The following is a 57,671-nucleotide window of genomic DNA, read 5'->3' as shown; positions in this document are numbered from 1 at the left end:
ATCTACAAGAGCATCAATATCAACCGGTGTATATTTATTTCCTGTTCTTGTATTCAGAAAAAGAGTGGCATTATTGGGGAATTCATTTCCTCCTCTTCCCATTGATCCGTAAAGTGCAGTAGATAATGATGATGTTTCATCTATAATCCAGCTGTGATTCAGGGAAACCTGTGGTTTATGATAATAATTTCCACTGATTGTTTTTTCCTTTCCATCCAGGATACCATAGTTAGGATTGAATTTGTTACCTTGAGGAGCATCCTGGTAATAAGCCAATGTAAAACGTTCAAATCTGGATGCATGATATTGAGGAGCACCAAAACCAGTTAATGATAAGGTATGTTTTGCATTAATTATTTTAGATATATTAAAGAAATAGCTATAGGCCTCATAAGCCAAACCATTTACATACCCATCACCCACATTTCGTGAACCCATAGCAGAAAATGCCCATCCCTTATCTGTTAAACCAGTTGAGTAAGAAAATGTAGTTTTATTAAACCCATAACTCCCTAAACCCTGATAAATAAAACCACCTTTTTTAACATCGGTAGTCCGGGTTTGAATATTGATAGTACCACCTAATGAAGGCACTGCCACTTTGGAAGCACCAAGGCCTCTTTGTACCTGAATAGAGCTGGTCACATCGTTAAGACCAGCCCAATTGGACCAAAAAACGCGACTATCTTCCATATCGTTTACAGGAATACCATTAATCATTACAGCAATATTGGCACTCTGGAACCCCCTCATGTTAATCCTAGAATCACCGAAACCACCACCCGTGCCTTTTGTAGCATACACACCTGGCGTAGATTTAAGTAATTCAGGAAACTCCTGCTGACCCCCTTTTTCTTCGATTCTTTCTGCATTAACAATGGAAAGTGCAACGGGTGTTTTCCTGTCGATAGCAATATTGTTGGCCACAATCATTACCTCATCCATCGTATTTGAACTTGAAGTTAAAGTGATAAAGCCCATATCGGTTTTACCCGCAGCAATTACTACTTCTTTACGGTTATAACCGATATAAGAAACAACCAGTACATTGGCTCCGTCCTGTTTTTTTATCGAGAAACTTCCATCTGAAGAGGTCGAGGTTGATAAACCAGCACCTTTTAAACTTACCACTGCACCGGGTAAGGTTTCCTTTGTTAAGGAATCGATCACCTTACCTTTAATTGTTTGCTGAGCTAATGCCCCTAAAGCCAAAAATTGTACCAGTAGTGTGAAAACGAGTAAAGTTTTTTTCATACTTTTTTAGTTAGTTAATAATGTTCTTTAAATGATATTTCAAAAATATCGACGCAAAGTTAAATATTTATTATGCCAGCATTCCTTTTTCAATGTTAAATAATTATTAATAATTCAGGTATTTTTCAACATTTAACAATTGGATTAAATATTATAACCAACAGTTTATCAGCTATTTATATTTATTCTACATAACATGCAATTAGCAAAATTGTTATATTATACACATATCATGGAAATCACACATTCCTAAAGGGCATAACAGATTTAATGAACATTTTTTTATAATTTTGGCCTGTACTAAAGTTAAATTCCTTTTATTAAAGATATGAACTACGATTTAATTGTAATAGGCAGCGGTCCGGGTGGATACGTAGCTGCGATCAGAGCTTCTCAGTTAGGTTTGAAAACTGCAGTAGTTGAACGCGAATCTTTAGGTGGAATATGCCTGAACTGGGGCTGTATACCAACCAAAGCATTGTTAAAAAGCGCTCAGGTATTTGAATACATTAATCATGCTGCAGAGTATGGAATTAAAACTGCTGAAGCCGAAGCAGATTTTGCTGCTGTGATTAAACGCAGTCGGGGTGTTGCAGATGGCATGAGTAAGGGTGTTCAGTTCCTGATGAAAAAGAACAAGATTGATGTGATAATGGGCACTGGCAAAGTTAAGCCAGGCAATAAGGTAGAAGTTAAAGCTGCTGACGGATCACAAAAAGAATATACAGCAACAAGTATTATACTGGCTACCGGTGGAAGATCAAGAGAATTGCCGAACCTGAAACAGGATGGCAAAAAAGTGATTGGATACCGACAGGCAATGGTATTGCCTGAGCAGCCAAAATCGATGGTTGTGGTGGGGTCTGGTGCTATTGGTGTAGAATTTGCTTATTTTTATGCTACTTTAGGCACTAAGGTTACTGTTGTAGAATTTATGGACAATGTAGTACCTGTTGAAGATGAGGATGTATCTAAACAGTTGCTACGCAGCTTCAAAAAAGCAGGAATTGAAGTGATGACCTCTTCAAGCGTTGAATCTGTAGACACCAGTGGTAGCGGCTGCAAAGTTCAGGTTAAAACTGCTTCAGGTATGCAAACCTTAGAATGCGATATCGTCCTTTCTGCAGCAGGTGTGGTAGCAAACATTGAAAATATTGGCCTGGAAGAAACAGGCATAAAAACCGAAAAAGGTAAGGTAGTTGTGGATGAGTTTTACAATACTTCTGTAAAAGGTGTTTATGCAATTGGTGATATTGTTGGCGGACAGGCGCTGGCACACGTTGCTTCGGCAGAAGGCATTATCTGTGTAGAAAAAATTGCTGGTCATAAACCAGAGCCTTTGGATTATAACAACATCCCTGGATGTACTTATTGCAGTCCTGAGATTGCTTCTGTAGGTTATACGGAAAAAGCAGCTAAAGCGGCAGGATATGAATTGAAGATCGGTAAATTCCCATTCTCTGCTTCTGGTAAAGCCAGTGCTGCAGGTGCCAAGGATGGTTTTGTAAAACTAATTTTTGATGCAAAATATGGCGAATTATTAGGCGCACACATGATTGGCGCCAATGTAACTGAAATGATTGCCGAGATTGTAGTTGCGCGTAAGCTCGAAACAACAGGCCACGAAATGATTAAATCGGTACATCCACATCCAACCATGAGCGAAGCAATTATGGAAGCTGCAGCTGATGCGTATGGAGAGGTAATTCATTTGTAACGGATAAATTTGTTTTAAATGATATAGAGAGGCGGTTATACGAACCGCCTCTTTTTTTATCTTTACATACTAACCAAATTCATATAAATGAACTTACATACCATAAATACAGGCTTTTTTAAACTGGATGGCGGTGCCATGTTTGGTGTTGTCCCTAAATCTATCTGGCAAAAAAGCAATCCGGCGGATGCAAATAATATGTGCACCTGGGCCATGCGCTGTTTACTGATTGAGGATGGCGACAGGCTGATCCTGATAGACAATGGCATTGGCGATAAGCAGGACGAGAAGTTTTTAGGTCACTACTACCTGAATGGCGATGATACCCTGGACAAATCTCTGGCTGCAAAAGGTTTTAGCAGGGATGACATTACGGATGTATTTTTAACACACCTGCATTTTGACCATTGCGGAGGTTCAATTATCAGGCAGGGGGATGGCAGGCTTCGCCCTGCTTTTAAGAATGCTTTTTACTGGAGCAACGCCAAACATTGGGCCTGGGCGGTAAACCCTAACGAGCGGGAAAAGGCTTCTTTCCTGAAAGAAAATATTTTGCCGATACAGGATAGCGGACAACTGAGGTTTATAGAAGATAAAGACGGTATAGCTTTCCATGAAGGCATAAATATCCGCTTTGCCTATGGCCATACCGATGCCATGATGCTACCACAAATACAATATAAGCAGAAGACTATTGTTTATATGGCTGACCTGCTACCCTCTGTAGGGCACATTCCCCTCCCCTATGTGATGGCTTACGACATGTTTCCTCTAAAAACCTTAAATGAGAAAAAAGCCTTTTTACAGGAAGCTATAGATAAACAATACATATTGTACCTGGAACACGATCCGGTTAATGAATGCTGTACCTTGCAGCAGACTGAAAGAGGCATCAGGCTGGACCAGACTTTCGATCTGGCCAGCATTTAAAAGAAGATTTGCCTAGTTGTTAAGTGGTTAAACAAAAAATAATTCTAGATCTTTTCTGTTTAAGGTTTGTTTTTTATAAATTGAAATTATAAAGTCAACCTAATTAAAAACAATAAACAAAAAGATTATGGGTAAGTTCGAAATTACTACCAGAAAAAACGGAGAGTTCCAATTCAATTTAAAGGCGGGAAACGGACAGGTTATTTTAAGCAGTGAAGGTTATACCACTAAAAGTGCCTGCAATAACGGAATAGAGTCTGTCAGAAAAAATTCACAGGACGACAATAAATTTGATAGAAAGACCTCTTCAAACGGGAAACCTTATTTTAACCTGAAGGCTTCCAACGGACAGGTTATTGGCAATAGCGAAATGTATGAAAGTGATACGAGCAGAGAGAACGGAATAGAGTCTGTAAAGAAAAATGCAGCAATTGCGGAAGTTTCAGATCTGAGTTAAAAACTCAAACATATAAAATCATTCTGTTGGTATTGCTTCTGCACACCAGGCAGAATTGATTTTATATGATTTTTATGTCAGAAATTTATATACCTACGTAATATTTCAGATAATACTTAATCGGGATAATATCAGCCAACACCCCCAAACAAGTGATTAATAATAAATTAACGATAATTATCAGTATAAACAGGGAATACTGACAAAAGTATTTTGGAATAATTATTGCTGCTATAATGTAATGCAAATAACGGCTGCAAAGTGTAACATTTTCAGGAATTTATGTTTCAAATTTGCCTTTAAATCCTTACTTTTGCACGTTCAAAATACATAACGAGTACCAAAACATATAGATGAGACAACTCAAAATCACGCAATCAATTACCAACCGCGAAAGTCAATCATTAGACAAATACCTTCACGAGATTGGTAAAGTGGATTTAATCACGGCAGAAGAAGAAGTAATACTGGCACGGAAGATACGGGAAGGGGATCAGGCTGCATTAGAACGTTTAACAAAAACCAATTTACGCTTTGTAGTTTCCGTAGCAAAACAATATCAGAACCAAGGTTTAACCCTTGGAGATTTGATTAACGAAGGCAACCTGGGCTTGATTAAGGCAGCGAAACGTTTTGACGAAACTAAAGGTTTTAAATTTATCTCTTATGCGGTTTGGTGGATTCGTCAATCAATTTTACAGGCTATTGCTGAGCAAAGCCGGATTGTGCGTTTACCTTTGAACCAGGTTGGCTCATTAAGCAAAATCAGTAAGGCATTCTCAAAATTAGAGCAGGAGTATGAGCGTGAGCCCTCTCCTGAAGAATTGGCAGACATTTTAGAAACTACAGTTGATAAAATTTCAGATACCCTAAGTAATTCTGGCCGTCATGTATCTATGGATGCCCCTTTTGTTCAGGGCGAGGAAAATACTTTGCTTGATGTATTGGAAAATCATGAACCTAATACAGATAGCAGCCTGATCAATGAATCTCTTTCAGAGGAAATAAAACGTTCCCTGTCTACATTAACAGAACGTGAACGTGAAATCATTGTACTGTTCTTTGGTCTAAGTACCAATCATCCACTTTCATTAGAAGAGATTGGCGAAAAATTTAATTTAACACGCGAGCGTGTCCGCCAGATCAAAGATAAAGCTTTACAACGTCTGCGCCATACTTCAAGAAGTAAAATCCTGAAGTCGTATTTAGGATAAGTTCTTCCACCTGCTTCATTAACCAGGCAATAAAATTATAAAGTAAAAAGATTGGGTACTCGCTCAATCTTTTTTACTTTTGTGCCATTCTAACCAAAATTTCCTGACATGTTAAAGAAGTACCAATCTGAGTTTCAAAACTGGATTGAAAAAGAAAAGAAAGCTATTGAGTTGATCAATATTGTGGGTCAACTATGGTTCGACAGATCTGTTGAGCTGGTATTGTTCCGTAAGCCTTTATTTGATGTAGGTAGCAGTGAGATCCTTGCACATCATCAATATGCCAAAGAAGTAAGTGGAAAAGACATTAGCATTTATGAAACTTTAGAGCTGGCAACAACCATTGCGAAATGTAACCTTGCCCCTTCAAGGGTGGATGTAGGTAGGCTGGCTTCAGAATGGTTAGCAGACAATAATAACTATGCTTCAATCCATGATTTCATAGTCACAAAACTTAGCAAACACATCGGAAAAGACAAAATTAGCCTGAAACCAAAAGACGTTGTATTATTCGGTTTTGGCCGTATAGGCAGGATTGCGGCCAGGGAACTTATCCTGCAGGCGGGCAAAGGGGAACAGCTTCGCTTAAGGGCAATAGTAACCAGAAGTTATAGTGATGAAGAACTGATCAAGAGAGCCGAACTTTTACGTACAGATTCCATTCACGGCCCTTTTAATGGCACTATTATAGAAGATTTTGAAAACAAAGCATTAATTGCAAACGGGCAGACCATTCATTTTATTGAAGCTTCCAGCCCCGAATCAGTAGATTATACAACTTACGACATCAAGGACGCACTCCTGATAGACAATACCGGTATTTACCGCGACCGTGCTGGTCTGAGTAAGCACCTTAAGGCCAAAGGTATCAGTAAGGTATTGTTAACCGCACCAGCCAAAGGTGATATTCCTAATGTTGTAGCCGGCATAAACGATATAGAGGTCGATTTCAAAGCTGAAAACATTTTATCCAATGCTTCATGCACCACAAATGCAATAGTTCCTGTCCTGAAGATAGTTGATGATGCCTTTGGTATCGAAAAGGGTCATATAGAAACCGTACACTCCTATACCAATGATCAAAACCTGCTTGATAATTACCATAAAAAATACCGTCGCGGCCGCTCTGCAGCCTTAAACCTTGTCATAACTGAAACCGGGGCAGATAAAGCTGTAGCGAAGGTAATCCCCCATTTGGGTGGTAAGCTAACAGGTAATGCCGTACGCGTACCTACGCCCAATGTTTCATTGGCTATATTAAATTTATCTTTAAATAAGGTAACGTCTAAAGAAGAAGTTAGTGAAATTTTAAGACAGGCATCCTTATTTGGTGATCTTTCAGAACAGATCGAATATTCCATTTCAAACGAATTGGTAAGCACTGACCTGATTGGCAACAGTCATGCTTCAATTATTGATGGTCCTGCAACTATCATAGCTAAAGACAATAAATCAATTGTATTATACGCATGGTATGACAATGAATATGGTTATACCAGACAGGTAATCCGACTGGCTAAAAAGATGGCGGGTGTAATCAGGCTAACTTATTATTAAAAGCAAATGGCTATAAAAAAGCTTGTTCAGTACAAACTGAACAAGCTTTTTATTTTAATGTGTAAGCTTAAAACTGAACCACTTTGGGTTTAGTCTGTACAAGATCTTCAATTTTATCCATCACTTCATCGGTTAACAAAGGCAATACCTCTAAGGCGGTTAAATTCTCTTTTAACTGTTCAGTTTTAGATGCACCCAGGATAACTGTACTTACGTTAGGATTTTTAAGACACCATGCCAGCGATAATTTTGCCAGGGGAACATTCAGTTTATCGGCCAGCGCCTGTAATTTTTCAGCTTTTTTCAACTTCTCTTCGTTCAGTACCGCATCTTTCAGCCATTCCATCCCCTTAAGTTCCAGGCGTGTATCTTTTGTTTTTTTAGAAGTATACTTGCCCGAAAGCAAGCCAGAAGCCAAAGGCGACCATATGGTAGTACCCAATCCATGTTCCTTAAACAACAGTAAATACTCATTTTCCAACTTGTTACGCTCCATCAGGTTGTACTGGGGCTGCTCCATGGTAGGTCCGATAAGATTGTATTGTTTAGCTACCCTTATGGCTTCCATGATCTCTACTGCGTTCCATTCAGACGTTCCCCAGTAAAGTATCTTTCCCTGTTGTAAAAGTCCATTCATGGCCCATACTGTCTCTTCTATGGGGGTATTTCTATCCGGACGGTGACAGAAGTAGAGATCCAGATAATCTACCTGCAACCTTTTTAAAGCACCATTACATGCTTCAATGACATGCTTTCTTGATAATCCAATGCGGTTAGGACCTTTATTTTCCGTACCAAAAAACACCTTGCTTGAAACCACAAAGGACTCCCGCTCCCATTTATGAGCTTTCAGTATTTTGCCCATTACTATTTCAGATTTGCCTGCGGCATAGCCTTCTGCATTGTCGAAAAAGTTAACACCAGCATCATAAGCCATTCCCATTAACTCATCTGCGGTTTTATCACTGATTTGTTGCCCGAAAGTAAGCCAGCTGCCTAATGACAATGCGCTTACCTGTAATCCTGATTTTCCTAAACGCCTGTATTCCATTTTAAAAATTTTATAATTAACACCAATTCCCAAATTGGAACGATTAATTTAAAACAGTACTTCTTCCTATAAGTTTTTACAAAAATAGGATTGTAGTTATATCAGCCAATATAATTACCTTTATGTGATGTATAAGCCCATTTATATGAATACTTACCTGCTGTTGTCATTGGCCTTGTTATTAAGCTGCAGCTCTGTAAAAAATACTGCAGGAAATGAACGTGACAAGCAATTACTAAGCGATGTGGAAATCCTTTCTTCTGATGCTTATGAAGGCAGGAAGACCGACACTAAAGGAGCCGAAATGGCCAGAAATTACCTCAACAACCGCTTTAAGGCCATAGGCTTAAAAACATTTCCGCAACTGCAGGGTTATGAGCAGGGATTTTCCTTCAAGACCAGCAAAGGAGAGGTAAATGGCAAAAATATGATCGGTTTTATTGAAGGCAAAAATGATAAAGTGATCGTGATTTCGGCCCATTACGACCATATCGGCATCATCAGAAATGAAATCTATAATGGTGCAGACGACAATGCATCCGGGGTAGCCGCTTTACTCAAATTTGCTGCTTATTATAAACAACACCAACCCAATCATACTTTGATTTTTGCAGCTTTTGATGCAGAAGAAATGGGTTTACAGGGCGCAAGGGCATTTGTAGCCAATCCTCCGGTAGGCCTTGACAAGGTGATCATGAACATCAATATGGATATGATCAGTCATAATGATAAAGCTGAACTTTATGCCTGTGGCACATTTAAGTATCCGGCATTAAAAAACTACTTTTACATTACCAATCCTAACCTCAAGGTATTATTTGGTCATGACGACCCTAAACTGGGCAAGGACGACTGGACCAACCAAAGCGATCATTCTATTTTCAATGACAGGAACATTCCTTTTATCTATTTTGGTGTAGAAGACCATAAAGACTACCACAAGGCTACTGATGAATATCAGAACATCAATAAACGTTTTTTTATCGATGCCAGTAATGCCATTTTAGAGATCATCACCAACATTGATAAAGAACGTGATATCCAGCAGCTGTTCCATGAAAAGCAGCGCATGAAAAAACAATAAGACTAAAAATCTATTGCAATCAGGCTTGTCAATGGAAGATGTATACCGTTTTTAAGTTGAATGTATTTTTCTGTAACCGACCATACCGTTGTCGAAACCTTTTTTGGTCCTTCTTTGGTATTAAAGGTAATGTCGGCCTTTGATTTAAACTCATTACCCAGTCGCTGGGCTGAATTTAATTTATCTCTTAATTCTTCTGTATGATTTTGATCAGCCGGTACAATCTGGCTGATGTCTATTGCTTCTTTCGCGATTAATTCCCCTAACATAATATACTGGCTAAATACCGGTTAAACACTTGTTTAACCTAAAATTACAATACCAATAAACAAAAAAAGCGCCATACTTCAAAGGCATTTACACAATTGTGTCAATAAAATTTCTGATACATGACAAAGCCTTCTGATTCACAGTTTCTTAGTTTATCACCTTCCTTTATGGCGGTTTTCTATCATCCCTACAAAGCTTGCCCCGTCCCCTACCGGTGCATTGAAATTCTGATTGTCAAGAGCAATGGTTTTGCTACCTACACTCATGACGGCTTTAGAACCCACTGTATTACTACTTGTAATTGCCGCAGAATTTAACAGACCAATTGCCTTGGCCAGGTAAGCCTCTTTTTCATCACCCAACTGGTAAGTTGGGTTTTCAGACAAAGCAGCGTCCGGCACCATACCTGAAAAATATCCGCCCTGATCGGCCGAATTTTTAGTCTCAAACAAGGAATAAAAAACGTCATACCTGTTTTGAAGTCTGACAGGGAAAAAACCGATTGGCTTTCCATAAGTGGTTTGGCCCACCAGCTTCACGTTCATTTTAGGTTTTAAAGAATTGATCACCAGCTCGCTGGCTGATGCTGTATTGCGGGAAACCAGAAAAACAATATTGCTTACCCCTGTCAGGTTGCCAATTTTGCTAAATGAATATGTATTTCCGGCTACCGTATAATCTATATCATCAAAATAATTCATCATCCGGCCGTTTTTGTAACGAACCTTATCATTATCATCCAGTAATGGCTGATTTTTCATTATGGTTGCTTTCTGATCTCTCAGTGTTGCATTATAATATTCCTTATACATTACCCCAGTAGCTGTCGTAGGCGCGATCAGGTTAATCAAACGTTCGGCAGTACTGATATAACCGCCTCCATTATACCTTAAATCTACAACCAGATCGGTTACATTCTGGGCAGCAAAGCTGCTGAATACATTACCTAAAGCAGTAAAGGAATTGTTTTCATTTGAAAAACGGCCATAAGCCAGATAACCGATCTTTTTACTTCCCGAAGTAATTACTTTAGACACATATACCGGACTGCTGCTATACGATTTTTTAGTCAGGGTAAGGTTAAACGCTTCTCCCTGAACATCATTGGAAAATTTATACCCTTCTATTGTAACTGAACTTTTGGCAAACTCATCATAAATTGCATTGTATTCACCGTTATAATTTGTACCGAATGACCGTCCGTTAATTTTGGTGATTGCCCAACCTCTTTTTACACCTTTTGCTTCTGCATCCGAACCAGGATATACAACAGTAACAAAAATAGTATAGCTGTTATTGGTACCAAATGGAATCCACATTACCCCGGTATCGTTTCCATTGCCATCAAGGTCTACAGACAGCCTTGAATTGGGTACAGCCGATACGGCAGCAGGATTTCTGGTCGTAATGTCTTCAATATAGGAGTATTTTGGATCTGAGTTTCCTGCGATGTAATCTGCGGATCCGGAAGATTTTACGATATTAAACAAGTTGTTCTCATAGTTAATGAGGTCGGTACTTGCGGTGTTATACTGACGGGGCACATAATCATCATAAGATGGCAACGCAGTATTCCAGTAATAGATTTGCTGGGCATATAAAAACAAAGAATCATTGGTTAATTCTGTTCTGTTGGTAGTTGGCGTTTGCTTTACATTTGAGCCCGAAGCTGGCGGATCTGGTTCGGGTGTTACTTTAGATTTTTTACATGCCCCAAGGGCCATCATGATAAACAACATATAAAGGAAAACAGGTTTCCTTTGCCAAACGATGGATTTCATTTTCAATATTTTAAATAAATATACGAGTAAATATGAACGTAATTAAGAAATTAATAGTTCTTCAACCGGTAAATAACATATTTTAACATTTGATGCCGCTGTTTTGGAGAATTCGGATTTACCGATCAATACTACTGTTTCTTTATCTATCTGGTGTTTCTCCAGAATAAATTCAAGCCGATCGGGCTCTTCGTTCAACTCTTCTGTAAAATAAACGGTCAGGTATTTTTCCAGACCGTTCCATTCTATCTGTTTTATTTTATTAAGCTGCATCACCGGACTTCCCTGTACCAGTAAAAAGATTTGTTTCCGTTCTACTACTATTTCCTGTAGAAAGCGTAGGACTTCGTTATACACAAGCAGCTTAAGCGGCAAACGTACACTCATCAGCAACATGTCAAAATTAACCTGGTATTTATCAGGTATGTTAAACTTACCGGCTGTTTTAGCAAACAAATCTACTGCTCCTTCTTCCAGATAAGTGTCTTGCATAAATTTAAGTACGTCAACAGCACTCAGCTGCTCTCCATATTCCATAAACTGGGCAAACAGGTAATATACCTGCAACAGGTAATCCTTTTCGGGATAAATTACATCGTCCAGTTCAAAAATGAAGGTTTCTTTTTCTTTTAAGTATTTTTCCAATGCCATTATTACTTTTTTAAAGGAATGATCTGAGCTGTTTCAGGTAGCAGAACCCGGATGTTAAACTCTTCAAAAAGTACAGCTGACTTTGCAATTTCTGCAATCTCAAATGCATACAGTGGTAAAATAGCATCTGCAGCTTCATTAAGGCAATGGTTCAATAAATTATGGGCAATGATGTCATCGTTTCGTTCCCCCAGCGAAATAAACTGATATTTTGCAGTTGGGAACAAAGGCACATCTCCGTAGTCTGCCAGCACAATGGCATCATCTGCAAATGCAATAAGCATTTTCAGCGCCTGGGCAGATACCCCCCCGGTAATCAAAATCTTCATTAATATATAATTAACCCATCCTTCATAGTTACCACCCTATCGCTGATCTTGGCCAGATCTTCGTTGTGCGTAACAATGACAAAGGTTTGTTTAAAATTATCCCTTAGCTTGATGAAAAATTCATGTAATGCATTGGCATTTGCCGAGTCCAGGTTACCTGATGGCTCATCCGCCAGAATAATTGCGGGATTATTGACCAATGCCCTGGCTACCGCAACCCGTTGCTGCTCGCCACCAGATAATTCATTTGGCTTATGATCAGCGCGATCTTTCAGCCCCAACAGATCCAGTAACTCCATAGCACGATGTTCAGCCTGTTTTTTAGCGGTTTTAGCAATAAAAGCAGGAATACATATGTTTTCTAATGCAGTAAATTCGGGCAACAGGTGATGAAACTGAAAAACAAAACCAATGTTACGGTTGCGGAAAACACTCAGCAATTCACCCGAAAGCTGATTAACCTTTGTTCCATTTAGTTCAACCGTTCCTTCATCGGGCTTATCCAAAGTACCTAAAATATGTAAAAGCGTACTCTTACCCGCTCCCGAAGCACCGATTATACTTACAATCTCTCCTTTTTCGACTTCAAAATCAACACCTTTTAATATAGGCAGATTTCCATAAGCTTTTTTTATACCTCTTGCTTTTAGCATAAGTGCAAACTTACAAAAAACCATAAACTAAAAATGTCCCAGCAAATTTTCTTAAGTATTATTTGGAAAATAAGAAATATGAACTAACTTTGAAAAACAAAGTACTTTTAAGATGAATAAACAGGAAGAACAACTCAATGCATTGAACGACATCAGGAATATCATGGACCGTTCATCAAGATTCATCTCTCTAAGTGGGCTATCCGGAGTTTTCGCAGGTTTTACCGCCCTGTTAGGCGCTTACCTTGCCCATATTGAAATAGCTGATTATGTAAATGGGAAATACACCTATGGACAATCTGACCTGAATCTGGAATTCAGCCTGATTAAAATAGGTCTTGCTGTGCTCATCGTTGCACTAGTGGGTGGCCTTCTGCTAACTTTAAGGCAAACTAAAAAGAAGAACCTCCCATTTTGGGACAGGACTACTAAAAACTTACTCATCAACCTGGCCATCCCGCTAATCTCAGGTGGTCTGTTCATTATAGCCCTGTTGCTTGTTCATCCCCGATCATATGGTCTGATTGCTCCCTCCTGCCTGGTGTTTTACGGACTGGCTCTGATCAATGCCAGCAAGTATACCTATTCTGACATTCGGTTTTTAGGATTTTGCGAAGTGGTTCTTGGCTTAATAGCCATGTTCAATATTGGTTATGGGCTTTACTTCTGGGCTACAGGTTTTGGTTTCCTACACATCTTTTACGGGACGATCATGTATTTTAAATACGAAAGGGCCAAATAATGAAGAACCCCATAGAAGCCCTGAATAAGATATTCGACAGCCGGATAAGACTGGGCGTAATGTCCGTACTCGTAGTTAATGATAGTGTCAGTTTTAATGAACTGAAGCAATTGCTGGAACTGACAGACGGCAACCTGGCCTCCCATCTGAATACACTGGAGCAGGCACAATACCTGAAAGTTCAGAAATCTTTTATAGGAAAAAAAACAAATACAACCTATATGCTTACTGAATTGGGAAGACATGCCTTTAAAACGCATTTAGATGCTTTAGAAAAAATGATTAAGGGGATTTAATTTTTTTACACATATACTTTGAATTTCAAAGTACTTTTAAACTAATAAAATGAAAACAAATTCAGTTCAACAAATGACAGCCACGGGTAAAATCTGCGCCAAATATTTATTCGTCACTGGCTCAGGATTATTTTTATTTTTTTTCCTGACCAGGTTTGATCCGCTGCTTATCATTGGGACGTACTATCTGGTCCTCGCTCTCCTGATCAATTCAGTGATCTTTTTACTATTGGTTTTCATGGCACTCCTGCAGCCCAGTGCTTATTGTGAGCTATTGATCACGGCTATCATTATGCTACTCAACCTGCCTGCCGCCTATTTATATTTTTATCTAGTAATGCAAATTGCCTGACTTTTAACATCATACCGTTATGAAACAAAAAATAAATTTACAGCTAATGGCAACCCTTACAGGTGGTCTGCTGTTTAATTACCTCTTCTGGATGGAAAAACAAGCCATCAATCTCCTGATCTATACTATCTTTATACTAACCATCATCTTGATGGATAAAGAGAAGAGTAAGAACATAAAAAGCTATTTAGCCGGTGCCAGTCTACTGCTGGCTTCCCTCTTAGTTGTCTTCAATAAATCTGCCCTTACTGTTATTACCTGGTATATCAGTTTGGCTATTGTGATTGGCATTACCCACTTTCAATTGCTCAGAAGCATCTTTACCATCATCCTGGCAGCGATTTTACAATTTGTTACTGCTCCTGTAAACCTGGTAAAAAAAATATTGGGTGCACGCTTTAGCGGGATGTTTTTTAAACCTCTGCTGAGCTCGTTTAAGTACATCATCATCCCTCTCATTGCCATTACTTTTTTCATAACACTTTATAGCGCAGCAAATAACATATTTGCCAGCTACGTTGAACAATTTTTCTCAGGTATAAATACCTTTATCAACAACATATTCAACTTTCTATTTGCCGATTTAAACTTACCACGCTTTCTGCACATTATTTTAGGCATTGTGCTTGCTGCTGCAATTTTTATAAGGCTAAAGGACCTTGAACTGGAAAAAGCAGAATCAGGTTGCAACGAACAACTTATACGCCAGCGCCGGAATAAGAAAAACCGCTCTGTATTTTACAATCTAAGCCATATTTTTGCAGGCAGTTTGCTAAAACGTAAAACCGCCCTAAAGACTGAGAATATCATTGGCATCATCTCCTTTTCGGCCTTAAATCTTTTGATACTTGCTTTAAACCTGATTGATATCAGCACCCTCTGGCTCGGAGAAACAACTTCCATGAATGCCAGCTACTCTGAGGCCCTGCATGATGGCGCTGAGGCATTAATTTTCAGCATTATCATGGCAATGCTGGTCATTGTTTATTTTTTTAGCGGGAACCTGAATTTCTACAGTAAAAACAGAGCACTTCGTTTACTGGCCTATTTGTGGATCTTTCAAAATGCCTTCCTGATTGCTTCTGTACTGCTCCGGGATTTACACTATATCAGTGCGCTTGGCTTAACTTATAAACGTATAGGTGTAATGGTTTTCCTGCTACTTTGCATTATTGGTCTGATTACCGTTTACCTTAAAGTATCCAGACAGAAGACTTTCTTTTACCTCTGCAAAGTAAACGGCTTTGCCTGGTATGTTCTGCTGCTTGTTTTTAGCTTTATAAACTGGGATGTATTTATTGTGTCCTACAACATTAACCATAAGGAGTCCATACGCCTCGATTTTGATCACTTAATTGGTTTTTCAGATAAAACTTTACCGCTGTTGCACCAGAATAAACAACTGTTCAGTAAATATCTTGGAACATCAGTATACGCTTCCCGACGCGAATATGATCCTCAAACACAAAGCAACCAGTTAAAGAGGACAACTGACGAGGAACAGAAACTCGCTTTTGAAAACGTTTTAAAAGAAAGGATCAGCATATTCAGGGAAGAATATAACCATGGTTCATGGCTTTCCTGGAACTACCGCGATTGGCAAACCCAGCAATATTTACTTAAAAACCGGTTATAACATTAAAACTTCAAGCTATGCACAACTCACGGTATTGGATAAACTATTTCAATCGTAATCTTAAAAACCAAAGGATCGACTGGAGTGTAAAACCCGATCTTTCTAAAATAGAAAAACAGCATATACTAAAATCGTTACAAGCCTGGCAATTAGGGGAAACATCAGAAGGCACCAATCTCATCAATGCGGCAACAAAACATGCAAAACAACTGAATGACCCTTATTATACTAATGCCATTAAACTTTTTATCAAAGAAGAGCAAAAACACGGAAGTAACCTGGGGAGGTATATAGATCTTATTGGCGAACAAAGAATTAAGAAGGATTGGGGCGATAGTTTATTCAGAAAAATAAGAGGTTTAAATAGGAATATGGAATTCTGGACCCTTGCTGTAATTACCGTAGAAAGTGCGGCGCAGATATTTTACCAATGTTTAAAAGATGCAACGGGATGCAGCTTACTTAAACAGATATGTACAGATATTTTAATTGATGAGGCTGCACATATCACTTTTCAAATTGAACGATTAAGTCTGATATATCAATATAAAAATCCAATGATCAGGACAAGTATTTATTATTTTTATAGTGTTTTCTATTTTTCAACAGCATTCATCGTTTGGATTGCCCATAAGAGACTATTTAAGGCCGGACATGTCGATTTTAATAATTACTGGATGAAGATGAAACTAAAGTTTAAAAAGACCATAAAAAAACTGAAACCTGAACAAGAAAATATAAAGCTTGAAAATACCTGTCGTCATTTGTTATAAAGCTTTTGAAGTTGTAGATTTGGACAAATTTTTTCAGCGAATGAATATCCACGAATATCAAGGTAAAGAAATACTTAAAAGTTTTGGTGTAGCCGTACAAGAAGGTATAGTTGCCGACACGGTAGAGCAGGCTGTAGAAGCTGCTAAAAAAATGAAAACTGACTACAATTCTGACTGGGTTGTAATTAAAGCTCAGATCCACGCAGGTGGACGGGGTAAAGGCGGTGGTGTAAAACTAGCCAAGAACCTTGATGAGGTTAAGGAAAGAGCAACTGCAATTTTAGGAATGCAGCTTGTAACTCCGCAAACTGGTCCTGAAGGAAAAAAAGTTAACAAGATTTTAGTTGCCCAGGATGTATATTATCCGGGAGCTTCTGAAACCAAAGAGTTCTATATAAGCGTTTTATTGAACCGTGGAAATGGAAGAAACATCATCATGTATTCGACTGAAGGTGGTATGGACATTGAAGAAGTTGCGGAGCATACACCTCATCTGATCTTTAAAGAAGAAATTGACCCTAAAGTTGGCTTACAAGCATTTCAGGCACGCAAAATTGCTTTTAATTTAGGTTTAAGCGGTGCGGCTTTTAAAGAAATGGTAAAATTTGTAACTGCACTTTACAAAGCTTATGACAGCACGGATTCTGCGATGTTCGAAATCAATCCAGTGTTAAAAACTTCTGATGACAAGATCATCGCTGTTGATGCTAAAGTTGATCTGGATGAGAATGCATTGTTCCGTCATCCTGATTATGCAGCAATGCGCGATAAACTGGAAGAAGATCCTACAGATGTGGAAGCAAGTGAATCTAACCTTAATTATGTAAAGCTTGACGGGAACGTGGGTTGTATGGTTAATGGTGCCGGTTTAGCTATGGCTACTATGGACATCATTAAGATTGCCGGTGGCGAACCTGCTAACTTCCTTGATGTTGGTGGTACTGCAAATGCACAAACTGTAAAGGCTGGTTTTAACATTATACTTAAAGACCCCAACGTAAAAGCAATCCTGATCAATATATTTGGTGGTATTGTACGTTGTGACCGGGTTGCACAAGGAGTAATAGATGCATATAATGAAATTGGTAATGTTCCGGTTCCTATCATTTGCCGTTTACAAGGTACCAATGCTGAAGAGGCGAAAAAACTGATAGATGAATCAGGATTGAAAGTTTATTCAGCTATTGCTTTAAAAGAAGCATCTGACCTGGTAACTAAAGTTTTAGCTTAGAAGATCATTCTCAATAATAAAAGAGAGTATCCGAAAGGTACTCTCTTTTTTTTGTGCATTTTTTTCACCTTCTTAAAAAGAAAAGGCCTACATCCATCCAGATGTAGGCCTTTCTAACCAAATATAAATTAAACGAGCATTACAAATATAGAGATATATTCCAATTATACACTAAAAAACAAATAAAAAATTAAAATATTTTATATAAAAATCGAAATAACAATAAAATAATAGAAAAAACATTTAAAAATAAATTGTAAAACCAATAAAGTACACAATAAACTCATAAAAACCACAATAAATTAACTATAAAATCAAAAAAAATAAAAAATACAAACAAATAATACAACAAAAACAATTATTTAACGCATAAAAAATCAAAAACACTAAAAAAATAATAAAATAACATAGAAAAATCACTGCATAACGTGAAAAAAGACCAAAACAGAACTCGAAATATTATACTGTTATTTATTGGTAGAATTCCTTAATTTTGACGCTCTTCACAATAAAATCATGATACACAGAGAAAAAGTAAAGAGTCTGCTCGAGACAGAAGAGTTTAACAGAGAAGTAACAGTTATGGGTTGGGTACGTACCTTCCGTAACAATCAGTTTATAGCTATAAATGATGGCTCCTGCATGGGAAACATCCAGGTTGTTGTTGATTTTAATCATACGGATGAAGCCTTATTGAAACGCATTACTACTGGTGCAGCAATTGCTGTAAATGGTATTATTGTGGAATCCGTTGGAAAAGGACAAAGAGTTGATATAAAAGCAACCTCCATAGAAATACTAGGTGATAGTGATCCGGAGAAATTCCCTTTACAACCTAAAAAACATAGCTTAGAGTTTTTAAGGGAAATCGCACACCTGCGTTTTCGTACCAATACTTTTAATGCGATATTTAAGGTACGCCATGCACTGGCCTTTGCAATACACCAGTTTTACAATGAAAGAGGCTTTGTGTATATGCACACACCAATTATTACAGCTTCAGATGCTGAAGGTGCCGGAGAAATGTTCAGAGTAACGACACTTGACCTGGAAAACCCGCCACGCACTGAAGATGGTAAGGTAGATTTTTCTGAGGATTTCTTTGCCCGCTCTACAAACCTAACAGTTTCAGGTCAGCTGGAAGGCGAGCTTGCGGCTATGGCATTTGGACAGATTTATACTTTCGGACCAACCTTTAGGGCTGAAAACTCAAATACAACACGCCATCTGGCTGAATTCTGGATGGTAGAGCCTGAGGTTGCTTTTGCCGACCTGGAAGACAACATGCAGCTGGCAGAGGACATGCTCAAATACGTGATCCGTTATGCTTTGGACAACTGCGCAACAGAAATTGATTTCTTAAACAACAGGTTACTGGAAGAAGAGAAATCAAAACCACAAAATGAGCGCAGTGAAATGTCGCTGATTGAAAAATTAAATTTCTGTCTGGATAATGATTTTGAAAGGTTAACGTATACCGAAGCCATTAAAATTTTAAAATCGTCGAAACCAAATCAGAAAAAACAGTTCAAATACCTGATTGATGAATGGGGTGCTGACCTGCAATCGGAACACGAGCGCTACCTGGTTGAAAAACATTTTAAGAAACCGGTAATCCTGACAGATTACCCTGCCGATATTAAATCATTTTACATGAGACAAAATGAACCCGATGAAGTGGGAAGAAAAACGGTAGCCGCAATGGATATCCTTTTCCCTGGAATAGGAGAAATGGTTGGAGGTTCACAAAGGGAAGAACGTATGGATAAATTGGTTGCCAGAATGGAAGAATTAAATATTCCACAGGAAGAACTTTGGTGGTTTTTAGACACCAGACGTTTCGGTTCGGCACCGCACTCTGGTTTTGGCCTTGGCTTTGAAAGACTTGTTCTTTTTGTAAGTGGCATGACCAACATCAGGGATGTTATTGCATTTCCCCGTTTCCCTAAGAATGCAGAATTTTAACCTCTAAAACAACTATATAAAAAGCCGTAAACAATTTTTGTTGTTTACGGCTTTTTTATTGAGCACCCTCCGGATTAAGAATTATTCTTATGTTCAGCCATATCATCCGAATAAGAATTCGCATGTGCATAATCAACCATCGATACTTTATAATCTGTTGGATTAAAACTAGCTGATGTACTGAGTGCCATACCCAGTTCAAAACGCATCGGATAAGGCGTTTGCAGTAAACTTCCTTCAGGGATATAAGGAAAACTCTCCATATAAGAATGCATTACATTTGGCGCTATCCGCCTGTTGATATAAGCTCTTGTAAGCTGATATGGATGGTGTAAACCTGCGGCCCCAAGCAATTCAACTGCACTGGCCACAGTAAGTCGGTGGAAATTGAATACCCTCACCTTTTTATCTTCTACTACAAGACCCTTCATTAAACTCGGATCTTGTGTAGCTACACCAGTAGGACATGTATTGCTGTTACACTCCAAAGCCTGGATACAACCCAATGCAAACATCATACCCCTGGCAGAATTACATAAATCGGCCCCAAGGGCAATATTTTTAACCAGATCGAAGCCTGAAGCTACTTTTCCGGATGCAATAATCTTGATGTGTTGTTTCAGATTAAAACCACTAAGCACATCATATACAAAAGCTACTGCTTCTCTTAAAGGCATGCCAACAGCATTCGAAAACTCCTGAGGCGAAGCACCGGTACCACCCTCTCCACCATCTACGGTAATAAAATCAACATAAATCCCGGTTTCCACCATTGCCTTACAAATAGCAAAAAACTCGCTTCTCCGGCCAATGCACAACTTAATTCCAATTGGCTTACCACCCGATAATTCACGCAGCTGCTTTACAAAAGCAACGAGTTCCAAAGGGGTCCTGAAAGCTGAATGTGAAGGTGGAGAAATCACATCATAGCCTTCTTTTACCAGCCGGATCCTGGCTATTTCTGGTGTTACTTTTTTGGCAGGCAAAATTCCTCCATGCCCCGGTTTAGCACCCTGGGAAAGTTTAATTTCGATCATTTTAACCTGATCGGATTTAGACCTTTGGGCAAAAGCTTCAGGATTAAAAGAACCATCATCGTGGTTGCGACAGCCAAAATAACCTGTTCCGATTTGCCAGATCAGGTCGCCACCAGGATTGGCATGGTAATCACTAATCCCTCCCTCACCTGTATTATGTGCGAAACCACCCAGTTTTGCACCACCGTTTAAAGCAAGGATAGCATTCTGGCTTAAAGAACCGAAGCTCATAGCAGATATGTTATAGATACTGGCAGAATAAGGCTGGGTACAGTTCGGACCACCAACAAGTACACGAGGGTTCTCTTCCAGCTCGTGATGACTGATGGCTGAAATACTATGACTTAACCACTCATAACCGTTTTCATATACGTCAAGTTGTGTTCCAAAGGGAATAGTATCGTTCTCCATTTTTGCACGCTGATAGATCAACGAACGATTTAAACGGCTAAATGGCTTGCCATTGGTATCACTCTCTACAAAATACTGGTATATTTTTGGCCGCAGGTCTTCCATAAAATACCTTAAACGGCCTACAACCGGGTAGTTGCGGACAATACTATGCTTAGGCTGGTATAAATCGTAAATGCCCAATAAAACCACCGGGCCTGTAAAAATAAACAACCACCATAACGGTGCGTAGGTAAGGCCTAACATTATGGTAAGCGCTACCAAAAATGCTGCAATAGCGATGAATGCTTTTCTCATACGTATCAATTTACTAAAAAACATGCCAATTGAGCAATAATAATCCAATTTCGGTCTAACATTTGTGTAATTTTACACATGCTTATCAAAATTTATCCCGAAAATCCCAATCCAAAAGCAATCGAACAGGTTGTTGATGTACTTAAAAAGGGTGGCTTAATCATATATCCTACTGATACGGTTTATGGTTTGGGCTGCGACATTACGAACCAAAAGGCCATCGAAAAGATATGTCGTCTTAGGGGTATAAAGCCTGAAAAAGCCAATTTTTCTTTCATATGCTCGGATTTAAGACATATTTCCGATTTCATCAAACCTATTGATACAGCAACATTCAGGGTATTAAAAAAAGCCCTACCGGGCCCTTTTACCTTTATTTTAAATGCGAACAATAACGTACCCAAACTGTTAAGTTCCAATAAAAAAACAGTTGGTATTAGGGTACCAGATAATGACATTGCCAGAGAAATTGTCAGGCAACTTGGCAACCCTATTCTATCTACCTCCATCCGTGATGACGATGAAGTAATAGAGTATTCTACCGATCCGGAACTGATCCATGAGAAATATGAAGATACAGTTGATATGGTGATAGATGGTGGTTTTGGCGACAATGAAGCTTCCACGGTGGTAGACTGTACTTCCGGAGACTTTGAGATCATCCGTGAAGGAAAAGGAGATTTGGATAGCTTTCTGTAATTTTTATCCAAAATAGCTATATTTACCAGTATGGATAAATTACTCGACCTACAGGCATTTAAAGATTTTTTCCGTTCAGGTCAAATTGGTGGGGTAATATTATTGATTTGTGTGGCAATTTCACTCTTCATTGCCAATTCATCTTATGCCACCGCATTTGCCGATTTTTTAGCTACAGACTTCGGGTTTACCTTTGGTGCCAATGCCTATGTTTTTTCAGTATCTGCTTGGATTAATGATGCCTTAATGGCTGTATTCTTTTTACTGGTTGGCCTGGAAATTAAACGTGAAATGGTGGAAGGGGAATTGTCATCGATTAAGAAAGCATCGCTACCAGTAGTAGCTGCTCTTGGTGGCATGTTGGTACCTGCATTTATCTATTTTATGTTCAATAAAGGTGAAAATACAGCATCAGGCTGGGGAATACCTATGGCTACAGATATTGCTTTTGCACTGGCCATTATTTCTATGCTTGGTAAACATGTACCTACCTCTTTAAAAGTATTTCTGGCTGCACTCGCTATTGTTGACGACCTTGGTGCTATCCTTGTCATCGCTATTTTTTATACCAATGAAGTGCATTTTGATTATTTACTGATGGCAGCTGGTATAGTAGCACTGCTGCTGGTCTTCAATTTTTTAAATGTAAAACCACTTTACTTTTACCTGATACCAGGTGTGTTTTTATGGTACTTCATCCATCACTCGGGAATACATGCCACCATTGCTGGGGTTTTACTGGCCTTAACCATCCCCACAAACAATACGAATGTTGAATCTCCACTGGAAAAACTGGAACATCTGCTGAATGGCCCCGTAAACTACTTTATCATGCCTATTTTTGCACTGGCCAATACCAATATCACTTTTCAGAAAGAAATGGTCAGCGGATTGATATCGCCACTTGGTTTTGGAATTATTACAGGTTTATTTATAGGAAAAACCATTGGTGTAACCTTGTTTTCATGGGCAGCGGTAAAACTTAAGCTGGGTAGTTTACCATCCAGATCTGGCTGGAAACACATTATTGGTCTGGGTATGCTTGCTGGTATTGGCTTTACCATGTCTATTTTCATATCCCTTTTATCTTTCAGCGATGTCCTTCATGTTACAGAAGCGAAGTTTGCTGTGCTCTGCGCTTCTGTACTATCAGGTATAGCGGGGTTTGCATTTTTAAAATCAATCCCCAAAAAGAAACCAGCAGTTAATCCTGCTTAAAATTTTGCATAAAGGTTTCAATACTTCCTTTTAAATTGCTTGTATCCAGCGCTTTTACAAATGCACTACCTATAATAGCCCCATTGGCATATTCACAGGCTTTATCAAAGGTTTCTTTACTACTGATACCAAAACCAATCATAGTTGGGTTCTTTAATTTAAGATCTGCTATCCTTGAAAAATAGGCTTCAGTATGGTTAGATACCTGCAGATTTTGCCCGGTTGTTGCCGATGAAGATAACAGATAGATGAATCCGTTACTTAAACTATCGATTTTCTGAATGCGGTCTGCAGCCGTTTGCGGAGTAATCAGGAATATATTGCTTAAACCATATTTAGCAAAAACTGGCTGGTAAAGTCTTTCGTATTCTACCATAGGCAAATCGGGGACAATGCAACCATCTACTCCAACTTCAGCACAGGCTTTACAGAAATTCTCGACACCAAACTGTAACACCGGGTTTACATAGCCCATTAATAAAACAGGTATACTGACGGTTTTACGCAAATCTTTTAGTTGCTGAAACAGGAGTTTAAGATCCATTCCATTATCTAGCGCCTGCTTGCTGCTGGCCTGTATAATTGGCCCATCTGCTACAGGATCTGAATAAGGAAAACCAATTTCCAATAGATTGGCGCCTGATTTTTCCAATTCTTCTGCAATAGCTAAAGTATCGCCTAAATTGGGATAACCAGCTGTGTAATATATTGAAAGTATATTTTTCTTTTCCTGAAATAATTGTTGTAATCTGTTCATATTGGTGTTGTACCTTCGTTTATAAATTAAAGTATTTCATATAGGTATCCATGTCTTTATCTCCTCTTCCTGAAAGACAAACAACTACATTTTCTTTACCGGTAAAGGTCATTTTCTCTAAATAAGCCAGCGCATGCGCACTTTCAATTGCCGGAATAATACCTTCCATCTGGGTAAGCAACAAACCTGCCTGTAAAGATTCATCATCGGTAATGGACACATACAGGCCACGCCCCGTTTTAAATAAATGCGCATGCTGAGGGCCAATACCAGGGTAATCCAGACCTGCAGATACAGAATGTGGCTCTACCACCTGTCCGTCCGGTGTTTGCATCAAAATGCTTCTGCTCCCATGCAGTACACCTTCTTTACCCAAAGCTGTAGTAGCCGCTGAAAATCCACTATCAATCCCCTTACCCCCTGCTTCAACAGCGATCAGTTTAACTTTTTCATCCTCTATAAAATGATAAAACATGCCCATCGCATTACTACCACCACCTACACAGGCCAGCACATAATCCGGCTGGTCATTTCCGGTTTGTTCTATAAGTTGTTTCTTAGTTTCTTCGGATATGATGGATTGAAAAATAGCCACCATATCCGGATAAGGATGGGGACCGACTACAGATCCTATAATATAATGGGTATCCACGGGATTATTGATCCAATCACGCATAGCCTCGTTGGTTGCATCTTTTAAAGTTTTACTACCTGAGGTTGCCGGCACTACTTTGGCACCCAGCATTTTCATCCGGGCCACATTAGGGGCCTGGCGCTTAATGTCAACTTCCCCCATATATACCACGCACTCCAGGCCACGTAATGCGCAAACTGTGGCTGTAGCCACCCCATGTTGCCCTGCACCAGTTTCGGCAATGATCCGTTTTTTCCCAAGGCGTTCTGCCAGCAGAATCTGCCCGATGGTATTGTTGATCTTATGGGCACCAGTATGGTTCAGGTCTTCACGTTTTAGAAATATATTCGCATTGTACTTTTTTGAGAGCCTTTTGGCCAGGTACAATGGGGATGGCCTGCCCACATAATCTTTCAGCAGCTGATGAAACTCTTTCTGGAACGATTCGTCCTCAATTATTTTAAGGTAATTCTGTCTCAGTTCCTCTACGTTAGGGTACAGCATTTCGGGAATGTAAGCTCCACCAAAATCTCCGTAATAACCTTTTTCATTTACAAAATAACTCATAATGCATTCTTAAAATCTGTCAATTTATCTATGTCTTTTAAACCAGGGGTAAGTTCAAACTTACTATTAATGTCTATGGCGTAAAGACGGGTATCTGTTATATTTTTTAGTTGCGCTATGCTATCAGGGCCAATTCCCCCACTTAAAAAGTAAGGTTTATTTAAAGTATACTTTTCAAGAAGACTCCAGTTAAAGGTTTTACCGGAACCCCCATGACCTGCTGTCTGGGTATCAAAAAGAAAATAATCTACCACTGGTTCATAGCTTTTCAGCTGGCTGAAATCAAAGTGCTCATCAATTCCAAATGCCTTGATTAGAACAATACCATGGTCGGCAAGCAAACCTTTTAAAGCAATGCAATACTTTACAGGTTCAGAACCATGAAGTTGTACAGCATTTAATCCATATAAAATTGCCAGTTCGGCAACTTTGTTCAGTTCTTCATTTACAAAAACCCCTGTTTTTTTGATCCCCGCGGGCAGGTTACGTACAAATGAAGGCGTGAGGCCTGCAATAAACCGTTTAGACTGCCTGTAAAAGATGAAACCTAAATAATCAGGCCTTAGCGCAGCTACAGCCTCAATATTATCTGTGAGCTTCATTCCACATACTTTTAGTTTAGGTTTCATTTTATCTCCGGATTTATCTAAATTTTTATTTTCCTATCAGTTTTTTAAAACTATCCATTGCCTTTAAACCCATTAAAGAAGATTCGGCCTCATAAAAACAATCTGCAAAAGTTTTGGAGGCATCGATGGTTCTGATGGCCAGTGCGGCATTGCAAAGTACTACATTATTTTGCTCATCAGTGCCCTTTCCGCTCAGTACATTGGTAAATATCCGGGCGGATGATTCGACAGTATCGCCACCTTTTATTTTATCTTCAGTGATCTGTTCAAAACCCAGATCGCTTACCTTCATTAATGCTTCACCATTTTTGCTAAAAGTTTTAATATCACAGGTTAAAGAAATCTCATCAAAACCGCCAACAGCATGCAATATCGTATAGTTTTTATCGGTATCCTGATAGAGGTAGGCATATAATCGGGCTAGTTCCAGACTAAAAACCCCCACAATCTGGTTTTTAGGTTGTGCGGGGTTTACCATTGGCCCCAGCATGTTAAAAAAGGTTTTTACACCAAGTTCTTTACGGATTGGCGCTACAGTTTTCATGGCCGGGTTAAATAAAGGTGCATGAATAAAACAGATACCAGCATGATCCAGGCTTCTTCTTAAGAGATCCTGATCATTGGTAAAGGTATAACCCAGATACTCCATTACATTAGATGAGCCGCAGCCCGAGGACACGCCATAATTACCATGTTTGGCCACTTTATAGCCAGCGCCAGCTACAACAAAGGATGCCAGGGTTGAAATGTTAAAGGTATCTTTACCATCTCCTCCTGTACCACAAAGGTCTACCAGTTCAAAATCAGAAAAATCGAGTCTGATGCAAAGATCCAGCATAGCATCGCGGAAACCCTGAAGCTCTTCAACTGTAATGTTGCGCATGCCGTAAGCCGTAATAAAAGCAGCAATTTGCGAAGTATTAAACTCGCCTAAAGCAATAGCGGTTAAAATTTTTTGTGCCTCGGCTCGGCTAAAGGTTCTGTTTTCGAATAAGTGGTTGAGTATCTTCTTCATATTATGACTTCTAAAACGAAGTTTAAAAAGTTGTAAAACAAAAAAGGTTGCCTTAAAGCAACCCTCAAATATTATTATATAAAATAAAAACGTTCAATACAGGGTTACACTACGCATTTGCGTTGTGCCACCACCAGTTATTAAGTCCGTTTGTTAATATCATTAACGCAAATATGGAATTGTTTTTGCAAAGGAACAAGTGTTTCGCAAAAAAAATTATTTAACTAAGGCATTCTTTTCTTTGGTAAAATGATTAAACACCAGTTTATCTGCAAGTGCAGGCAGCAATTTATTGATCCAGACCGTAAGCTTGCCCTGCCCTGTCATTATCAGCGTGCGTTTACGTGCAGCAATTCCATTAGCAATATTTACTGCAACTTCTTCTGCACTCATCATTTTCCCTTCTTCCATACTGGTTTCACCGTGGGAAGTCCCGTCTTTTGCCAAAGCTGCTACACGGATATTGGAAGTGGTAAAACCCGGGCAGGCCACCATTATGTGCACTCCTGTTTTGAGCAGTTCGGTACGTAAGGACTCCATAAATCCATTCATTGCAAATTTAGAAGAAGAATATCCGGTGCGGCCCGGCAAGCCACGATAACCCGCTATAGAGGACACGCCAATAATGCTGCCCTTGGTTTTAAGTATTTCAGGCAAAGCATATTTTGTGCAATATACAGCACCCCAGAAGTTTACATCCATCAGGTTTTTTAACACTGCAAGCTCTACTTCATTAAACAATGCCCGCATAGAAAGACCTGCGTTATTGATGAGCATATCAATTTTATTGAAAGTAACCAAAGCCTGTTTAACCATCAGTATGCAATCTTCTTCTTTACTCACATCAAGCTGTACAGCTATAGCTTTTATGCTGTATCTCCTTTCAAGATCAGCTGTAATTTCACAAAGGGTTACATATTGTCTTGCAGCCAGTACCAGGTTTGCCCCCCGTTTTGCAAATTCTTCGGCGCAAGCTTTTCCAATACCTGAAGACGCGCCGGTAATTATAACTACTTTATTTTTAAAAAAATCCATTGTTATTTAATTAATGAGTTTTGGTAAGGCACACGGGTTACGATAGACCTGCCCAGGGTGATTTCATCGGCGTATTCCAATTCTCCGCCAAAGGCAATTCCCCTGGCGATGGTTGTAATTGGGATCTGGAAATCTTTAAGCCGCTTATATAAATAAAAAAGTGTGGTATCTCCCTCCATAGTGGCACTTAAAGCCAGGATAACCTCTTTTACAGGAGTTGTTGCCACGCGCTGCACCAATGAATCAATAAAAAGATCTGAAGGGCCTATGCCATCCATTGGAGAAATCAAACCGCCAAGCACATGATAAACACCAAAATACTGACCTGTATTTTCGACTGCCATTACATCCCTGGTATCCTCTACCACACATATCAACTCTTTTTCTCTTTTTCCGGCTGTGCAGATATTGCAGGTATGCTGATCAGAAATGTTATGACATACACTACAGTGTTTTATTTCTTTTCTAAGCCTGATAAGCACATTTCCAAAATGGTCCACTTCTTCCTGTTCTTTATTCAGCAAGTGCAACACCAATCTCAAAGCAGTTTTTTGTCCAACTCCGGGTAGCTTGGAAAATTCATTGACAGCATCTTCAAGCAGTTTAGAAGAAAAGTTCATTTTACAAATTTAAATAAAATTGACCAACATTTTTATTTGGTTTTATTAGGAGAAACTCATGATGGTTTCTTACATTTATCAGCTTAATTAAACCACTATATGAGTCCGATTATTCTTTTGTCCTTTCTTCTAGGCTATTTTGCTTTATTAGTTGGGGTGGCTTATTTCACCTCAAGAAACAACTCAGACAACTCTTCTTTCTTCATTGCAAACAGAAATTCCAAATGGTACCTGGTCGCTTTTGGAATGATAGGAACGGCATTATCCGGCGTAACTTTTATATCGGTACCCGGGGCTGTAGGCAAAAGTGATTTTGGTTATTTTCAGTTCATACTGGGCAATGCAGTCGGCTTTATCATTATTGCTACGGTATTGCTCCCATTATATTACAGGTTAAATATCATTTCTATTTATACCTATCTGGAAAGACGTCTGGGTTTCTGGAGTTATAAAAGCGGTGCCGTAATTTTCCTGGTATCTCGCACCATTGGGTCTGCTTTTAGGCTTTACCTTGTTGCTATTGTGTTGCAGAAGTTCATTTTTGATGCCTGGAGTATACCTTTCTGGTTAACTATAGTTATCTGCCTGGTACTCATCTGGCTGTACACACACAAAGGAGGATTAAAAACTATTATCATTACCGATACCTTGCAAACAGTATTCCTTTTGCTATCTGTAGTGCTATCAATCATATTTATTGCCAGATCTTTAAACCTGGATATTGCCGGTACTTTCGAGGCTGTAAAAAACAGTAGCTATTCCAAAATCTTTTTCTGGGAGGATTTTCTGGGTAGTAAAACGCACTTCCTCAAGCAGTTTTTTGGGGGTATTTTTGTAACCATTGCCATGACCGGACTGGATCAGGATTTGATGCAGAAAAACCTAAGTATGAAAACCATTGGCGAAGCACAAAAAAACATGTTCACCTTCACCACCGTTTTTGTGATCATGAATATCTTCTTTTTAAGTGTAGGTGCTTTGTTATATCTTTTCGCTGCAAAAAACGGAATTGATGTTGCAGCATTAAAAACACCTGACCACCTTTATCCGGAAATTGCATTAAACCACCTGAATGTCATCCCAGGCATTATTTTTATGCTGGGATTAACCGCCGCGACATTTGCGACCACTGATTCGGCATTAACGGCATTAACAACTTCATTTTGTGTAGATTTTTTACATTTCGATAAAAAAGCCGATCAGAATGATCCTGCACTGGTTAGCAAACGGCACTTGGTGCACATTGGATTCTCTGTGCTGATGGTCGTTGTGATCATGATCTTTAAAATCATCAACGATGACTCGGTAGTAAATGCCATTTTTAAAGCAGCCGGGTATACTTACGGACCATTGGTAGGTCTTTTTGGTTTTGGAATGCTGACTAAAAAGGCTGTAACCGACAAGCTTGTACCTTATATCTGTATACTTTCACCAATATTGTGCTTTATAATTGATATCAATTCTTTAAACTGGTTTGGATACGCTTTAGGTTTTGAACTGATCATATTAAATGGATTACTTACATTTGTTATGCTTTGGATTACTGGTAAAACATCAACAACCCAAACCAAATTCTAATACCTTAATACCTATCGAATGACAAGTGAAGAGAAAATAAGAAGTGCTTTTGAGAATAAAAACTGGCAGGAAATAAAAGTTACAGATTCCTGGCAGATCTTTAAAATAATGGCCGAATTTGTGGATGGTTTCGAGAAATTAGCTAAAATTGGACCTTGTGTATCCATATTTGGTTCGGCTAGGACTGCAGAAACGAATAAATATTACGAAATAGCTGTCGAATGTGGTAGATTGTTAACAGAACGTGGGTATGGTGTAATTACCGGCGGTGGTCCCGGTATTATGGAAGCAGGTAATAAAGGTGCCCACATGAATGGGGGTAAATCAGTAGGATTAAATATAGACCTGCCATTTGAACAGTTCCACAACAAATATATTGACCACAATAAATTGCTGGAATTTGATTACTTTTTTATCAGGAAAGTGATGTTCATGAAATACTCTCAGGGCTTTATTGTATTACCTGGAGGAATGGGCACTATGGATGAGCTGTTTGAGGCAATTACGCTGATCCAGACAGGAAAGGTTGCCCGTTTCCCGATCGTGCTGGTTGGAAAGGAATACTGGGGTGGATTGGTAGAATGGATCAAGAATACGATGCTGCGAAAAGAACATAATATTCATGCTGAAGATCTGAATTTATTTCGCCTGGTAGATACAGCCGCTGAGGCTGCTGAACATATTTTCAGGTTCTATGAGAAATATGTATTGAAACCGAATTTCTAAACATCTGTTTCTTTCATAAAATGATATATATCACCCAAAATGGCTAACGCCGCCAGATACCACCAACTTCATGGCATCTGCAGCACTCATATTCAAAGGTTTTATTTTCTCATGTTTCACTACGTAAACCTGTCCGGCAAATGAGTAAGAGAAAGGAAAGTACACAATAGACTCTCCGGGAAGATTGATAGATTTCAGATCATTCTGGGTAAGAAAACCGATCCGCTTTAAATCACCTTCTACTTCTACCAGAACAGGATTATTAAACTTTTTCTCATCTCCTACAAATGCCTCGGTAAGGTCTTTAATAGAAGAATAAATAAATTTTAATAATGGTATTTTATCCAGTAAACGTTGAAACCAATTATACATAGGTTCCGTGACAAAATAGGTTACAAAAATACCGGCAAGTAATATTAGTGAAACTACAAGTGCAAGTCCCAGCCCAGGTATGTTCCGGCTGGCACCGGTTTTGGGATCAACACCTAAAATATTATTTACGTTTAACCAGCTGTCCACCGTAGTTACAGCCCATATTACTATAAAAATGCTTAATGCAATAGGAAGTACGATTAGCAATCCTTTGATCAGATAATTCAGTAATGCCCTGCCAACTTTATTCATAGTGCAAACTTAGATAAAATATTCATGAAAATATTTTGTCTGCTAGGGGAATCTATTCATAAAAATACACGCGTTTTACCCTTTGAGATACATTAGTGAGAATTTCATAAGGAATAGTTCCGATCTGAGTAGCCAGTTGGGCAATGCTAAGCTCATTGTTAAACACAATTACCTCATCCCCTGTTTTCACATCCAGCCCTGTTACATCCAGCATACACATATCCATACAGATTACTCCAACAGTGGGTACAAGTTTCCCCTTGATCAACATGCGACCTGTTCCATTTCCAAAGGCACGACTGTATCCATCTGCATAACCAATTTTTACAGTAGCAATTGTACCACCTTCCGGCAACAGACCTTTCCTGCCATACCCCACAGTTTCATTTGGTTTAAGGTGCTTTATTTGGGTAATGGTGGTTTTTAGGATAGCAACTGTCTGGAGGGCGGTATTGTTTTTCAATGCAGCATCAAAACCATATAGACCAATTCCAAGTCGTACCATCTCCAGTTGTGATTCAGGATGGCGCGAAATACCAGAAGTATTGGAAATGTGCCTGATGAAGGGGTAGTGCAGTGTTTCGCTAATCAGTTCTGTCATGGCTGTAAACCGTTCAATCTGATGCCGGGTGAATTCATCATGCAGCCCATCTTCACTTCCCACAAGATGGGAAAATACAGAAGCCACTTTAACTTTTCTGGTTTCAGTCAACACCTTTAACAAGTCAGATAAATCAGGTTCTTCAAATCCCAGTCGATGCATTCCGGTATCAATTTTCAGATGAATAGGATATTGGTCGGTTTTCAAAAAGCCAATAAGACCCTGCAAAATTTCAATGTTATAGATTTCGGGTTCAAGGTTATACCTGATGATGGCATCAAAAGCAGAAGGTTCGGGACTCATTACCATAATAGGTAGCGTTATACCAGCCTTTCTTAATGAAATGCCTTCATCAGTATAGGCAACAGCCAGATAGTCCACTTTGTGGTACTGCAATAAATTGGCTATTTCGAAACTGCCACTGCCGTAAGAAAAAGCTTTGACCATAGCCATAACCTTAACCCCAGGCAGTAGTTTACTGCGGTAAAACTGCAGGTTACCTGCCAATGCATTAAGGTCAATTTCCATTACGGTATCGTGTACTTTTTGTGCAATCAGCTTACTGATCCGCTCAAATTCAAATCTCCTGGCCCCTTTCACTAAAATGGTTTCGTTATTAAAATGGAGTGCAGGAAAATTATCAATAAATGCTTGAGTACTTTCATAAAAACTGGCTTCCATATCAAATAAAGAGGCCGATTCGCTAATATGGGTACCAATACCAATGAGCCTGTCTACATGCTTTTGTTTCAATAGCGCTGCTATTTCAGTATAAAGTACCCTATTGGTTTTACCTGTTTCATAAATATCAGACAAGATCAGCGTTTTTTTGGGATGCTGGTTCTGAAGGTTTAGAAAATCAAGTGCAATGGCCAGGGACGAAATATCGGCGCTATAAGAATCATCTATTACAGAACATTGGTTTATCCCGTTTTTTAATTCAAGGCGCATACTTACCCTGGTCAACTTTTCCAGACGTTTATCCGCTTCTTCAGGTGTATACCCCAAGGCCAGCAGGGTAGCCCAGCAGATGATCCCATTTTCTACAGATGCCTGGTCACTAAATGGGATCAGGCATTCTATTTCTATTCCTTTAAAATTTGCCCGGATATAGTTTTTACCATCAATTGGTTCAACAAATAAGATTTGCAGATCGGCTTGCTGTTTTTTGCTCCAGGAGAACTTGGTTTTTCCTGGTAAATCATATGTACTTAATCCTGCTGTATATTCAGGAGCATAAATAAACAAGTCAGCATCATTAAACAGCTTTAATTTTTCGAGCAGTTTTTCTTTTAATGAAACGAAGCCCTCGGCATGTGCCTCTCCTACATTTGTCAGAATCCCTACATTAGGTTTGATCATGCTGGCCAAGGCATCCATCTCATCAGTTTTGGAAATGCCTGCTTCAAAAATACCCAGTGTATGTATGGCCGTAATTTCCCATACAGATAGAGGTACACCTATCTGGGAGTTAAAACTTTTGGGACTGCGTACAATGTTATGATCAGCAGCCAGTAATTGATACAGCCATTCCTTTACAATGGTCTTACCATTGCTTCCGGTTATACCAAGTACTTTTAAATCATACTGGTTACGATTATATTTAGCGATGGTATGTAAAGCGAGTAACACATCCTGAACAAGCAAAATATTGGCGTCAGGAAACAATCTGGTATACTTAGCCTCACTGATCACAAAGTTCCGGATTCCATTGGCATAAGCATCTTTTAAAAATCCATGTCCATCTCTTTGTCCCTTTAAAGCAAAAAATAAAGAGCCATCCGGATCTATTACACTTCTGCTGTCAATCACTAGTTTACTGATGATAGCATCCTTTTGTACTTCAAAGTTTTTTATACCCAGAATACCTGCAATATGTTTGATGTTGTAAATGAGACTGCTCATTTGGCAAAATTAAGCTTATGTCAACACTAATCATATTTTTTACACTATTAATGAACTGAACAAAAAGAATAAAAAAAACAATTAAAATGTTGGTTGGTCTCATATATCTTATATAGATTTACATTGAGAGCGTTAATGGTGTCCCGGAGTAATTACCGGGGCGCTTTTTTTAGAGCATAAAGATGTTGGTATATAGCAATTTAGAAAACATTTCGACAGACGCCCTTCTCCATACCTTCAATGCGTCTTTTTCTGATTACCTGGTTAAGATGCAATTGACAAAGGAACAACTGGAACGAAAGTTAATAGCAGATTCTATAGACCTTAAGTTATCGGCAGGGGCTTATGAAAATGGCAAACTTGTTGGCTTTATTTTGCATGGGATTAATAAAGTGTGCAATGAAAAAATTGCCTATAATGCCGGAACAGGTGTAATACCTGCAAAAAGAGGCCATAACCTGACGGGGAAAATGTACCGTTATATTTTACCCTTTCTTGAAAAGGAAGGTGTAACAAAATGCATCCTTGAAGTCCTTGAAAAAAATCTTCCGGCATTAAAAACCTACAAAGCGATCGGCTATCAGCTCAAAAGGGAACTCGTGTGCTTTAAAGGAATCCCAAAAATAACAGGGATCAAAGGCAAACGCATAGATATCCATGAGATTAAACATATAGACTGGCAGGAAGTAACGTCTTTCTGGGACTGGACACCATCCTGGCAAAATTCAATCATTGCCATGCAAAATTTGGGTGAGCACAACAAAATCGTTGGTATTTACCTGAAAGATAAGTTAGTTGCCTATATTAGCTACAATCCTTTGAACAACCGGATTGCTCAATTTGCTGTGCATAAATCACATCGTCGTAAAGGTTATGGAAAAGCATTATTTAAATATGTATTTAATGTTCACAAAGCTGAAATATCTGTTATCAACATAGATATAGATTCCAGCTCGACCATTACATTTTTAGGGTCTATCGGATTATTTCCCTATATCTATCAGTATGAGATGGAAAAGAACTTACGAAGTGACGTGCTGCTGTAAAATTGATTCAAGTAATACACTTGATTCCTGCTCCGGACTGATCAGGTCCTGTAATGTAACTTTATCCAGCAGCTGATCAACAGTAAACTGGATCATTTGCCATAAAGACCTTATAGAACAATCTATAGAGTTTGTGCATAATTTTAAAGTACCGGGATAATCTTCACAAAACTTTTTACTGTAAAGTGCGCCACCCAATACTTTCATTACCTGATTAATATTGATCTGTCCGGCGGTCTGTGCCAGTACATACCCGCCTTTATTGCCAGGTGTGCTATTGATATAGCCCGCCATGCGCAAAATACGGGTTAGTTTGGCTACATAAGCCCCAGATAAGCCTTCGGCTTCACTAATAGCCGGAATGCTGATTCCATCCCCATGGTCATGTCTTCCAATACGGAGCAAAATTCTTAATCCATATTCTTCCTGTGCAGTAATTTTCATCAGTCTATATTTTTATCACATCATTCCCAGTTCTAAACGCGCCGTTTCAGACATCATATCCCTGTTCCATGGTGGGTCCCATGTTACCTCTACAGTAACTTCGTTTATCCCATCAATTTCTTTTACTTTCTGTTCAACTTCAAGCGGAATGCTTTGTGCGGCAGGACAACCAGGCGCAGTAAGTGTCATCACAATCTGCACATTATTAAGTGGTGGCAGGATTTCCGTTTCGTAAATCAGCCCCAGCTCATATATGCTTACCGGTATTTCAGGATCATATATAGTTTGCAAACAATCGATTACTTTTTGTTTTAACGCTTCTTTATCCATAGCCTATTCATTTTTTGAGCCCTGCATTATTTTATAAGCCAGGGCATAATTTTTCATTTGTTTAATCATAGACAGCAAACCATTGGAGCGGGTTTGGGCCAGATGCGTCATCATTCCGATTTCCCCGATAAAGTCCATTCTGGCATTTAAAATTTCTTCAGGGGTATGCCCGGATAAAACTTTAATCAACATACTAATCAGGCCTTTCACAATTACAGCATCACTATCTGCTTTAAAATGCACTTTACCATCATTGTAAAAGGCCTTAAGCCAAACAGTAGACTGGCAACCTTTGATCTTGTTTTCTTCTATTTTATACTGGTCTGCCAGTTCTGCCAGCTTTTTACCCAGGTCAATAATGTATTCATATTTATCTTCCCAGCTGTCAAAAAGTGCAAAATCCTCAATAATTTCCCTTTCAATTTCAGGTATTGATCTCTGCTCCATTACGTTAGCATTTTTATAGTTTTGTGCAGTCCGGTAATCAGCACATCTATTTCTTCCGGTTGGTTATACATTGCAAAGGATGCCCTTACCGTACCAGGGATGCCAAAGCGTTTCATTAATGGTTGCGTACAATGATGTCCTGTTCTAACAGCTATGCCCATATTATCGAGCAATACCCCAATATCCTGTGGATGTATACCTTTAACAACAAAAGACACCAGACCCGCTTTGTCTTTGGCTTCGCCAATGATGCTCAAATCCGGAATGGTTTTTAAATGAGCTGTTGCGTAGGCCAGTAAATTAGCTTCATGTACCCTGATCTTATCTTTTCCAACTGCAGTAATAAAATCCAATGCTGTTTTTAAAGCAATTGTATCTGCAATATTTGGTGTACCCGCTTCATATTTATAAGGCAGGTCATTATAAGTAGTCTGCTCAAATGTAACTTCTTTGATCATTTCCCCACCACCTTGAAAAACAGGCATATCCTCCAACAATTCGCGTTTACCATACAGTACACCAACCCCTGTAGGGCCATATACCTTATGGCCGGAAAAAGCAAAAAAATCACAATCCATTTTCTGAACATCGACATCCAGGTGGACTGCAGATTGGGCCCCATCTATCAGCACTTTAGCACCAACAAGATGTGCAGCAGTGATAATTTCGTTCACATGATTTATGGTACCCAATGAATTAGATACATGAACAACAGCTACCAGTTTTGTTTTCGGGCCCAGTAATTCTTTATAAGCTTCTATGGAAAGTTCTCCCTCATCTGTAACAGGAATTACTTTCAGGAAAGCCTTTTTCTCTTCACATAGTATTTGCCAGGGAACAATATTCGAATGATGTTCCATGCCGGATATAATGATCTCGTCCCCTGCAGTAATGTTTTGTCTGCCCCAGGTATAAGCAACCAGGTTTATGGCCTCTGTTGTTCCTTTGGTAAAAATGATCTCTTCAGTAGCATCTGCACCAACAAAATCCCTAACAGCCTCTCGGGTAGCTTCATAAGCTATTGTCGCCTCTTCAGCAAGCGTATGTATGCCGCGGTGTATATTGGCATTGTAAAACGAATAATAATGCGTCAATGCATCAATTACCTGTTGCGGCTTTTGCGAGGTAGCAGCATTGTCGAAATAAACCAGTGGTTTACCTTTCACCATCCTCGATAATATGGGAAACTGCTGTCTTATATCCGTTAGTACCATTATTGAAGAGATAAATGTTTGTAAATTAGTTTTTCTACATACTTACGTAAAGGCTCGGATTTGATCTGGTCCAGTATGTCTGTTGCATAAGCCTGCAAAAGCAATACTTCGGCCTCTGCTTTGGGAATGCCTCTTGCCCTTAAATAAAACAAGGCTTCTTCGTCCAGCTGCCCAACTGTACAACCATGCGAACATTTTACATCATCAGCAAAAATTTCCAGCTGGGGTTTGGTATTTATCGTAGCATTATCGGACAACAGAATGTTTTTATTGGACTGATAGGCATTGGTTTTCTGAGCATCAGGTTGTACCATGATCCTTCCATTAAATACAGCAGTCGAAAAATCAGCAGCAATCCCTTTATAAAACTGATTGCTAAAGCAATTTGCTTGCCTGTTGTCTATCAGCGTATGATTATCAGCATGTGTTTTTCCTTTTAAAAGGTATAAACCATATAAATGCGCCTCATTGCCCGGAGCATCCAGTACCAGGTTCATATTGTTGCGTACAATGTTACCACTAAGCGTTATCGTTACTGTATGTACATAACTTCGTCCAATCTGGGTAATATGCGTAGTGCTTACCTGACTGGCATTTGCCCTATCATTCTGTATTTTATAATATTCCACATAGGCATTTTTCTCCACCACTAGTTCCATTACCTCGTTACAAAAAGTATCGGACGTACCTACTGAAGCATATACTTCTGTTAGTTTTAACGTACTGCTTTCATCCACATAAACAAGGCTACGTGGCTGGGCCAGGATATGTTCTGCTCTTCCATCTAAAATATGATATATATATAGCGGATGTTCAGGCAATTTGCCTTTATGGAGGTATACAAAAACACCACCCGCTATAAAAGCACCATTCAGGGCGTGAACTCCGTCTTTTATATAAGTACTGCTTTTATTTAAATGAGCAGCAACTATGGTTTTATAAGTGCCCTGGGCCGCCTCTGTTAAAGGCTGCACAGTCAATTCTGTCTCGGATGAACGGATATTGGACAAAGCCGTATTAAAATGACCGTTTACAAAAACCAGTTCATTTGCTGTTTTATGGCCAGGTAAACGAATAGCGTCTACATCGGCAACAGTAACAGTGCTTTCCAACACAGCGGATGTAAGGTTATATTCCCTGTCAAAAAGATTGCTGATGCCGGTATACTTCCATTCCTCTGTATGAAATGTAGGCAAGCCAATTTTATTAAAAGCATCAAAATTATTTTTTCTGACAACGGCAATGCTATCATCCGCATTTACAGACTGAGACTGTTTAAATTGTTCTTTGAAATAGGTTAAATCATTCATCGCACATTATTTTTATAACGCAGTCAGGTTAACCTCGTCAGTAATAAAATCATAGCCTTTTTCTTCCAGTTCCAGGGCCAGTTCTTTGGTACCCGACTTAACAATACGTCCATTGTACAGCACATGCACAAAGTCGGGCTGAATGTAATCCAGCAAACGCTGATAATGTGTGATCACCAATACCGCACGATCCGGACTATGCAGCTTATTGATGCCATTGGCTACAATTCGCAAGGCATCAATATCGAGGCCTGAATCGGTTTCGTCCAGTATAGCTAGTTTCGGTTCAAGCATGGCCATCTGAAAAATCTCATTGCGTTTTTTTTCCCCACCGGAAAAGCCTTCGTTAATTGAACGGCTTAAAAGAGATTGATCAATTTCTACCAGCGCCATCTTCTCTTTCATCATTTTTAAAAAGGTCACTGCATCCAGAGGCTCCAGCCCGTGGTATTTTCGCTTTTCATTTACTGCGGCTTTAATAAAATTGGTGGTACTTACGCCAGGTATTTCAATCGGATATTGAAAAGCCAGAAAAAGTCCCTCTCTTGCCCTATCTTCAGGCGATAGTTCAAGCAGGTCTTTTTCAAGAAAGCTTACTTCACCCTCGGTTACCTCATATTGCTCTCTACCGGCCAAAACAGAAGCAAGCGTACTTTTGCCAGAGCCATTAGGCCCCATAATGGCATGCACTTCGCCTGCTTTTATTTCAAGGTTAATTCCTTTTAATATCTTTTTACCTTCTACGTTTGCGTGTATATTCTTAATTGACAACATATTCATATATTTTATTATCCTACGCTACCTTCCATGCTAATGGCAAGCAGCTTTTGTGCTTCAATAGCAAATTCCATAGGTAGCTGGTTCATTACTTCTTTTGCAAATCCATTCACAATAAGCGCTACTGCAGCTTCAGGGTCTATCCCTCTTTGCCTGCAATAAAAAAGTTGATCCTCACCAATTTTAGAAGTGGTAGCTTCATGCTCTACAATAGCTGATTTGTTTTTTACTTCTATATAAGGAAAGGTATGTGCCCCACATTTATCACCAAGTAATAAGGAATCGCATTGCGAATAATTACGTGCATTCAAAGCCTGCTTACTGGTTCTTACCAGTCCACGGTAACTGTTCTGACTATGCCCTGCCGAAATGCCCTTGGCTACGATCCTGCTCCTGGTGTTTTTACCCAGGTGGATCATTTTTGTACCGGTATCGGCCTGCTGGTGATTGTTGGTAAAGGCTACTGAATAAAATTCTCCAATAGAATTGTCACCTTTTAAGATCACACTTGGGTATTTCCAGGTAATGGCAGAACCGGTTTCGACCTGTGTCCAGGAGATTTTTGAATGGTTACCTTTACAAATGCCACGTTTAGTTACAAAATTATAAATGCCGCCTTTACCATCTTTATCGCCAGGATACCAGTTTTGTACGGTAGAATATTTAATCTCTGCTTTTTCCATAGCTATCAACTCTACAACAGCAGCATGCAATTGGTTTTCATCGCGCATAGGGGCCGTACAGCCTTCCAGATAACTTACATAACTTTCATCTTCGGCAACAATAAGTGTGCGTTCAAACTGTCCGCTGTTTTCTGTATTGATACGGAAATAAGTAGAAAGTTCCATCGGGCAGCGCACACCTTTAGGAATAAAGCAAAAAGACCCATCAGTAAATACTGCAGAATTTAATGCCGCAAAATAATTATCCGTCATAGGTACTACAGAACCAAGATATTTTTTTACCAGTTCGGGATGTAGTTGTATGGCTTCACTGATCGAGCAAAAAATAACGCCTATTTCTGATAATTGTTCTTTAAAAGAAGTAGCAATAGAAACACTGTCCATCACTACATCTACAGCCACACCGCTCAGGCGCTTCTGTTCGCTGATAGAAATACCCAGCTTTTCAAATGTACTGAGCAGTTCGGGATCTACTTCATCCAGACTGTTCAACTGCTTTTTAGGCTTAGGGGCTGCATAATAAATGATGTCCTGATAATTGATGGGTGGATATTTTACATTGGGCCAGGTGGGCTCTTCCATGCTTAGCCAATATTTATAGGCTTTAAGTCTCCATTCCAGCATCCATTCCGGTTCGTTTTTTTTATTGGAAATGAGCCGGATCACATCCTCATTTAATCCTTTAGGAATTGCATCTGTATCTATCTCCGTCACAAAACCGTATTTGTACTCGTTTAATACGGCATGGTCAATTGCATCTTGTTGTTCTTTCATGATCTTAGGTTTGAAAGATTTAGAATATAACACAAAGATACCGGCTTTTGCTTGTTTATACAAAATAGTATAAACAGAGAAATGTAAGATTTGCTTTAGTTTACAGCATAAGTAAATACTTTCCTGCCCAGGTTTCCAAAAGCGTCCATACCTTCCAGTACCACTCTGTAAGTTCCGGGCTCATTTGCATTAAAGTATTCAAAGCTTGCATTCCCATCTTTATCAGTGATTACGTTGGGTTTCCAGAAAATAGTAGTGCGGTAATCTGCAGGATTTGATGTTTTACCCGGTTCGTATTTAGGCATATAAAATTGTCTTGCGGTATAATACCCTGTTGGACTATAAGGAAGTATGCCGGGAGCAGCACTTATATTCTGACTGTCCCGTCTGCCTTTTTTAGAAGTAAGTATTAACACACCACCATTAGTGCCGTATACAAATGACAATCCTATACTTGACAATATTTCGATACTCTCCAGATCATTCATCACAATATCACCAATCATATCAGTGCTGATCTCCATGCCATCTAAGATTATTTTCATAGGAGAAAGATTGTCAGAAGACTGGGCCTTATTCAAGTAAGGAATTTGTTGTCCCTCATCGTTTAATCTAAAATTCAGACCAGCCACTCTTCCTACCAATGCCTGACGCAAATCTTGTTTCGTTTCAAGCTGTTCTGCAGTAAAAACATAATCGGCATTTCCTGGTCCGTTAAAATTTGCCGATTCTGTTACCTTCTTTTTCTCAGCAACAATATTAACTGTCTCCAGGTTGATAGAATTGCCCAGCAATCCTAAACGTCTCAATTCACTAAAATAATTATCACTTTTGCTTAAATACCTTGATAGGGCTTCATTTATATTAACCTGAATATCTCCTGTATTTCTATTTTTAGAAACCAACTGCAACGCTCTCTCATCCATTTTAATATCAACATTGTCTTTGCCTTTCTCGGTCTGTGCTTTTACAGCAAACTTAGTATTATCGCCAAAAAACATCTCCCTGAAAGCAAACCGACCATTTTCATCTGTAAGTGTATCAATCATAAAAAACTTACTGGAAGAAGAAAGCAGGGTAACTTTTCCACGGGCAACGGGCTTACCGCTATTTGTAGTAACCCGGCCACTAATTACCAAAAGTTTCTCCGGCTGATATTTAACAGGATTGATCTTATCCGCTAAAAAATCTTTCCAGACAAAACGCCGCCAACCTTGTGTCATCATAAGAAGATCTAAGTTATTTCTGGTTTCTTCATCATTGCTAAGAAAGTAGTAATTGGGTTTCTCTATATATCCGGCAAGATCAGCACTAAGTAACAGATCTGTAAAAATATTACTTTCGTTAAATTCATCGATACCAACCTTTGATATATTATTTACAGCCACTGAAAAACTACCAGGAGTAGGCTTATTCGCATATGAAACTTTAAAATTAGCCGCTATTTTGGCTGTACGCTTACTAGCACCCGGCAACTTTTCAAATTGAAGACCCAGCTCATCCGAAACATTATTAATAAAAATCAGTCTTTCAGCTGCAGGCCTGTTATCCGGCGTAAATAAAGTCAGCCTTAAAATCCCCGATCTGATCTTTTCCTTAGGGAAGCTGGTACTTATTACCTGTCGCTCTGAACTTGCTTTTGTAGAATAGATTACATTATTATTTTGTTGTGCAATAAGCTTAACATCACCTTTCCCCAGTAAAGAGCCACTAATCATTATTTTAACCGAAACTTTTGTACTATCTGAATTATTGACTGCTAGTACATAACCATCAGGTAATGCTGTTGGTAAAGGGATTTCTTTTTTGGAGCCATCAGCAAAAGTAGCTACAGCCACATAACCTTGTCCCGGAAGTGGATTTAGAATAAAACTTCCCATTCCCCTGTGCTTAGTTTTAATACTGCTCAGTTCAACCCCATTCTGATCTTTTATTGATAAAGATATATCTTTGCCCAGACCATCACTTCCCACTACTTTTACACCTATTCTGGAAGGTATATTTTCAACAAGACTGCCTCCTTCAGGAAAAAACTGTACATCAACCTGGCCTGAAGCCGACTTAAGCGGAATTACTTTAATATTTTCTTTTTTATTGGCTATTTTTGCACTTGCTGACCTACCGATCTTAATGGTTTTATCATAAAAAAATTCCGACCCCACATTTTCCATCCAGCGGGTATATGCCCTGATTCTATAATTACCCTCTGAAAGCGAGTCTTTCAAATTAAAATCCCCCCAACCCATGCCAAAAGAAAGGGGTATAATCAACTGCTTTTTTACGGAATTTAACTCATCAATCAGATCAACATACAATGTATTGCTAATCTGAGACGGTTCTGAAGTCACCGTATTCAATACATAAGCTTTAAACCAAATATCTTCTCCTATAGCATAATAAGGTTTATCAAGGTGCAGGTATACTTTTTCCTGTTGGTTATTTTTATTATAATCTTCCAGTTTGGAAAGCAAGTCTGAAAAAGGATCCACATTTCTGATGAAGGCAGATGCAGCCAAAAAAATTAACAATCCAGCAATAACGACCAATACCTTCTTCTTTTTCATATATTAAGAGATTAATTAGATTTTTTTAAATTAATATTGTTCAAAATACAAATTCTAATTCATTTTATATAATAAAAACCACCGTCAATTATAAAACCTTCACAGGTATTAAAATTCTTTAATATATTTATATCATGAAGTTTAACAGAAATTTTCTATGCTGTATATCCGCAGTACTTGTGTTCAGTACAACCGAATCGCGTGCTCAAAATACAAAACCTGAAGCCATTGAAAATGCGATATTAAAAGACAAAAAGAATTTCTATTATATTGATTTTAAAAAATATAATGCAGCAGACCCCAGCCTTCCTATCGGAGTTTTTGATTCTGGCACAGGTGGTTTAACTATATTAAACACATTGGTTCAGTTTGACCAGCACAACAACGCAACAAAATTTGCGGGGAAGGACAATATCCCCGATTTTGCAAAAGAAAAGTTTATTTATCTTGCTGACCAGGCCAATATGCCTTATGGCAATTACTATAGTGAAAAGAAAAATGATCTTTTAGTTGAACATATCATCAAAGATGCACAGTTTCTTTTATCTGATAAATACTATTTAAATAACACCACTAAAAACTACAGTTCAGACAAACAAAAAGTAAAAGCCATCGTTATTGCCTGTAACACTGCTACTGCTTATGGAAAGGAATATATTGAAGATTTCATAAAAACTACTGGCATTAATTTAAAGGTGATCGGTGTAATTGATGCCGGTGCACAAGGAACGCTTGATGTTTTCAAAAAGGATGAAAACGGTTCAATTGGTGTTTTTGCTACAGTTGGCACCATTGCCTCAAAAGGTTACGAAACTACAATTCTTGCCCTCAAAGATAAACTTGGGTATAAAGGAAATCTACAGGTATACAATCAGGGTGGTTACGGTCTTGCAGAGGCTGTAGATGAGGAACCTGACTTTATTAACCGCAAGGCCATCGCGCCAACCGCAAATTACCGCGGCCCAAAACTTGATAGTGGGGCTTATAAAATAGAAAGAACCTTACTCGATGTTTACAATTTTGATTTTAGTAACCATAAAATGTTATGCGATAGCAAAAGTGATGAATGCGGAAACATGCAGTTAAATGCTGCCGACAATTATGCCCGGTACCACCTGGTTTCTCTGATGGAGAAAATAAGGAACACTAAAGGTGCACAACCACTTAAAGCCCTTGTACTTGGCTGTACCCATTATCCTTTTTTAATCAGCGACATCCGAAAAATCCTTTCTGATCTTTACAACTTCCAGAAGAATGGTAATTTTATCTATCGCACGTTCATGAATAAGGACATACAGATCATTGATCCAGCGATAAATGTAGCCACGGAACTTTATACTTACTTAAACAAACAGCATCTTTTTAATCCTGCAGGAAATATGAATGCCAGTGAGTTCTTTATCAGTATACCCAATGCTGACAATAAAACCGTAATTACAGACAAAGAGGGCAGATTTACGTATAACTACAAATATGGAAGAAATGCAGGTGAAATACAGGAATATGTAAAAGTAGTGCCCTTCAGCAGAAATAATATTCCTGCCGAAACACTCGACCGCATCAAAACGGTGATCCCTTCAACTTATGAGTTGATACAAAAGTTTCATACTGATAATTCAAAACTGATTACTTTACCTGAAGCAGAAAAAATAAAACCGTAACTCAATATCCAAAGGTATTGTGTAATACTTTTACCGGCTGGTCCAACTTCAGTAAAAAACCATTAATAATTGCAAAAACCGGTTTATCCTGTTTGGTAAGCAGAAAGTTAGCTGCTTGATTTAAACCAACCTGTCCAGACACGCTAGTACTATTCGTCAGATTCAGCAACCTGTTTTTTACCGGACCTGCGGGCGACTTTGCATCCGACCATTTTATAAACAAATAACCTTCCCTTATCAGTTGAACTTCAGATTCAGCGCTTAAATTCTCCCACTCTTTTTTTGTCAGTATTTTCAATTTACCAGGCGTATAATTCAAGTCTCCGGCATCTGCCTCATCATAACCATATACCCTTTCTACATCGCCCAGTTCATCAATACTTCCCTGGTAACTAACTCCCCTGTAATCACTGTCCTTAACCTGCGTATGGTTTATACCCAAATTGGTTAAAAAGACACTACCCTGTTTGGTTATTTTTACATTTCGGATCAGCACGTTGTATAAAGACCTGTTGTTTTCCGGAATCTTTTCATATTGTACAACATCTTCTTTCAGATAAGACTGATCAGCTATGGAGTTCAGCGCACTTAAAAGAGCATAAAAATTCAGTTTACGGATGTATTCTTTTTCAGGGTCTCCAGGATAACCACCCGATTCGATCAGGATAGTTGCAATACCCATCCCTTGAAAAGTATCACCAAAACATCTTGGATCATAATCATCATTGTACTTTGCAACTTTATCAGGCATAAGCTTTTGCAGCACGTTATTCATCAGTAAAATTACCAGCCTAGCTTTTTTACGTACGTCATCCATATCTTTTGCATAATTAAAGGCAGGATCCAGAAAAGAAATTGTTGCCGTATTTTTACTACGTCCAGCCGAATACAGTGTACTCTGATCATGCAGGTTAAACCCAAAATCAGGTTTAATTTTTTTGGCTATGTCCATTAATATCCTTGCCTCCGGACTAACCAACATTCTTGCATCCCTGTTGATATCAATATCCAACGCATTCCTTCTTTTAAACATTTCAGCTCCATCCGGGTTCAGCATAGGCACAAAATGAAGTTCAAGCTGATCAAGCAGTTTATTTCTCAGCTCATCATTCTTATCATTGGCCTTTAAAAAATTAAAAAAGTCAAATAATGCTCTTGTGGCTGTGGTTTCATCACCATGCATTTGCGACCACAGCAATACCTTTATCTTTCCCCTTCCAGCTGTTAGGTGATAGACACTGCGTCCCTGTGCAGAACCGCCTGCAATTTCGATTTTAAAAAGACCCGATTTTTCCAGTTTTTGAAACAAAGGAACAAGATCACTATGTTTAAAAAAACGGTCTTTCAAGGCTGGCTCCCTGTAAATACCATATTGGTCCCACAAAAAAGACAGATCCTGACTAAAACCAGTTTGTATTAAACACAGCAGCAACAGGGTTAAAAATATCTTAGACCAAAAAAAATGCTTCATCATAACTATTTTAATAAAAATTGCCTGTACATGTCTGCTATAAATATAAAAGATTATAACAAAACATTACATTAGTAACAAGACAAAAACCAAATGATCTTATGCCACCGGAAACTTCTTTTATATATCTGCTGATCTGCCTGCTTGCCGGCATATCCATCATTGTATTGCTGACTACAAAATTTAAAGTACCGGCAGCATTTGCGTTAATAATAGGCTGCTTTCTTGTTGGCTTAGGCGCACACTTATCCTTAACAGATGTGGTAAATATCATGAAGGAAGGTTTTGGCAACATTATCAAATCACTCGGACTGATTATATTGCTGGGGACAACTTTAGGGATATTACTGGAATATACAGGCAGCACATCAGTTATGGCCAACTACATCTTAAAAAAACTTGGCGAAAAACGAACAGTATGGGGCATCAGCATTACAGGGTATATTGTAGGCTTACCTATTTTTTGCGACTCTGGTTATATCGTATTGAGTGGTTTAAATAAGACATTGGCAAAACGCGCCGGCATATCCATTGTAATTATGTCAGTATCCCTGGCAACAGGCCTGTATTCTGTTCATTGTATGGTTCCACCCCATCCCGGAAGTGCCGCCGCCGCAGGTATAATTGGAGCAGATATTGGCAAATTGATATTGATTGGCAGCCTTGTAGCCATACCGGCTATGATGGTCGGAAATATATGGGCCCGGTATGCAGGTAAAAATCTCCCTCTACCTGTAGTTGAAGAAGAAACTCCAACGGATGTACGGTTGCATCAGCCATCTGTTATCCAGTCGTTCCTGCCTATTGTAGTTCCTATAGTCCTTATTGCCCTAAAATCTTTCGTTACTATAGAAGTCACCCCGGATAAAGCTTGGATGACCGCGATCCTTTCTTTTGGCGATCCTGTAATTGCCTTAATCATTGGCATTTTACTTACTTTCTTCTGCAAAAAATCGTGGAAAAGAGCAGAACTTGGCCACCTTTTACAGGATTCGGCCGAAAAAGCAGGTGGAATCCTGGTTATTATTGGTGCCGGCGGTGCATTTGGAGCCATACTTGCCGCCATCAAGATCGGCACCCACTTAAGCGAATCGCTTGCGTTGGATAGCATGGGGCTGTTCTTCCCATTTCTGCTCACTTTCGTCTTAAAAACAGCCCAAGGCTCATCAACAGTAGCCATTATCACTGCCGCTTCTATTGTCCTTCCCCTGCTGCAGGTATTAGGGTTGGATACTGAAACCGGCAAACTGCTCTGCGTACTGGCCATGGGTGCCGGATCTATGATGATCTCTCATGCCAATGATGCCTATTTCTGGGTTATTGCAAAGTTCTCCGGCTTAGACATGAAAACAATGCTCAGGGTTTATTCAGTGGCTACCGTCCTGATGGGGCTTACTTCATTTGCCATGGTTTATATTTTATCGAAGTTCTTATAATGATGCATATCCTGATTGCCCCAAATGCCTTCAAGAATAGTCTTACTGCCACAGATGCAGCAATAACTATCCAGAATGGATTACATTTAAGTAACCTTAACTGCACTACTTCCTGCTTTCCCATTGCAGATGGTGGGGATGGCACCGCCAGCCTGATCATTGAAAAGTGCGGAGGAAAGCGTATTGAAGTTACCGTACATGATGCGCTGGGAAGAGAAATCACTTCTTCATTTGGCTTAATAGATGATGGGCAGACGGCAGTGATCGAAATGGCAGAAGCCTCAGGTCTCAAACAGTTAAAAACAGCAGAATTAAATCCAATGAGGGCATCTTCATCCGGCACTGGCGAATTGATTAAAGCTGCATTGGACAAAGGCGCAAATAAAATCATTATCGCCATGGGTGGCTCTGCAACTGTTGATGGCGGCTGTGGTATTTTGAATGCATTGGGGTTTACTTTTTTAGATCAGAATGGGAATCGCTTAAATCCTGTTCCTGAAGAGCTGATAAATATTAAACGGATAGATGTTTCCAGGGCCGATCCCAGGGCCATTGCTTGTGAAATTGTTATTCTTTGCGATGTTGACAATCCATTGTTGGGCAGCAATGGTGCCGCCGCCGTATTTGGTCCACAAAAGGGCGCCAATGAAGCAACAATAGCCCGGCTTGATCATTTTCTGTCCAGCTTGGCCAAAATAGCAGATGAACAATTTAAAAGGCCTATAGCCAGCCTCACCTATAGCGGTACTGCCGGAGGTGCAGCAGCGGGGCTGTATGCCTTTTTAAAAGCGAAACTGGTAAATGGCATTGAATATTTCTTAACCTTAACCAATTTTGATAAGGAATTAAAAAAGGCCGACCTGCTGATTACCGGCGAGGGGAGCATAGACCTACAAACCCTTCAGGGAAAAGGCCCATTTGGTGTAGCAAAAAAAGCTTTTGAAAGTCATATTCCTGTTATTGGCCTTGCAGGAAAAGTCCCCCTTGAACCTGGAGCAGAATTGCTAAAGTATTTTAATGTATTAATGGCAATAGGAAATGAACCTGCTGACCTGACTGAAGCTATGAAGAACACCAGTAAAAACCTGGAACGGACGGCAACCAATATTGGTACATTACTGACATCAAAATAAAAAGCCTTCGATAATTATCGAAGGCTTTTTGAGCGAAAGACGAGATTCGAACTCGCGACCCCGACCTTGGCAAGGTCGTGCTCTACCAACTGAGCTACTTTCGCATTACCAGAGGCCACAATGTCCGCTGTGGCTTTTTTGTACTCAGAGCGGGAATCGAACCCGCACGACTTTTAAGGTCACAGGATTTTAAGTCCTGCGTGTCTACCAGTTCCACCATCTGAGCATAATCATTATCAAAACATTGATAGGATTAATTTTTATAAATGTCTTCCTGGTATTGAAAACATTTAGAGCGAAAGACGAGATTCGAACTCGCGACCCCGACCTTGGCAAGGTCGTGCTCTACCAACTGAGCTACTTTCGCATTGCTTAACACCATCCGATGTTATCCCTTTTTAGGTCAGGGTTAAAATTAATCACCTTGTTTCCGTTTGGGATTGCAAATATAAATACTTTTAGTTTAACGTCAAGTTATTTTTCATAAAAATGAAGCCCTTAAGCTAAGTCATTGGCCTTCAACACCTCAAAAATCAAATCATTCTCAAAACCTCTGGCCAGCAGATAAGACACCAGCTTATATTTTCTTTTATAAGGGTCCTTTTCACTTATTGAAGGAAGCTTTTTTTCTGCCAGCATCAATATAGTCTTTAAATATTCATCATAATCTATAGCCTTAAGTGCATTCGAAATCATCTTATCGGGCACACGTTTCAATTTAAGTCCCTGCTTTATTTTCATCTTGCCCCAGTGCTTTATGTTAAACTTACCCGAAACGTAAGCCTTTGTAAAACGCTCTTCATTTAAAAAGTTGGTTTGTATCAGCTCCGATATCACTTCTTCCACCTCATTGCTCCAAAGCCCCCACTCATACAATTTATCTCGCAGTTCTTGCTGAGAGCGTTCTTGGTAAGCACAATAATGTTCAGCCTTAGCTAAAGCACTTTTCTTATCCAGTTTAACTGGTTTCTTTTCGGGCCTGTCCATCATAAGACGAAACTACTTAAAATCCAGATAGGATTTATCTGTAAATTTCTTAGCATGGTATCCTTTAGCCCCCACTTCTCATGCAAGCTCACTTTTAAAGTGCCCTGCAAAGGGGGCCCGACAACAATTGTATGCCATATCCGAGCTCTTACCGCAGTTACAAGTAACCCTTAATGCTCAAAACCTTGCATTTACCAATCAAAACCTTTCTGAATATCTGGGTATCACATTAAGAAATTTAAACAGGGCATTAAAAGAAACTGAAAAATAAAGTCTGCTCATACAATCCTTTAGCGTCTTTTTAAACCTCTTTTACAATAAATAAAAAAATAATTAAAAAAAAGTCTAGTAATTTAATAGACTTTATATATATTTGTATCATCAATCGGTGAAAGATTGAAAATATAGTCATGTGGCCGAGTGGTTAGGTAAGGGTCTGCAAAACCTTTGACGGCGGTTCGAATCCGCCCTTGACGTCCACAGTACAATTTCTATATTGACTGCAATTAGATGTTTGGTTAGATCTAAGTTTTGTTTGAAAGCCAGGTTGGATGACCTGGCTTTTTATTTACAACACAACGCAAACGTTTGTGCAAAAATGGAGCAATTATAAAGCGCTTATATAATGTTCAATTGGTAATTTACAACATTATTTAACCATTCAATTCTATATGAAAAGAACAACAATTCTGATTTTAGCATTCCTTCTTTTTGGCACAACGATTCATCTATCAGCCCAAACGGCAAAACCAAATGTTATTTTTATTTATGCAGATGATTTGGGTTATGGCGACCTGAGTTGCTATGGTGCTACTAAAATAAATACTCCAAACCTTGACAAACTTGCAAAAAATGGCATCCGCTTTACCAACGGGCATTCTACTTCAGCCACCTGTACCCCATCCCGCTTCGCGGTTATGACAGGGCAATACCCATGGCGCCAAAAAGGAACAGAAATTTTACCTGGCGACGCGGCACTGATTGTTCCAACAAATACGACTACCCTGCCTAAAGTATTTAAAAAAGCTGGTTATCAAACCGCAGTTGTAGGTAAATGGCACCTCGGGTTGGGTAAACAAGTAGAAAAAAACTGGAATACTGAAGTAACACCCGGGCCAAATGAAGTGGGCTTCGATTATTCATTTATTTTTCCGGCAACAGCCGATAGGGTCCCAACTGTTTTTATGGAAAATCATAAAATACTGGCTTTGGATCAGACAGACCCCATCAGAGTAGATTATAAAAATCCGGTCGGCAACGATCCGACAGGAAAAGAGCATCCGGAATTGCTAAAACTCAAATCTTCAGCAGGACAGGGACACAACAATACCATTGTAAACAGTATTGGCAGGATTGGGTACATGGAGGGCGGTCACAAAGCCAGGTGGACAGATGAAGAGGTATCCACAACATTTCTGACCAAGGCCCGGGATTTTATAGAAAAGAATAAAAATCAACCGTTTTTCCTTTATTTTACACTAACCGAACCGCATGTGCCCCGTATGCCTGCCACCATGTTTAAAGGGAAAAGTGAACTTGGATTAAGGGGTGATGCGATATTGCAGCTGGACTGGACAGTGGGCCAGATCATGAAACAACTGGAATATCTGAAACTGGATAAAAATACCCTCATTATTTTTTCGAGTGATAACGGCCCGGTACTGGACGATGGCTATGAAGATGAGGCTGTAACAAAAAGTGTCGGACATCAACCTTCCGGAATTTTCAGGGGTGGCAAATACAGTTCATTCGAAGCCGGAACAAGGGTTCCATGGATCATGAGTTGGCCAGGCACCATATTGCCAAAGGTATCTGAAGCTATGGTTTGCCAAATGGACTTACTCGCCTCTTTTTCCTACCTTTTAAACCTCCCACTGCCTGCTGATGAAACTACCGACAGCGAAAATGTCTTACCTGCGTTGCTAGGCAAATCCACAAAAGGCCGTACCACATTAATTACACAGGGAGGCCCACTGGCCATCATCAAAAACAACTGGAAATACATTGAACCAGGTAAGGGCATTGCTTACGATAAATTAACAGGTATAGAGATGGGTGTATCGGCAAGTGGTCAATTGTATAACCTGAACACCGATCCTGGAGAAACTGAAAATGTTCTCGACAAATACGCGAGCAAAGCAAAAGAGCTGGCTACACTGCTCAATGCTATAAAAGCTAAATAAGAAACGGGGATACAGCAATCCACCGTATCCCCGCTATCTAAATTAACGCTCTCAGTTATATAGACGATAAAATATTTAATTTATTGTACCCGATATCAAAAAATTATTTTTTGTAGTTCCTTATTTCCCATGAATTAACAACAAAACAAACAGTAAATTATTTTACACGTTTCCAGGTTTCCGACCTGCCGATCAGCGAGAAGCCAATATAGCCCCTCATGTTCAATATGTCATTCCCCTTCATAGTCATGTTACAACTATAGGTTTTACCTGATTTTGGATCGTAGATCTTGCCGTCAGTCCATTTCCCTTCATCAAAAACAAAGTTTTTCAAGATCTCAAGGCCAAGAATAGGTTGTTTCCTCTGGTTTTCATCCGGGTTCTTTACATCTGTTTTTACATTTCCCTTTTCATCCTTAGGTTCTTTTAACCATACAATTTTACCGAAGTATTTTTCACCTTTTTTGGTAATATCAACATGTGCTTCACCTGAAGAATTAATCCATTTGCCAATAATGGCATCTTTGTTCTGGGCAAAGCCTGTAAAGGAAATTGCCGTAAGCAGCAATAAAAAAATTAAGTGTTTCATAAGTATAAGTTAGTGTTTTCTAAAGATACTAAACGACACCTGTAATCAGAAAATTATTTTATGATCTCTTTTACTTCGCCGCAGGTCATCATGCTTTCGCCAAAATAGGGGTTTCTGATTTCTTTTTTATTACTTAACCAGCTAGCTCCTTTATCGTGCAGTGCCATAGGGCAGTACTCAACATATACTTCACCAGAATTTAAACCTGAAGCTTTAACACGTGCAATAAAATCATTGCTCAGATCCGAAAACACAGTCCTTTGTGCTTCAATATCTGCCCCGGTAGTTATTTTTGAGGCCTAGGTTACCAGCGCAGTTCCGCCAGTCAGTTCTTTTGCACCCAATTCAATGGCGCTAGCCGCCACCTTTGCTTCTGCCACATCCTCATTTACCAATGCGGTGCTCAGGTGTATATAATGCTGGTATACTGCATTCAGTTTATCATCTTTAATGCTGACACCTGCAGTAGCTTGTTCCGTAGGCGCTGTATGACCTTCACCCTGGGCATGGTTGTGTCCGGCATGAGGATCTGCTTCAGCGGGTTTTTGAGTATTTCCACAGGCTGCAAATAAAGTTACTGCGGCCAAAATAATTGCGAAATTGATTACTGGTTTCATTTTCTTGTTTTTATAATTAATAATTAAGATTACATTTTTAACCCTTCAATGGGATTTTTTCCTTTTTTAAGGATATATTCACTATACAGAAGGTAAGCACCCGTTACCACTACCTGGTCGCCATTTTTCAGGCCAGCAGAAATTTCTACCTGGTTATCGTTCTCCTGCCCGGTTTTCACCAACCTTGGCTCAAAGCTATCTTTCCCCTTTTTAATCCATACGTGCATCCCCTTCCCATCTCGTATCACTGCATCAACAGGTAAGGTTAGTGCCTTACTTTTATTTCCGGAAGGCAAAAAAACATTGGCCTGTAAGCCTGGTTGCCACTGGTTTCCAGGATTAGGGATGGAACCCCGGATTTGCATCAGCTGGGTACCCGAAGCCAGTGCAGGATTAATAAAACTAATGGTCATTTCCTGGGGCTGATCTTCCCAGCCAGTGATTACCACTTTAACTTTCTGGCCATCTTTCACATTTTTCGCCTCATCAGGATACACATCGGCTTCCACCCATAACTGTGCATAGCCTTCCAGTCGCAAAACCGGACTACCTTCGGTTACATATTGTCCCTCTGTTACCGACACTTCTGCTACTATCCCTCCTTCTGGCGCATAAAAAACCACAAATGGATCTTTTTTCCGGGTTTTAACCAGTTGCTTTACCTCTTGTTCCGATTGTCCGTACAGCAACAGTTTTTGTTTAGCCGAAGCCACAATCTGCCTTTCTATTTGATCACCCTGAAATTGCTTTTCCTGGGCAATAGCCATCAGATATTCTTGCTGAAGCGTAGCCAGTTGTTCAGAATAGAGCTTATACAAGGGTTGTCCCTTCTTTACCTTAACCCCTGTTTCCCGAACATAAAGCCGCTCTATCCGCCCTGCAATCCTACTGGAAATGTAACTGCTCTGTTCCGGGTTAACCACCAGACGGCCGTTTAACTGTTTAACCCCCGAAAGGCTGTTTTCGCCAATCATAAGGGTGCCAATATTGGCCAGGGCCTGGCGCTTTTCATCTACTTTTAAAGCCTTATCGTTGCTGTTCTTTTCAAACGGCACCAGGTCCATGCCACAGATCGGACAGGTCCCCATTTCATTTTTTATGACCTGTGGGTGCATGGGGCAGGTAAAAGTCTGTAACTTTTGGCCTCCTACCCCTGCTGCCGACTTTTTCCCCTCACTGCAGGCTGCAATGAATACCGATGGAAACAGCGCCATCAGGGCCATGTTTTTTAAGAATATTTTCCGTTCCATAGCTATTGTGATATTTTTATAAAGCTTTCACTGTCTACCAGATAAGCTGCATTTTTACTGATAGGCCAGTTACTGATATCGGTTTTAACCTGTACCATCCCTCCAATGGTGATCCCGGCATCAACCTGTTTAGGGATAAAAACATTGCCTTCTTTTTTAAATACGATTCTTTTATTTCCTAAAGATACCAGGGCTGATTCCGGCAGCCACCATGATTTTGGTAGCAATACAGGGATTCTTGCAGTCAGCAATTCGCCTACCCTGAAACTGGGCTTATGCAGGTACACCCGGGCAATGGTAAAATTATCTCCGTCTTTAAATACAGGTTGGATTAAGCCAATGGCTCCCGTCTCCATATTATTTTTTTCGTTGTTTTTATAAAATACAAACCGGTGCCCCTTTTTTAGCAATGCAGCCAATGCAGGCTTCAACGAAAATTCGGCCACCAGGCGATCAGCATTGTAAATAGTAAATAGTGATTGTCCCGCACTTACATATTGTCCTTCACGCAATAGCAGAGGGGTACTGGCCGGGGTTGATGGTCTACTAATGGCAGCACCAGTTGTTGAAGCGGCGCTACCCATTCCAGCCATCCCATCTGAAGATCCGTTACTTCCCCCAGTCGGGGATGGGGCAGCAACAACCGGAGCAGCATTTTTTTCCAGTATATAACCATTTGCATGGCTGTATACCGGAATGCGGTAATTTATCTTTCCTGTTTTCAGTAGCTGATTGACCGCAGCAGCATTCATCCCCAAAAGCATTATGCGTTGTTTAGCGCTATTTAACAGGGCCGGATCTTTTTCTGAGTTTTTCAAAAACAACAGTTCCTGCTGTGCTGCAGCGAGATCGGGCGAATAAACTTCCATAATCAACTGTCCCTTTTTAACCGGCTGATAATTGTATTTGATCAGTAAACGTTCTATTCTGCCACTTACCCTGCTGGCAATGCTTTTTTCGTTACGGGTATCGTAATTTACCAGGCCCTGTACTTCTTCGGTAAATATCTTTGTACCATAATCGGCCTTAATTACAGGTAATTTGGCTACTACCTGCTCATTTGAAGGTTTTAACAAATGAGACAGGTTACTGTCTATTTTTACAATGGCAGGATCGTCAGCTGCATCATGCTTTACTTTTTTGCGGTTACAGGCACTTACCAGCAGAACAGCAACCAGTACCAAACACATCAGCAGGGGCTTAGCGATAAAGTTCTTTCTCATAATCTGCAATCATTAAATAAAGTTTCAGTTTCTCGTCAAGTACATTGGTCTGCATCATGGTCAGCGCTTCCCACGCGCCAATTACTTCCGGCAGCTCCATCTTATTTTCGCGATAGCTTAAAAAGCTAACATCCAGTGTTTTTTGCAGCGTCGGGATAATCTTGTTTTCCATTGCTGCAATACGCTGTTCCATCGATTGAATCTCGAACTGCATACCGTACAGCATGCCCTGGGTTTCCTGCAGCATCGCAGCTTTTTCCTTACCCATAGCCTGTATCTCATATTCCATGCCTTTTACTTCTGATTTATACATTTTGGATGACCATGGCACTATCGGAATGCTCACCATGCCCATTACACTAAAGGCTTTAGGCATCATATTGGTTAAAGGCGACATGTGGTCGAACCTCAATTTAAAATCAGGTCTGCTCTGTTTTTTCATGGCCTCAATATTCAGCTGCATAGACTGTATACTATAATCCATTTTTTTGATGTCGTTACGGGTCATTGCCAGGCTTGCCGTATCAATAGCCGCAGCTGGCACAAAGTTGGGCTGGTAAGCAGTATCAATAGTAAAACGGGTATTCCCCTGCACATTCATCAGGCTGTTTAACCAGGCACCTGCCCTTGCAATATCACCTTCCTGCATCCGGATCATATTCTGGTTCTCTTCCAGCTTTGCAACAGTTTTGTACATATTCCCTAATTTCGACTGGTTATAGGGATACCTGATCTCCTCGATCTTCTTCATCATCTCCATGATCTTCTGGTTCTCTTGTAAAATCCTGATTTTCTGCAGCGCCACCAGCCAGCCAAAATACAGACGTTTGGCCTGGGTTTTATATTCGTTTAATGTTATGCCACGGGTTTCATTTTCCACCTTGCCCTTCGATTCAATATAACGCTTATTGGCATTCAGCTTAACCGGATTCGGTATGTCTTGGTCCAGCTGTACCATTACCGAACCTTTGTCCCTGTCGTCCATCAGCATCTGTCCCGGATATGGCGTCATAAACGTCCCTATACCCACCATGGGTGCCATCCAGGCTGTTGCAGCTTTTGCCGTATGCTTATAGCTTTCCGCTTTTAAGCCGTACGATTGCAGCAGCAGGTTATTTCTATCTATCCGCTGCAAAATGGTATCCAGCGAAAGTACAGGCTGTCGTTGCTGCGCTATTGTATAAAACGGCAGCATCAATAAAATCCATAGTATTTTTTTAATGATGTACATCGTGC

General features: G+C 39.5%; 53 protein-coding genes, 4 tRNA genes and 1 pseudogene (2 of these 58 cut by a window edge). 23 read left to right on the top strand and 35 right to left on the bottom strand.

What is annotated here, in order from left to right; genetic code table 11:
* A protein-coding gene (locus HDC92_RS14375) for a TonB-dependent receptor (RefSeq protein ID WP_183875477.1) crosses the window boundary here: on the bottom strand, nt 1-1,254 show its start. Its footprint begins 1,332 nt before the window's first position; the window shows 1,254 of its 2,586 coding nt (coding positions 1-1,254); it begins with the start codon at nt 1,252-1,254; its stop codon lies off the left edge, out of view.
* A 328-nt stretch (nt 1,255-1,582) separates the two neighbouring features.
* On the opposite strand from HDC92_RS14375, the gene lpdA reads away from it, so the two are divergent.
* The 5 genes from lpdA to HDC92_RS14350 all read left to right on the top strand — a co-directional run bounded on the left by lpdA (nt 1,583) and on the right by HDC92_RS14350 (nt 7,129).
* Nucleotides 1,583-2,971, top strand: coding sequence for a dihydrolipoyl dehydrogenase (gene lpdA, locus HDC92_RS14370; RefSeq protein ID WP_015808809.1), 1,389 nt, complete (start codon nt 1,583-1,585; stop codon nt 2,969-2,971).
* Nucleotides 2,972-3,058: 87 nt separating this feature from the next.
* The gene (locus HDC92_RS14365; RefSeq protein WP_183875475.1) at nt 3,059-3,901 is read left to right on the top strand and encodes an MBL fold metallo-hydrolase; all 843 of its coding nucleotides are present in this window, start codon (nt 3,059-3,061) and stop codon (nt 3,899-3,901) included.
* Between the two features lie 127 nt (nt 3,902-4,028).
* The gene (locus HDC92_RS14360) at nt 4,029-4,358 is read left to right on the top strand and encodes a YegP family protein (RefSeq protein WP_183875473.1); all 330 of its coding nucleotides are present in this window, start codon (nt 4,029-4,031) and stop codon (nt 4,356-4,358) included.
* Between the two features lie 353 nt (nt 4,359-4,711).
* Entirely contained in the window at nt 4,712-5,572 is an 861-nt protein-coding gene (locus HDC92_RS14355; protein WP_008242129.1) for an RNA polymerase sigma factor RpoD/SigA, read from the top strand.
* A 108-nt stretch (nt 5,573-5,680) separates the two neighbouring features.
* The gene (locus HDC92_RS14350) at nt 5,681-7,129 is read left to right on the top strand and encodes a glyceraldehyde-3-phosphate dehydrogenase (RefSeq protein ID WP_015808812.1); all 1,449 of its coding nucleotides are present in this window, start codon (nt 5,681-5,683) and stop codon (nt 7,127-7,129) included.
* Nucleotides 7,130-7,196: 67 nt separating this feature from the next.
* Here HDC92_RS14350 and HDC92_RS14345 read toward each other — a convergent pair whose 3' ends face one another.
* Complete coding sequence (locus tag HDC92_RS14345) at nt 7,197-8,180, bottom strand: potassium channel beta subunit family protein (RefSeq protein ID WP_015808813.1); 984 nt, start codon at nt 8,178-8,180, stop codon at nt 7,197-7,199.
* Between the two features lie 145 nt (nt 8,181-8,325).
* Between HDC92_RS14345 and HDC92_RS14340 the strand changes: the two genes are divergently transcribed.
* Nucleotides 8,326-9,264, top strand: a complete 939-nt coding sequence (locus HDC92_RS14340) for a M20/M25/M40 family metallo-hydrolase (RefSeq protein ID WP_255484534.1) — start codon at nt 8,326-8,328, stop codon at nt 9,262-9,264.
* Between the two features lie 2 nt (nt 9,265-9,266).
* Here HDC92_RS14340 and HDC92_RS14335 read toward each other — a convergent pair whose 3' ends face one another.
* The 5 genes from HDC92_RS14335 to HDC92_RS14315 form a co-directional block, all read right to left on the bottom strand.
* A complete protein-coding gene (locus HDC92_RS14335) occupies nt 9,267-9,533 on the bottom strand; it encodes a hypothetical protein (RefSeq protein ID WP_183875468.1) in 267 nt (88 codons plus the stop codon).
* A gap of 156 nt (nt 9,534-9,689) precedes the next feature.
* Entirely contained in the window at nt 9,690-11,315 is a 1,626-nt protein-coding gene (locus HDC92_RS14330) for a S41 family peptidase (RefSeq protein ID WP_049772268.1), read from the bottom strand.
* 42 nt (nt 11,316-11,357) lie between these two features.
* Complete coding sequence (locus HDC92_RS14325) at nt 11,358-11,966, bottom strand: HAD hydrolase-like protein (protein ID WP_015808817.1); 609 nt, start codon at nt 11,964-11,966, stop codon at nt 11,358-11,360.
* Nucleotides 11,967-11,968: 2 nt separating this feature from the next.
* Complete coding sequence (locus HDC92_RS14320; RefSeq protein WP_183875466.1) at nt 11,969-12,295, bottom strand: hypothetical protein; 327 nt, start codon at nt 12,293-12,295, stop codon at nt 11,969-11,971.
* Nucleotides 12,295-12,948 (bottom strand): ABC transporter ATP-binding protein, encoded by a 654-nt coding sequence (locus HDC92_RS14315; protein WP_015808819.1) that lies wholly within the window; start codon nt 12,946-12,948, stop codon nt 12,295-12,297. Before HDC92_RS14315 ends, HDC92_RS14320 begins: the two co-directional genes overlap by 1 nt.
* Before the next feature lie 112 nt (nt 12,949-13,060).
* Here HDC92_RS14315 and HDC92_RS14310 point away from each other — a divergent pair, with 112 nt between their 5' ends.
* The 7 genes from HDC92_RS14310 to asnS all read left to right on the top strand — a co-directional run bounded on the left by HDC92_RS14310 (nt 13,061) and on the right by asnS (nt 19,943).
* Nucleotides 13,061-13,690 carry a hypothetical protein gene (locus tag HDC92_RS14310; RefSeq protein WP_015808820.1) on the top strand — a complete coding sequence of 210 codons (630 nt, stop codon included), beginning with the start codon at nt 13,061-13,063 and terminating at the stop codon, nt 13,688-13,690.
* Nucleotides 13,690-13,986, top strand: a complete 297-nt coding sequence (locus HDC92_RS14305; RefSeq protein ID WP_015808821.1) for a winged helix-turn-helix domain-containing protein — start codon at nt 13,690-13,692, stop codon at nt 13,984-13,986. The genes HDC92_RS14310 and HDC92_RS14305 overlap by 1 nt, the downstream gene beginning before the upstream one ends.
* 49 nt (nt 13,987-14,035) lie before the next feature.
* A complete protein-coding gene (locus HDC92_RS14300) occupies nt 14,036-14,338 on the top strand; it encodes a hypothetical protein (RefSeq protein WP_183875464.1) in 303 nt (100 codons plus the stop codon).
* 19 nt (nt 14,339-14,357) lie between these two features.
* Nucleotides 14,358-15,974, top strand: coding sequence for a DUF4173 domain-containing protein (locus HDC92_RS14295; protein ID WP_183875461.1), 1,617 nt, complete (start codon nt 14,358-14,360; stop codon nt 15,972-15,974).
* Between the two features lie 17 nt (nt 15,975-15,991).
* Entirely contained in the window at nt 15,992-16,747 is a 756-nt protein-coding gene (locus tag HDC92_RS14290; protein WP_183875460.1) for a ferritin-like domain-containing protein, read from the top strand.
* A gap of 40 nt (nt 16,748-16,787) precedes the next feature.
* Nucleotides 16,788-17,978 carry an ADP-forming succinate--CoA ligase subunit beta gene (sucC, locus tag HDC92_RS14285; protein ID WP_015808825.1) on the top strand — a complete coding sequence of 397 codons (1,191 nt, stop codon included), beginning with the start codon at nt 16,788-16,790 and terminating at the stop codon, nt 17,976-17,978.
* A 516-nt stretch (nt 17,979-18,494) separates the two neighbouring features.
* A complete protein-coding gene (asnS, locus tag HDC92_RS14280) occupies nt 18,495-19,943 on the top strand; it encodes an asparagine--tRNA ligase (protein ID WP_015808826.1) in 1,449 nt (482 codons plus the stop codon).
* Nucleotides 19,944-20,017: 74 nt separating this feature from the next.
* Here asnS and HDC92_RS14275 read toward each other — a convergent pair whose 3' ends face one another.
* Nucleotides 20,018-21,688 carry an FMN-binding glutamate synthase family protein gene (locus tag HDC92_RS14275; RefSeq protein WP_183875458.1) on the bottom strand — a complete coding sequence of 557 codons (1,671 nt, stop codon included), beginning with the start codon at nt 21,686-21,688 and terminating at the stop codon, nt 20,018-20,020.
* Between the two features lie 78 nt (nt 21,689-21,766).
* Between HDC92_RS14275 and HDC92_RS14270 the strand changes: the two genes are divergently transcribed.
* Nucleotides 21,767-22,387: an L-threonylcarbamoyladenylate synthase gene (locus tag HDC92_RS14270; RefSeq protein WP_183875456.1), complete on the top strand. Its 621-nt coding sequence runs from the start codon at nt 21,767-21,769 to the stop codon at nt 22,385-22,387.
* 30 nt (nt 22,388-22,417) lie between these two features.
* Nucleotides 22,418-23,605 carry a Na+/H+ antiporter NhaA gene (nhaA, locus tag HDC92_RS14265; RefSeq protein WP_183875454.1) on the top strand — a complete coding sequence of 396 codons (1,188 nt, stop codon included), beginning with the start codon at nt 22,418-22,420 and terminating at the stop codon, nt 23,603-23,605.
* Here nhaA and trpA read toward each other — a convergent pair.
* From trpA to recR, 6 genes are all read right to left on the bottom strand, one after another.
* Nucleotides 23,592-24,362, bottom strand: coding sequence for a tryptophan synthase subunit alpha (gene trpA, locus HDC92_RS14260; RefSeq protein ID WP_015808830.1), 771 nt, complete (start codon nt 24,360-24,362; stop codon nt 23,592-23,594). The genes nhaA and trpA overlap by 14 nt on opposite strands.
* A 19-nt stretch (nt 24,363-24,381) precedes the next feature.
* Nucleotides 24,382-25,563, bottom strand: a complete 1,182-nt coding sequence (gene trpB / locus HDC92_RS14255; protein WP_015808831.1) for a tryptophan synthase subunit beta — start codon at nt 25,561-25,563, stop codon at nt 24,382-24,384.
* A complete protein-coding gene (locus HDC92_RS14250; RefSeq protein ID WP_183875452.1) occupies nt 25,560-26,192 on the bottom strand; it encodes a phosphoribosylanthranilate isomerase in 633 nt (210 codons plus the stop codon). Before HDC92_RS14250 ends, trpB begins: the two co-directional genes overlap by 4 nt.
* 25 nt (nt 26,193-26,217) lie before the next feature.
* On the bottom strand, nt 26,218-27,207 hold the full coding sequence (gene trpD, locus HDC92_RS14245; protein WP_183875450.1) for an anthranilate phosphoribosyltransferase: 990 nt from the start codon (nt 27,205-27,207) through the stop codon (nt 26,218-26,220).
* 216 nt (nt 27,208-27,423) lie between these two features.
* Complete coding sequence (locus HDC92_RS14240) at nt 27,424-28,242, bottom strand: SDR family oxidoreductase (protein WP_183875449.1); 819 nt, start codon at nt 28,240-28,242, stop codon at nt 27,424-27,426.
* A 2-nt stretch (nt 28,243-28,244) separates the two neighbouring features.
* Nucleotides 28,245-28,862: a recombination mediator RecR gene (recR, locus tag HDC92_RS14235; RefSeq protein WP_015808835.1), complete on the bottom strand. Its 618-nt coding sequence runs from the start codon at nt 28,860-28,862 to the stop codon at nt 28,245-28,247.
* 99 nt (nt 28,863-28,961) lie between these two features.
* Here recR and HDC92_RS14230 point away from each other — a divergent pair, with 99 nt between their 5' ends.
* Both HDC92_RS14230 and HDC92_RS14225 read left to right on the top strand, forming a co-directional pair.
* Entirely contained in the window at nt 28,962-30,440 is a 1,479-nt protein-coding gene (locus HDC92_RS14230; protein WP_015808836.1) for a sodium:solute symporter, read from the top strand.
* Nucleotides 30,441-30,458: 18 nt separating this feature from the next.
* Nucleotides 30,459-31,166: a TIGR00730 family Rossman fold protein gene (locus HDC92_RS14225; RefSeq protein ID WP_183875447.1), complete on the top strand. Its 708-nt coding sequence runs from the start codon at nt 30,459-30,461 to the stop codon at nt 31,164-31,166.
* Nucleotides 31,167-31,196: 30 nt separating this feature from the next.
* Here the strand turns inward: HDC92_RS14225 and HDC92_RS14220 are convergent, their stop codons facing one another.
* Together HDC92_RS14220 and HDC92_RS14215 are read right to left on the bottom strand one after the other, a co-directional pair.
* Nucleotides 31,197-31,790, bottom strand: coding sequence for a DUF502 domain-containing protein (locus tag HDC92_RS14220; RefSeq protein ID WP_015808838.1), 594 nt, complete (start codon nt 31,788-31,790; stop codon nt 31,197-31,199).
* Nucleotides 31,791-31,842: 52 nt separating this feature from the next.
* A complete protein-coding gene (locus HDC92_RS14215; protein ID WP_183875445.1) occupies nt 31,843-34,296 on the bottom strand; it encodes a bifunctional UDP-N-acetylmuramoyl-tripeptide:D-alanyl-D-alanine ligase/alanine racemase in 2,454 nt (817 codons plus the stop codon).
* Nucleotides 34,297-34,478: 182 nt separating this feature from the next.
* Here HDC92_RS14215 and HDC92_RS14210 point away from each other — a divergent pair, with 182 nt between their 5' ends.
* The gene (locus tag HDC92_RS14210) at nt 34,479-35,342 is read left to right on the top strand and encodes a GNAT family N-acetyltransferase (protein WP_183875443.1); all 864 of its coding nucleotides are present in this window, start codon (nt 34,479-34,481) and stop codon (nt 35,340-35,342) included.
* On the opposite strand, the gene HDC92_RS14205 is transcribed toward HDC92_RS14210, so the two are convergent.
* The 8 genes from HDC92_RS14205 to HDC92_RS14170 all read right to left on the bottom strand — a co-directional run bounded on the left by HDC92_RS14205 (nt 35,319) and on the right by HDC92_RS14170 (nt 43,885).
* The gene (locus HDC92_RS14205; protein ID WP_183875441.1) at nt 35,319-35,786 is read right to left on the bottom strand and encodes an RrF2 family transcriptional regulator; all 468 of its coding nucleotides are present in this window, start codon (nt 35,784-35,786) and stop codon (nt 35,319-35,321) included. The genes HDC92_RS14210 and HDC92_RS14205 overlap by 24 nt on opposite strands.
* Nucleotides 35,787-35,801: 15 nt before the next feature.
* Entirely contained in the window at nt 35,802-36,116 is a 315-nt protein-coding gene (locus HDC92_RS14200) for an iron-sulfur cluster assembly protein (RefSeq protein ID WP_183875439.1), read from the bottom strand.
* A gap of 3 nt (nt 36,117-36,119) precedes the next feature.
* Nucleotides 36,120-36,563, bottom strand: coding sequence for a SufE family protein (locus HDC92_RS14195; RefSeq protein WP_183875437.1), 444 nt, complete (start codon nt 36,561-36,563; stop codon nt 36,120-36,122).
* A complete protein-coding gene (locus HDC92_RS14190; protein WP_183875435.1) occupies nt 36,563-37,777 on the bottom strand; it encodes a cysteine desulfurase in 1,215 nt (404 codons plus the stop codon). The genes HDC92_RS14195 and HDC92_RS14190 overlap by 1 nt, the downstream gene beginning before the upstream one ends.
* Complete coding sequence (gene sufD, locus HDC92_RS14185) at nt 37,777-39,087, bottom strand: Fe-S cluster assembly protein SufD (protein ID WP_183875433.1); 1,311 nt, start codon at nt 39,085-39,087, stop codon at nt 37,777-37,779. Before sufD ends, HDC92_RS14190 begins: the two co-directional genes overlap by 1 nt.
* Nucleotides 39,088-39,099: 12 nt before the next feature.
* Entirely contained in the window at nt 39,100-39,861 is a 762-nt protein-coding gene (sufC, locus tag HDC92_RS14180) for a Fe-S cluster assembly ATPase SufC (protein ID WP_183875431.1), read from the bottom strand.
* Nucleotides 39,862-39,875: 14 nt separating this feature from the next.
* Entirely contained in the window at nt 39,876-41,321 is a 1,446-nt protein-coding gene (gene sufB / locus HDC92_RS14175; protein WP_183875429.1) for a Fe-S cluster assembly protein SufB, read from the bottom strand.
* A gap of 95 nt (nt 41,322-41,416) precedes the next feature.
* Nucleotides 41,417-43,885, bottom strand: coding sequence for a carboxypeptidase-like regulatory domain-containing protein (locus tag HDC92_RS14170; protein ID WP_183875427.1), 2,469 nt, complete (start codon nt 43,883-43,885; stop codon nt 41,417-41,419).
* Nucleotides 43,886-44,019: 134 nt separating this feature from the next.
* Between HDC92_RS14170 and HDC92_RS14165 the strand changes: the two genes are divergently transcribed.
* Nucleotides 44,020-45,546: a glutamate racemase gene (locus tag HDC92_RS14165; protein ID WP_183875425.1), complete on the top strand. Its 1,527-nt coding sequence runs from the start codon at nt 44,020-44,022 to the stop codon at nt 45,544-45,546.
* Nucleotide 45,547: 1 nt separating this feature from the next.
* On the opposite strand, the gene HDC92_RS14160 is transcribed toward HDC92_RS14165, so the two are convergent.
* Complete coding sequence (locus HDC92_RS14160; RefSeq protein ID WP_183875423.1) at nt 45,548-47,020, bottom strand: M14 family zinc carboxypeptidase; 1,473 nt, start codon at nt 47,018-47,020, stop codon at nt 45,548-45,550.
* 98 nt (nt 47,021-47,118) lie between these two features.
* On the opposite strand from HDC92_RS14160, the gene HDC92_RS14155 reads away from it, so the two are divergent.
* Complete coding sequence (locus tag HDC92_RS14155) at nt 47,119-48,453, top strand: GntP family permease (RefSeq protein ID WP_183875421.1); 1,335 nt, start codon at nt 47,119-47,121, stop codon at nt 48,451-48,453.
* Nucleotides 48,453-49,586 carry a glycerate kinase gene (locus tag HDC92_RS14150; protein ID WP_183875419.1) on the top strand — a complete coding sequence of 378 codons (1,134 nt, stop codon included), beginning with the start codon at nt 48,453-48,455 and terminating at the stop codon, nt 49,584-49,586. The genes HDC92_RS14155 and HDC92_RS14150 overlap by 1 nt, the downstream gene beginning before the upstream one ends.
* A 31-nt stretch (nt 49,587-49,617) precedes the next feature.
* On the opposite strand, the gene HDC92_RS14145 is transcribed toward HDC92_RS14150, so the two are convergent.
* The 4 genes from HDC92_RS14145 to HDC92_RS14130 all read right to left on the bottom strand — a co-directional run bounded on the left by HDC92_RS14145 (nt 49,618) and on the right by HDC92_RS14130 (nt 50,576).
* Nucleotides 49,618-49,690, bottom strand: a tRNA-Gly gene (locus tag HDC92_RS14145).
* 37 nt (nt 49,691-49,727) lie between these two features.
* Nucleotides 49,728-49,812 (bottom strand) — tRNA-Leu (locus tag HDC92_RS14140).
* Between the two features lie 68 nt (nt 49,813-49,880).
* A tRNA-Gly gene (locus HDC92_RS14135) sits at nt 49,881-49,953 on the bottom strand.
* A gap of 131 nt (nt 49,954-50,084) precedes the next feature.
* Complete coding sequence (locus HDC92_RS14130) at nt 50,085-50,576, bottom strand: regulatory protein RecX (RefSeq protein WP_183875417.1); 492 nt, start codon at nt 50,574-50,576, stop codon at nt 50,085-50,087.
* Nucleotides 50,577-50,979: 403 nt separating this feature from the next.
* Between HDC92_RS14130 and HDC92_RS14125 the strand changes: the two genes are divergently transcribed.
* Together HDC92_RS14125 and HDC92_RS14120 are read left to right on the top strand one after the other, a co-directional pair.
* Nucleotides 50,980-51,053 (top strand) — tRNA-Cys (locus tag HDC92_RS14125).
* A 191-nt stretch (nt 51,054-51,244) separates the two neighbouring features.
* Complete coding sequence (locus HDC92_RS14120) at nt 51,245-52,756, top strand: sulfatase family protein (RefSeq protein ID WP_183875415.1); 1,512 nt, start codon at nt 51,245-51,247, stop codon at nt 52,754-52,756.
* Nucleotides 52,757-52,913: 157 nt separating this feature from the next.
* On the opposite strand, the gene HDC92_RS14115 is transcribed toward HDC92_RS14120, so the two are convergent.
* The 6 genes and pseudogenes from HDC92_RS14115 to HDC92_RS14090 all read right to left on the bottom strand — a co-directional run.
* A complete protein-coding gene (locus HDC92_RS14115; protein WP_015808855.1) occupies nt 52,914-53,345 on the bottom strand; it encodes a DUF2147 domain-containing protein in 432 nt (143 codons plus the stop codon).
* A 53-nt stretch (nt 53,346-53,398) separates the two neighbouring features.
* A pseudogene (locus tag HDC92_RS25330) lies at nt 53,399-53,962 on the bottom strand (DUF3347 domain-containing protein).
* Between the two features lie 29 nt (nt 53,963-53,991).
* Nucleotides 53,992-55,212 carry an efflux RND transporter periplasmic adaptor subunit gene (locus tag HDC92_RS14105; RefSeq protein ID WP_183875413.1) on the bottom strand — a complete coding sequence of 407 codons (1,221 nt, stop codon included), beginning with the start codon at nt 55,210-55,212 and terminating at the stop codon, nt 53,992-53,994.
* A 2-nt stretch (nt 55,213-55,214) separates the two neighbouring features.
* The gene (locus HDC92_RS14100; RefSeq protein ID WP_183875411.1) at nt 55,215-56,435 is read right to left on the bottom strand and encodes an efflux RND transporter periplasmic adaptor subunit; all 1,221 of its coding nucleotides are present in this window, start codon (nt 56,433-56,435) and stop codon (nt 55,215-55,217) included.
* A complete protein-coding gene (locus tag HDC92_RS14095; RefSeq protein ID WP_183875409.1) occupies nt 56,413-57,666 on the bottom strand; it encodes a TolC family protein in 1,254 nt (417 codons plus the stop codon). Before HDC92_RS14095 ends, HDC92_RS14100 begins: the two co-directional genes overlap by 23 nt.
* Nucleotides 57,653-57,671: the 3' end of an efflux RND transporter permease subunit gene (locus HDC92_RS14090; protein ID WP_183875407.1), read on the bottom strand. Its footprint extends 1,919 nt past the window's final position; 19 of the gene's 1,938 nt are visible here — the last part of the coding sequence; its start codon lies beyond the right edge, outside the window; it ends in the stop codon at nt 57,653-57,655. The genes HDC92_RS14095 and HDC92_RS14090 overlap by 14 nt, the downstream gene beginning before the upstream one ends.

The sequence above is a fragment of the Pedobacter sp. AK017 genome, from assembly GCF_014200825.1.
In the GTDB taxonomy this organism is placed as follows: Bacteria; Bacteroidota; Bacteroidia; order Sphingobacteriales; family Sphingobacteriaceae; genus Pedobacter; species Pedobacter heparinus.
The sequence above is the reverse complement of the archived record's forward strand: the minus strand, read 5'-3'. Positions and strand labels throughout refer to the sequence as shown.

Bases quoted from the DNA above. Each gene is read 5' to 3' on its own strand.
- HDC92_RS14150 (WP_183875419.1), top strand. From the start codon at position 48,453: ATGATGCATATCCTGATTGCCCCAAATGCCTTCAAGAATAGTCTTACT.
- nhaA (WP_183875454.1), top strand. From the start codon at position 22,418: ATGGATAAATTACTCGACCTACAGGCATTTAAAGATTTTTTCCGTTCA.
- HDC92_RS14330 (WP_049772268.1), bottom strand. From the start codon at position 11,315: ATGAAATCCATCGTTTGGCAAAGGAAACCTGTTTTCCTTTATATGTTG.
- HDC92_RS14195 (WP_183875437.1), bottom strand. From the start codon at position 36,563: ATGGAGCAGAGATCAATACCTGAAATTGAAAGGGAAATTATTGAGGAT.
- HDC92_RS14355 (WP_008242129.1), top strand. From the start codon at position 4,712: ATGAGACAACTCAAAATCACGCAATCAATTACCAACCGCGAAAGTCAA.
- sucC (WP_015808825.1), top strand. From the start codon at position 16,788: ATGAATATCCACGAATATCAAGGTAAAGAAATACTTAAAAGTTTTGGT.
- HDC92_RS14270 (WP_183875456.1), top strand. From the start codon at position 21,767: ATGCTTATCAAAATTTATCCCGAAAATCCCAATCCAAAAGCAATCGAA.
- HDC92_RS14305 (WP_015808821.1), top strand. From the start codon at position 13,690: ATGAAGAACCCCATAGAAGCCCTGAATAAGATATTCGACAGCCGGATA.
- HDC92_RS14340 (WP_255484534.1), top strand. From the start codon at position 8,326: ATGAATACTTACCTGCTGTTGTCATTGGCCTTGTTATTAAGCTGCAGC.
- HDC92_RS14300 (WP_183875464.1), top strand. From the start codon at position 14,036: ATGAAAACAAATTCAGTTCAACAAATGACAGCCACGGGTAAAATCTGC.
- sufB (WP_183875429.1), bottom strand. From the start codon at position 41,321: ATGAAAGAACAACAAGATGCAATTGACCATGCCGTATTAAACGAGTAC.
- HDC92_RS14100 (WP_183875411.1), bottom strand. From the start codon at position 56,435: ATGAGAAAGAACTTTATCGCTAAGCCCCTGCTGATGTGTTTGGTACTG.
- HDC92_RS14315 (WP_015808819.1), bottom strand. From the start codon at position 12,948: ATGCTAAAAGCAAGAGGTATAAAAAAAGCTTATGGAAATCTGCCTATA.
- trpD (WP_183875450.1), bottom strand. From the start codon at position 27,207: ATGAAGAAGATACTCAACCACTTATTCGAAAACAGAACCTTTAGCCGA.
- HDC92_RS14240 (WP_183875449.1), bottom strand. From the start codon at position 28,242: ATGGATTTTTTTAAAAATAAAGTAGTTATAATTACCGGCGCGTCTTCA.
- HDC92_RS14325 (WP_015808817.1), bottom strand. From the start codon at position 11,966: ATGGCATTGGAAAAATACTTAAAAGAAAAAGAAACCTTCATTTTTGAA.
- HDC92_RS14350 (WP_015808812.1), top strand. From the start codon at position 5,681: ATGTTAAAGAAGTACCAATCTGAGTTTCAAAACTGGATTGAAAAAGAA.
- HDC92_RS14170 (WP_183875427.1), bottom strand. From the start codon at position 43,885: ATGAAAAAGAAGAAGGTATTGGTCGTTATTGCTGGATTGTTAATTTTT.
- HDC92_RS14225 (WP_183875447.1), top strand. From the start codon at position 30,459: ATGACAAGTGAAGAGAAAATAAGAAGTGCTTTTGAGAATAAAAACTGG.
- HDC92_RS14160 (WP_183875423.1), bottom strand. From the start codon at position 47,020: ATGATGAAGCATTTTTTTTGGTCTAAGATATTTTTAACCCTGTTGCTG.
- HDC92_RS14215 (WP_183875445.1), bottom strand. From the start codon at position 34,296: ATGAGCAGTCTCATTTACAACATCAAACATATTGCAGGTATTCTGGGT.
- HDC92_RS14310 (WP_015808820.1), top strand. From the start codon at position 13,061: ATGAATAAACAGGAAGAACAACTCAATGCATTGAACGACATCAGGAAT.
- HDC92_RS14105 (WP_183875413.1), bottom strand. From the start codon at position 55,212: ATGGAACGGAAAATATTCTTAAAAAACATGGCCCTGATGGCGCTGTTT.
- HDC92_RS14295 (WP_183875461.1), top strand. From the start codon at position 14,358: ATGAAACAAAAAATAAATTTACAGCTAATGGCAACCCTTACAGGTGGT.
- HDC92_RS14120 (WP_183875415.1), top strand. From the start codon at position 51,245: ATGAAAAGAACAACAATTCTGATTTTAGCATTCCTTCTTTTTGGCACA.
- recR (WP_015808835.1), bottom strand. From the start codon at position 28,862: ATGAACTTTTCTTCTAAACTGCTTGAAGATGCTGTCAATGAATTTTCC.
- sufD (WP_183875433.1), bottom strand. From the start codon at position 39,087: ATGAATGATTTAACCTATTTCAAAGAACAATTTAAACAGTCTCAGTCT.
- lpdA (WP_015808809.1), top strand. From the start codon at position 1,583: ATGAACTACGATTTAATTGTAATAGGCAGCGGTCCGGGTGGATACGTA.
- trpA (WP_015808830.1), bottom strand. From the start codon at position 24,362: ATGAACAGATTACAACAATTATTTCAGGAAAAGAAAAATATACTTTCA.
- HDC92_RS14210 (WP_183875443.1), top strand. From the start codon at position 34,479: ATGTTGGTATATAGCAATTTAGAAAACATTTCGACAGACGCCCTTCTC.
- trpB (WP_015808831.1), bottom strand. From the start codon at position 25,563: ATGAGTTATTTTGTAAATGAAAAAGGTTATTACGGAGATTTTGGTGGA.
- HDC92_RS14250 (WP_183875452.1), bottom strand. From the start codon at position 26,192: ATGAAACCTAAACTAAAAGTATGTGGAATGAAGCTCACAGATAATATT.
- HDC92_RS14360 (WP_183875473.1), top strand. From the start codon at position 4,029: ATGGGTAAGTTCGAAATTACTACCAGAAAAAACGGAGAGTTCCAATTC.
- HDC92_RS14220 (WP_015808838.1), bottom strand. From the start codon at position 31,790: ATGAATAAAGTTGGCAGGGCATTACTGAATTATCTGATCAAAGGATTG.
- HDC92_RS14365 (WP_183875475.1), top strand. From the start codon at position 3,059: ATGAACTTACATACCATAAATACAGGCTTTTTTAAACTGGATGGCGGT.
- HDC92_RS14345 (WP_015808813.1), bottom strand. From the start codon at position 8,180: ATGGAATACAGGCGTTTAGGAAAATCAGGATTACAGGTAAGCGCATTG.
- sufC (WP_183875431.1), bottom strand. From the start codon at position 39,861: ATGTTGTCAATTAAGAATATACACGCAAACGTAGAAGGTAAAAAGATA.
- HDC92_RS14290 (WP_183875460.1), top strand. From the start codon at position 15,992: ATGCACAACTCACGGTATTGGATAAACTATTTCAATCGTAATCTTAAA.
- asnS (WP_015808826.1), top strand. From the start codon at position 18,495: ATGATACACAGAGAAAAAGTAAAGAGTCTGCTCGAGACAGAAGAGTTT.
- HDC92_RS14095 (WP_183875409.1), bottom strand. From the start codon at position 57,666: ATGTACATCATTAAAAAAATACTATGGATTTTATTGATGCTGCCGTTT.
- HDC92_RS14130 (WP_183875417.1), bottom strand. From the start codon at position 50,576: ATGATGGACAGGCCCGAAAAGAAACCAGTTAAACTGGATAAGAAAAGT.
- HDC92_RS14230 (WP_015808836.1), top strand. From the start codon at position 28,962: ATGAGTCCGATTATTCTTTTGTCCTTTCTTCTAGGCTATTTTGCTTTA.
- HDC92_RS14155 (WP_183875421.1), top strand. From the start codon at position 47,119: ATGCCACCGGAAACTTCTTTTATATATCTGCTGATCTGCCTGCTTGCC.
- HDC92_RS14335 (WP_183875468.1), bottom strand. From the start codon at position 9,533: ATGTTAGGGGAATTAATCGCGAAAGAAGCAATAGACATCAGCCAGATT.
- HDC92_RS14320 (WP_183875466.1), bottom strand. From the start codon at position 12,295: ATGAAGATTTTGATTACCGGGGGGGTATCTGCCCAGGCGCTGAAAATG.
- HDC92_RS14200 (WP_183875439.1), bottom strand. From the start codon at position 36,116: ATGGATAAAGAAGCGTTAAAACAAAAAGTAATCGATTGTTTGCAAACT.
- HDC92_RS14165 (WP_183875425.1), top strand. From the start codon at position 44,020: ATGAAGTTTAACAGAAATTTTCTATGCTGTATATCCGCAGTACTTGTG.
- HDC92_RS14275 (WP_183875458.1), bottom strand. From the start codon at position 21,688: ATGAGAAAAGCATTCATCGCTATTGCAGCATTTTTGGTAGCGCTTACC.
- HDC92_RS14190 (WP_183875435.1), bottom strand. From the start codon at position 37,777: ATGGTACTAACGGATATAAGACAGCAGTTTCCCATATTATCGAGGATG.
- HDC92_RS14115 (WP_015808855.1), bottom strand. From the start codon at position 53,345: ATGAAACACTTAATTTTTTTATTGCTGCTTACGGCAATTTCCTTTACA.
- HDC92_RS14205 (WP_183875441.1), bottom strand. From the start codon at position 35,786: ATGAAAATTACTGCACAGGAAGAATATGGATTAAGAATTTTGCTCCGT.